At 39.7% G+C, this 57,671-nt stretch carries 57 protein-coding genes (1 of these 57 running past the window's edge); 18 read left to right on the plus strand and 39 right to left on the minus strand.

Features of this window, described 5'->3' with window-relative positions; genetic code table 11:
- Window positions 1-203 precede the first annotated feature (203 nt).
- On the plus strand, window positions 204-1,565 hold the full coding sequence (locus tag IEX12_RS07115; RefSeq protein WP_088049373.1) for an IS4 family transposase: 1,362 nt from the start codon (window positions 204-206) through the stop codon (window positions 1,563-1,565).
- 240 nt (window positions 1,566-1,805) lie between these two features.
- Here IEX12_RS07115 and opp4C read toward each other — a convergent pair whose 3' ends face one another.
- From opp4C to IEX12_RS07140, 5 genes are read right to left on the minus strand one after another with little or no spacing between them, the layout of a single operon-like run.
- A complete protein-coding gene (gene opp4C / locus IEX12_RS07120; RefSeq protein ID WP_250889831.1) occupies window positions 1,806-2,726 on the minus strand; it encodes an oligopeptide ABC transporter permease in 921 nt (306 codons plus the stop codon).
- 26 nt (window positions 2,727-2,752) lie between these two features.
- Complete coding sequence (gene opp4B / locus IEX12_RS07125) at window positions 2,753-3,718, minus strand: oligopeptide ABC transporter permease (protein ID WP_102416122.1); 966 nt, start codon at window positions 3,716-3,718, stop codon at window positions 2,753-2,755.
- A gap of 43 nt (window positions 3,719-3,761) precedes the next feature.
- Window positions 3,762-5,504 (minus strand): oligopeptide ABC transporter substrate-binding protein, encoded by a 1,743-nt coding sequence (gene opp4A / locus IEX12_RS07130; RefSeq protein ID WP_188724852.1) that lies wholly within the window; start codon window positions 5,502-5,504, stop codon window positions 3,762-3,764.
- 25 nt (window positions 5,505-5,529) lie between these two features.
- Window positions 5,530-6,549: an ABC transporter ATP-binding protein gene (locus IEX12_RS07135; RefSeq protein WP_188724853.1), complete on the minus strand. Its 1,020-nt coding sequence runs from the start codon at window positions 6,547-6,549 to the stop codon at window positions 5,530-5,532.
- On the minus strand, window positions 6,546-7,580 hold the full coding sequence (locus IEX12_RS07140; RefSeq protein WP_188724854.1) for an ABC transporter ATP-binding protein: 1,035 nt from the start codon (window positions 7,578-7,580) through the stop codon (window positions 6,546-6,548). Before IEX12_RS07140 ends, IEX12_RS07135 begins: the two co-directional genes overlap by 4 nt.
- A 461-nt stretch (window positions 7,581-8,041) precedes the next feature.
- Here IEX12_RS07140 and IEX12_RS07145 point away from each other — a divergent pair, with 461 nt between their 5' ends.
- The gene (locus IEX12_RS07145) at window positions 8,042-8,479 is read left to right on the plus strand and encodes a GNAT family N-acetyltransferase (protein ID WP_102416126.1); all 438 of its coding nucleotides are present in this window, start codon (window positions 8,042-8,044) and stop codon (window positions 8,477-8,479) included.
- 328 nt (window positions 8,480-8,807) lie between these two features.
- Here the strand turns inward: IEX12_RS07145 and IEX12_RS07150 are convergent, their stop codons facing one another.
- From IEX12_RS07150 to IEX12_RS07160, 3 genes are all read right to left on the minus strand, one after another.
- Window positions 8,808-9,269: a zinc metalloprotease gene (locus IEX12_RS07150; RefSeq protein ID WP_188724855.1), complete on the minus strand. Its 462-nt coding sequence runs from the start codon at window positions 9,267-9,269 to the stop codon at window positions 8,808-8,810.
- Window positions 9,270-9,585: 316 nt separating this feature from the next.
- Window positions 9,586-10,101: a GNAT family N-acetyltransferase gene (locus IEX12_RS07155; protein WP_102416128.1), complete on the minus strand. Its 516-nt coding sequence runs from the start codon at window positions 10,099-10,101 to the stop codon at window positions 9,586-9,588.
- 341 nt (window positions 10,102-10,442) lie between these two features.
- Window positions 10,443-11,372: a DUF1002 domain-containing protein gene (locus IEX12_RS07160; protein ID WP_188724856.1), complete on the minus strand. Its 930-nt coding sequence runs from the start codon at window positions 11,370-11,372 to the stop codon at window positions 10,443-10,445.
- A gap of 230 nt (window positions 11,373-11,602) precedes the next feature.
- Between IEX12_RS07160 and IEX12_RS07165 the strand changes: the two genes are divergently transcribed.
- A complete protein-coding gene (locus IEX12_RS07165) occupies window positions 11,603-12,877 on the plus strand; it encodes an MFS transporter (protein WP_188724857.1) in 1,275 nt (424 codons plus the stop codon).
- Window positions 12,878-13,006: 129 nt separating this feature from the next.
- Here IEX12_RS07165 and IEX12_RS07170 read toward each other — a convergent pair whose 3' ends face one another.
- From IEX12_RS07170 to IEX12_RS07190, 5 genes are all read right to left on the minus strand, one after another.
- Complete coding sequence (locus tag IEX12_RS07170) at window positions 13,007-13,951, minus strand: ABC transporter ATP-binding protein (protein ID WP_102416130.1); 945 nt, start codon at window positions 13,949-13,951, stop codon at window positions 13,007-13,009.
- A 1-nt stretch (window position 13,952) separates the two neighbouring features.
- Window positions 13,953-15,011 carry an ABC transporter ATP-binding protein gene (locus IEX12_RS07175; RefSeq protein ID WP_188724858.1) on the minus strand — a complete coding sequence of 353 codons (1,059 nt, stop codon included), beginning with the start codon at window positions 15,009-15,011 and terminating at the stop codon, window positions 13,953-13,955.
- Window positions 15,012-15,028: 17 nt separating this feature from the next.
- Entirely contained in the window at window positions 15,029-16,048 is a 1,020-nt protein-coding gene (gene opp3C, locus IEX12_RS07180) for an oligopeptide ABC transporter permease (RefSeq protein ID WP_102416132.1), read from the minus strand.
- Window positions 16,045-16,977 (minus strand): oligopeptide ABC transporter permease, encoded by a 933-nt coding sequence (opp3b, locus tag IEX12_RS07185; RefSeq protein ID WP_102416133.1) that lies wholly within the window; start codon window positions 16,975-16,977, stop codon window positions 16,045-16,047. The genes opp3C and opp3b overlap by 4 nt, the downstream gene beginning before the upstream one ends.
- Window positions 16,978-17,101: 124 nt before the next feature.
- Window positions 17,102-18,808 carry a peptide ABC transporter substrate-binding protein gene (locus tag IEX12_RS07190; protein ID WP_188724859.1) on the minus strand — a complete coding sequence of 569 codons (1,707 nt, stop codon included), beginning with the start codon at window positions 18,806-18,808 and terminating at the stop codon, window positions 17,102-17,104.
- Between the two features lie 568 nt (window positions 18,809-19,376).
- On the opposite strand from IEX12_RS07190, the gene IEX12_RS07195 reads away from it, so the two are divergent.
- The gene (locus IEX12_RS07195) at window positions 19,377-19,724 is read left to right on the plus strand and encodes a DUF3899 domain-containing protein (protein ID WP_102416135.1); all 348 of its coding nucleotides are present in this window, start codon (window positions 19,377-19,379) and stop codon (window positions 19,722-19,724) included.
- 203 nt (window positions 19,725-19,927) lie between these two features.
- On the opposite strand, the gene IEX12_RS07200 is transcribed toward IEX12_RS07195, so the two are convergent.
- Window positions 19,928-20,764 carry a GNAT family N-acetyltransferase gene (locus IEX12_RS07200; RefSeq protein ID WP_188724860.1) on the minus strand — a complete coding sequence of 279 codons (837 nt, stop codon included), beginning with the start codon at window positions 20,762-20,764 and terminating at the stop codon, window positions 19,928-19,930.
- A gap of 172 nt (window positions 20,765-20,936) precedes the next feature.
- Here IEX12_RS07200 and IEX12_RS07205 point away from each other — a divergent pair, with 172 nt between their 5' ends.
- Window positions 20,937-21,182 carry a YuzB family protein gene (locus IEX12_RS07205; RefSeq protein ID WP_088051455.1) on the plus strand — a complete coding sequence of 82 codons (246 nt, stop codon included), beginning with the start codon at window positions 20,937-20,939 and terminating at the stop codon, window positions 21,180-21,182.
- Between the two features lie 33 nt (window positions 21,183-21,215).
- Here IEX12_RS07205 and IEX12_RS07210 read toward each other — a convergent pair whose 3' ends face one another.
- The 4 genes from IEX12_RS07210 to IEX12_RS07225 form a co-directional block, all read right to left on the minus strand.
- Window positions 21,216-22,382, minus strand: coding sequence for an iron-containing alcohol dehydrogenase (locus IEX12_RS07210; RefSeq protein ID WP_088051456.1), 1,167 nt, complete (start codon window positions 22,380-22,382; stop codon window positions 21,216-21,218).
- Between the two features lie 17 nt (window positions 22,383-22,399).
- The gene (locus IEX12_RS07215; RefSeq protein ID WP_088051457.1) at window positions 22,400-22,777 is read right to left on the minus strand and encodes a RidA family protein; all 378 of its coding nucleotides are present in this window, start codon (window positions 22,775-22,777) and stop codon (window positions 22,400-22,402) included.
- 51 nt (window positions 22,778-22,828) lie between these two features.
- On the minus strand, window positions 22,829-23,452 hold the full coding sequence (locus IEX12_RS07220; protein WP_088051458.1) for a lysozyme family protein: 624 nt from the start codon (window positions 23,450-23,452) through the stop codon (window positions 22,829-22,831).
- Between the two features lie 140 nt (window positions 23,453-23,592).
- Window positions 23,593-24,945 (minus strand): MATE family efflux transporter, encoded by a 1,353-nt coding sequence (locus IEX12_RS07225; RefSeq protein ID WP_088051459.1) that lies wholly within the window; start codon window positions 24,943-24,945, stop codon window positions 23,593-23,595.
- Between the two features lie 158 nt (window positions 24,946-25,103).
- Here IEX12_RS07225 and IEX12_RS07230 point away from each other — a divergent pair, with 158 nt between their 5' ends.
- The gene (locus IEX12_RS07230; protein ID WP_088051460.1) at window positions 25,104-26,723 is read left to right on the plus strand and encodes a long-chain fatty acid--CoA ligase; all 1,620 of its coding nucleotides are present in this window, start codon (window positions 25,104-25,106) and stop codon (window positions 26,721-26,723) included.
- Here the strand turns inward: IEX12_RS07230 and IEX12_RS07235 are convergent.
- On the minus strand, window positions 26,671-27,135 hold the full coding sequence (locus IEX12_RS07235; protein WP_188724861.1) for a hypothetical protein: 465 nt from the start codon (window positions 27,133-27,135) through the stop codon (window positions 26,671-26,673). The two genes, IEX12_RS07230 and IEX12_RS07235, sit on opposite strands and share 53 nt — an antisense overlap.
- Entirely contained in the window at window positions 27,132-28,175 is a 1,044-nt protein-coding gene (locus IEX12_RS07240) for an NAD(P)H-dependent flavin oxidoreductase (RefSeq protein WP_088051462.1), read from the minus strand. Before IEX12_RS07240 ends, IEX12_RS07235 begins: the two co-directional genes overlap by 4 nt.
- A 297-nt stretch (window positions 28,176-28,472) precedes the next feature.
- On the opposite strand from IEX12_RS07240, the gene IEX12_RS07245 reads away from it, so the two are divergent.
- The gene (locus IEX12_RS07245) at window positions 28,473-29,261 is read left to right on the plus strand and encodes a serine hydrolase (RefSeq protein WP_088051463.1); all 789 of its coding nucleotides are present in this window, start codon (window positions 28,473-28,475) and stop codon (window positions 29,259-29,261) included.
- A gap of 120 nt (window positions 29,262-29,381) precedes the next feature.
- Complete coding sequence (locus tag IEX12_RS23330) at window positions 29,382-30,671, plus strand: hypothetical protein (RefSeq protein WP_088051464.1); 1,290 nt, start codon at window positions 29,382-29,384, stop codon at window positions 30,669-30,671.
- A 201-nt stretch (window positions 30,672-30,872) separates the two neighbouring features.
- Here IEX12_RS23330 and IEX12_RS07255 read toward each other — a convergent pair whose 3' ends face one another.
- The 3 genes from IEX12_RS07255 to IEX12_RS07265 form a co-directional block, all read right to left on the minus strand.
- On the minus strand, window positions 30,873-31,022 hold the full coding sequence (locus IEX12_RS07255; protein WP_155554977.1) for a hypothetical protein: 150 nt from the start codon (window positions 31,020-31,022) through the stop codon (window positions 30,873-30,875).
- Between the two features lie 101 nt (window positions 31,023-31,123).
- Window positions 31,124-31,369 carry a hypothetical protein gene (locus tag IEX12_RS07260; protein WP_188724862.1) on the minus strand — a complete coding sequence of 82 codons (246 nt, stop codon included), beginning with the start codon at window positions 31,367-31,369 and terminating at the stop codon, window positions 31,124-31,126.
- Between the two features lie 258 nt (window positions 31,370-31,627).
- Window positions 31,628-34,789 carry a DEAD/DEAH box helicase gene (locus tag IEX12_RS07265; RefSeq protein WP_088051465.1) on the minus strand — a complete coding sequence of 1,054 codons (3,162 nt, stop codon included), beginning with the start codon at window positions 34,787-34,789 and terminating at the stop codon, window positions 31,628-31,630.
- 634 nt (window positions 34,790-35,423) lie between these two features.
- Here IEX12_RS07265 and IEX12_RS07270 point away from each other — a divergent pair.
- From IEX12_RS07270 to IEX12_RS07280, 3 genes are read left to right on the plus strand one after another with little or no spacing between them, the layout of a single operon-like run.
- Window positions 35,424-36,176: an ABC transporter ATP-binding protein gene (locus tag IEX12_RS07270; protein WP_088051466.1), complete on the plus strand. Its 753-nt coding sequence runs from the start codon at window positions 35,424-35,426 to the stop codon at window positions 36,174-36,176.
- Window positions 36,177-36,187: 11 nt separating this feature from the next.
- Window positions 36,188-38,053 carry an FtsX-like permease family protein gene (locus IEX12_RS07275; RefSeq protein ID WP_088051467.1) on the plus strand — a complete coding sequence of 622 codons (1,866 nt, stop codon included), beginning with the start codon at window positions 36,188-36,190 and terminating at the stop codon, window positions 38,051-38,053.
- 15 nt (window positions 38,054-38,068) lie between these two features.
- A complete protein-coding gene (locus IEX12_RS07280; RefSeq protein WP_088051468.1) occupies window positions 38,069-38,260 on the plus strand; it encodes a hypothetical protein in 192 nt (63 codons plus the stop codon).
- A 136-nt stretch (window positions 38,261-38,396) separates the two neighbouring features.
- Here IEX12_RS07280 and IEX12_RS07285 read toward each other — a convergent pair whose 3' ends face one another.
- The 14 genes from IEX12_RS07285 to IEX12_RS07350 all read right to left on the minus strand — a co-directional run bounded on the left by IEX12_RS07285 (window position 38,397) and on the right by IEX12_RS07350 (window position 48,706).
- Complete coding sequence (locus IEX12_RS07285; RefSeq protein WP_200809525.1) at window positions 38,397-38,639, minus strand: ATP-binding protein; 243 nt, start codon at window positions 38,637-38,639, stop codon at window positions 38,397-38,399.
- A gap of 396 nt (window positions 38,640-39,035) precedes the next feature.
- Entirely contained in the window at window positions 39,036-39,542 is a 507-nt protein-coding gene (locus tag IEX12_RS07290; protein ID WP_371871281.1) for a GNAT family N-acetyltransferase, read from the minus strand.
- Window positions 39,543-39,917: 375 nt separating this feature from the next.
- A complete protein-coding gene (locus IEX12_RS07295) occupies window positions 39,918-40,376 on the minus strand; it encodes an ASCH domain-containing protein (RefSeq protein WP_088051471.1) in 459 nt (152 codons plus the stop codon).
- A 146-nt stretch (window positions 40,377-40,522) separates the two neighbouring features.
- On the minus strand, window positions 40,523-40,729 hold the full coding sequence (locus tag IEX12_RS07300; RefSeq protein ID WP_088053461.1) for a hypothetical protein: 207 nt from the start codon (window positions 40,727-40,729) through the stop codon (window positions 40,523-40,525).
- Window positions 40,730-40,923: 194 nt separating this feature from the next.
- A complete protein-coding gene (locus IEX12_RS07305) occupies window positions 40,924-41,217 on the minus strand; it encodes a type II toxin-antitoxin system RelE family toxin (RefSeq protein ID WP_088051472.1) in 294 nt (97 codons plus the stop codon).
- Window positions 41,201-41,479, minus strand: coding sequence for a hypothetical protein (locus tag IEX12_RS07310; protein ID WP_088053462.1), 279 nt, complete (start codon window positions 41,477-41,479; stop codon window positions 41,201-41,203). The genes IEX12_RS07305 and IEX12_RS07310 overlap by 17 nt, the downstream gene beginning before the upstream one ends.
- A gap of 221 nt (window positions 41,480-41,700) precedes the next feature.
- The gene (locus IEX12_RS07315; protein ID WP_088051473.1) at window positions 41,701-42,126 is read right to left on the minus strand and encodes a putative toxin-antitoxin system toxin component, PIN family; all 426 of its coding nucleotides are present in this window, start codon (window positions 42,124-42,126) and stop codon (window positions 41,701-41,703) included.
- Complete coding sequence (locus tag IEX12_RS07320) at window positions 42,110-42,373, minus strand: AbrB/MazE/SpoVT family DNA-binding domain-containing protein (protein ID WP_088051474.1); 264 nt, start codon at window positions 42,371-42,373, stop codon at window positions 42,110-42,112. Before IEX12_RS07320 ends, IEX12_RS07315 begins: the two co-directional genes overlap by 17 nt.
- A gap of 176 nt (window positions 42,374-42,549) precedes the next feature.
- On the minus strand, window positions 42,550-42,762 hold the full coding sequence (locus IEX12_RS07325) for a hypothetical protein (RefSeq protein ID WP_088051475.1): 213 nt from the start codon (window positions 42,760-42,762) through the stop codon (window positions 42,550-42,552).
- A gap of 40 nt (window positions 42,763-42,802) precedes the next feature.
- Window positions 42,803-43,564, minus strand: coding sequence for an HAAS domain-containing protein (locus tag IEX12_RS07330; RefSeq protein ID WP_088051476.1), 762 nt, complete (start codon window positions 43,562-43,564; stop codon window positions 42,803-42,805).
- Between the two features lie 4 nt (window positions 43,565-43,568).
- Window positions 43,569-43,913 (minus strand): PadR family transcriptional regulator, encoded by a 345-nt coding sequence (locus tag IEX12_RS07335; protein WP_188724864.1) that lies wholly within the window; start codon window positions 43,911-43,913, stop codon window positions 43,569-43,571.
- A gap of 315 nt (window positions 43,914-44,228) precedes the next feature.
- Window positions 44,229-45,422 carry an MFS transporter gene (locus IEX12_RS07340; protein WP_155554983.1) on the minus strand — a complete coding sequence of 398 codons (1,194 nt, stop codon included), beginning with the start codon at window positions 45,420-45,422 and terminating at the stop codon, window positions 44,229-44,231.
- Window positions 45,423-45,626: 204 nt separating this feature from the next.
- Window positions 45,627-47,306 (minus strand): dihydroxy-acid dehydratase, encoded by a 1,680-nt coding sequence (ilvD, locus tag IEX12_RS07345; RefSeq protein WP_268811325.1) that lies wholly within the window; start codon window positions 47,304-47,306, stop codon window positions 45,627-45,629.
- 545 nt (window positions 47,307-47,851) lie between these two features.
- The gene (locus IEX12_RS07350) at window positions 47,852-48,706 is read right to left on the minus strand and encodes a MurR/RpiR family transcriptional regulator (RefSeq protein ID WP_088051479.1); all 855 of its coding nucleotides are present in this window, start codon (window positions 48,704-48,706) and stop codon (window positions 47,852-47,854) included.
- 133 nt (window positions 48,707-48,839) lie between these two features.
- Here IEX12_RS07350 and gnd point away from each other — a divergent pair, with 133 nt between their 5' ends.
- From gnd to IEX12_RS07365, 3 genes are all read left to right on the plus strand, one after another.
- The gene (gene gnd, locus IEX12_RS07355) at window positions 48,840-49,736 is read left to right on the plus strand and encodes a phosphogluconate dehydrogenase (NAD(+)-dependent, decarboxylating) (protein WP_088051480.1); all 897 of its coding nucleotides are present in this window, start codon (window positions 48,840-48,842) and stop codon (window positions 49,734-49,736) included.
- An 86-nt stretch (window positions 49,737-49,822) separates the two neighbouring features.
- A complete protein-coding gene (locus IEX12_RS07360; protein WP_088051481.1) occupies window positions 49,823-51,166 on the plus strand; it encodes a GntP family permease in 1,344 nt (447 codons plus the stop codon).
- Window positions 51,167-51,253: 87 nt separating this feature from the next.
- On the plus strand, window positions 51,254-51,640 hold the full coding sequence (locus tag IEX12_RS07365; protein WP_088051482.1) for an FGGY family carbohydrate kinase: 387 nt from the start codon (window positions 51,254-51,256) through the stop codon (window positions 51,638-51,640).
- Between the two features lie 9 nt (window positions 51,641-51,649).
- On the opposite strand, the gene IEX12_RS07370 is transcribed toward IEX12_RS07365, so the two are convergent.
- Window positions 51,650-52,162, minus strand: a complete 513-nt coding sequence (locus IEX12_RS07370; protein ID WP_088051483.1) for a DoxX family protein — start codon at window positions 52,160-52,162, stop codon at window positions 51,650-51,652.
- 202 nt (window positions 52,163-52,364) lie between these two features.
- Window positions 52,365-53,795, minus strand: coding sequence for an amidase (locus tag IEX12_RS07375; protein ID WP_088051484.1), 1,431 nt, complete (start codon window positions 53,793-53,795; stop codon window positions 52,365-52,367).
- Between the two features lie 461 nt (window positions 53,796-54,256).
- On the opposite strand from IEX12_RS07375, the gene gdhA reads away from it, so the two are divergent.
- From gdhA to IEX12_RS07395, 4 genes are all read left to right on the plus strand, one after another.
- On the plus strand, window positions 54,257-55,639 hold the full coding sequence (gene gdhA / locus IEX12_RS07380; protein ID WP_088051485.1) for an NADP-specific glutamate dehydrogenase: 1,383 nt from the start codon (window positions 54,257-54,259) through the stop codon (window positions 55,637-55,639).
- Between the two features lie 390 nt (window positions 55,640-56,029).
- Window positions 56,030-56,752, plus strand: a complete 723-nt coding sequence (locus IEX12_RS07385) for a hypothetical protein (RefSeq protein ID WP_088051487.1) — start codon at window positions 56,030-56,032, stop codon at window positions 56,750-56,752.
- A gap of 14 nt (window positions 56,753-56,766) precedes the next feature.
- Entirely contained in the window at window positions 56,767-57,495 is a 729-nt protein-coding gene (locus IEX12_RS07390; protein ID WP_088051488.1) for a hypothetical protein, read from the plus strand.
- 16 nt (window positions 57,496-57,511) lie between these two features.
- Window positions 57,512-57,671, plus strand: the start of a protein-coding gene (locus tag IEX12_RS07395) for a GntR family transcriptional regulator (protein WP_088051489.1). Its footprint extends 236 nt past the window's final position; only the first 160 of its 396 coding nucleotides appear in the window; it begins with the start codon at window positions 57,512-57,514; its stop codon lies beyond the right edge, outside the window.

The raw sequence follows: 57,671 nt of genomic DNA on the forward strand, positions 1-57,671 counted from the left end.
AAATTTGCTTCCTTCAATAAAAACGAAAAAAAACCTTCTAAAGGACTCTTAAGGTGAAATAATTCCGTTTTATGCGGCGAAAAAAGGTAAACTTAAAGTGTTATGTTGCTTGACACTCAATCATCATAAAAGAAAAACACCTCCAGTTTTGGTATAGTTTAATTGTCCAGAAAAAACTACCAAATAGAAGAGGTGCTCCTACTATGATAGCGAAAAATAACCTAAATAAGCAACTGCCAAACGAGTTAAAATCTACATTTAAAGAATTAAAAGTTCTAAAACATCTAAGACATGCAGGAATCACGAAGAATTTTGGCTATTCCTGCGCTCATCTTTTTCAATTAGTCTTTTGTTTGATCTTCGAAAATAAAAACTGGTTTCGCGCACTTGAAAGTAAAAAGTCTCCTGAATTTCCGGCTAAGGATACTGTTTACCGCTTTTTGAATCAATCAACATTTGCTTGGCGTCGATTTTTACTATTCTTAGTCGCGTTTACCGCTGGAAAGGTAACGAAACTTACAAATCATGCCCGTCCGAAAGTATTTATTTTGGATGATTCTGCATATGATCGAAACCGTAGTAAAAACGTAGAATTACTTGCTCGTTGCTTTGATCATGCTTCCCAAAAAATGCGCTTTTACAAAGGATTTCGCATGTTAACTTTAGGTTGGTCTGATGGTGCGACGTTCCTACCGGTTGATTTTTCTTTATTGAGTTCGAAAAAGAGCCAGATTAACGGTATTTCTTCAAAAATTGACAAGCGCAGTTCTGGCTATAAGCGACGTCTTGAAGCGTTACAAACTGCACCGGAACAAATCCCGAATATGATCAGTCGCGCAATGAACACGGGGATCCAAGCCGATTATGTGTTGATGGATACATGGTTCACGCACCAGCCACTCATTAAAGACATTAAAGAACAAGGTCTAGATGTGATTGGTATGGTCAAAAAATTAAAACAGCGTTACCTAGTAGGTGACGAGCGTGTATCCTTGGAACAGCTCTATCGTTTGGCGACTCCAACCGATGGAAAGAAAGGGATTTTGCGCTCCATCCATACTGTCCAAGCAAACGGTGTCCCAGTAAAAGTGGTCTTCGTTCGCAATCGCAATAAGAAAAATGACTGGTTGGCTATTTTAAGTACAGATTGCACATTGAGTGATCAAGAAATTATTCGCATTTACGGCATGCGATGGGATATTGAAGTCTTTTTCAAAACAACAAAATCCTTACTGAAGCTACAAAAGGAATTTCAAGGCCGTTCCTATGACTCACTTATTAGCCATACAACTATCGTGTTTACAAGATATATCGTGTTGTCATGGCAAAATCGTTGCAGTACAGATCAACGTACTTTAGGTGGCATGTTTTATGAGCTTTGTGATGAAATCAGTGACCTTGATTGGGCTGTAGCATTACAGCAATTAATCGAGCTTCTTGAAGATACCATCAAAAAGAGTAACAAGAAAATGCAAGGATTAATCAAAATTCAACTACAGCAGTGGATTGCAGGCTTGCCTAATTACATCAAGGTTTACCTGCCTATTTCAGCATGCGAAAGTTGAGTTATTAGAATAATTTTATAATTGAAGTCAACATTATCCTTATCAACCAAGATAAAGCCATAAAACACGTTTTAAGCCAACATGGGATGATTGAAGTGGAGTACCAGAACCTGATCGGCTTCTGTTTTTAAAAATATGTTTATTGGGAGTTTAGATGATGAAAATATTACTGTACAATAGGAATTATCTGCAATACACAAAAAGCCTGCCCAATTGAATGGACAAGCTTTTTTTAGCAGTTTACTTACTTTTAGATCGTGGATTGAATGCATCTTTGAAACCTTCACCGATAAAATTGATTGCTAGAATCGTGAAAGTAATTGCTAAACCAGGCGGTATCCAAATCCACCACTTACCACTTAGCGTTCCGGGGTCACGTGCGGTTTGCAGCATATTTCCCCAGCTTGGTGTACCAACTGGCACGCCAAATCCTAAATAACTCAGCCCCGTTTCAGCAACGATCATTGCCGCAAGCAGGAGAGTAGCCTGCACGATTACAGTTGACATAACATTAGGCAACAAATGTTTCATGATAACCTTTACGGGTCTGGTACCAATTGAAATAGCACTCAGTATATATTCATTTTCCTTTTCTGACATTACCTTACTTCGAATTACCCTTGCGGCTCCTGTCCAACTCAGAAAACTAATAACCAAAATCAAGGCCAGTACGCCACTGTCGACAAAGATTGTTTTTAAGACAATAACAAAAATTAAAAATGGAAAATTCATCATAAAATCAGTAAAACGCATTAAGATAGAATCTACTTTACCACCATAAAAACCAGATATTGTCCCAATAAGTGCCGCAATAATAATGATGATAGCGGTGCAGGAAAAACCAATCAGTAAAGATGTCCGTCCGCCATATAGTAGCATTGTAATAATATCCCTACCAGCACCGTCAGCACCTAGCCAATGCTCTGCTGAAGGTACAGCATCTATTAGTCTTGGTTCAATTCTACTCGGGTCAATGTCCGTCAAAAACGATGCAGACATCGATAAAACTGTTACAACAACGAGAAAAATAAGACTAATCATTGCTAAGATATTATGGGTAAACTTTTTACGTGCAATTGCCCACTGTGACAGACTCTTTTTCACCGGTTTTCCAGCTTCTAACTTTGGAGGGGTTGGTTTATCAGGCAGTTGATTTGTCATTGGATCCATGTGCTATCCCTCCTCCATTAGTCTAACCTGATCCTTGGATCTACTAAGGCATACAATATGTCTGCTATCAGGTTTCCAATAAGTGTCATAACGGTGAGTAGCATTGTAATTGCCATTACTACCGTATAATCGCGGTTATTAATGGAATCAACAAATAATTGCCCAACCCCAGGATACGTAAAAATTGTTTCAATAATAACCGAACCACCGATAATACCTGCCAGGTCAAATCCTAAGAGTGTAACGATAGGAATAACGGAATTCCGTAAAATATGCTTATTATAGATTTTACGTTCCGGTGTACCTTTTGCACGTGCAGTTCGAACGTAGTCTTTTTGTGCACTTTCTATCATGTCATTCCGCAAAAACTGCGTATAACTGGCAATAGGCAGTAACCCTAAACACAATGATGGCAAAACGGCGTGTTCCATCTTACTAACAATATATCCCCATGATCCTGGATCTACTCCTGATGCAATACTTCCGGTTGCGGGAAGCCAGCCTAATTGAAAGGAAACGAAATAGATTAAGAGTAAAGCCGCAACAAAGCTAGGCATAGCCAGAGCCAAATAGTTGATAATCTGCACACCATAATCACCGGTTGTATTTGGACGCCGACCTGCATATTTTCCCATTAAGAAAGCAACTATGTACGTAATAAACATCGCTATAACAGCTAATAAAATTGTATTAGGAAGCCGTGATAAAATTAATTCTGAGACGGGCATTTTATGCACGAATGATTGTCCAAAATCTCCTTGCAGAAAACCACTAATCCATCTTAAATACTGTTCATAAATCGGATCATTCAATCCCAATTTATCACGCATTTCCGCAATATATTCCGGATTGGCATTCAATGGATCAATTTTCCCTGTTAGGGCATCTCCTGGCATTTGATGTGCCAGGAAGAATACCACTATAGAGACAAGGAAAATAATGGGGATCATGATAGCGATTCTTCGTAATGTATAAACGAGCATATTATTTTCCCCTTATGTTACAGATTGTTATCCTTGCTTACTATTATTTGCCAGCGTCAGTTACCCACCATAAGTGTGTATCTACTTGGGATGTAAATGAGTTTGTATGAACATTTTGTAAACGCTTGTTAGCTGCATACACATCTACTGGTGAGTACAAGAAGATCATTGGCAGCTCTTCGTTTACAAGCTTTTGCCATTCACCATATACTTCAACACGGTAATCTCTATCAAACCCTTTATCACTAATACCTTCCTTGATTAATTTATCCGACTCTTCATTTACCCAGCGCGGATAATTCCACAAATCCGTTTCTGTCCATAGACCAGTCGGGTCCGGATCGCTGGCAAGCCCCCAGGCACCCATAAATGTATCAACCGATGGATCGTCAGCTTCTACCGTATCATAGAATAGGTTGAACTCTTTCAATCCGCCATTTAACTTGGCATTAATACCGACATCCTGCCAATTTTGCAAGACATATTGCGCACGCGGTTCAGAAATATCGGAACCAGACATTGAATCAAAGTTCACAGTGAATTCATTACCGTCTGGATCTTCGCGCCAGCCATCACCGTTTACATCTTTATAGCCTGCTTCATCAAGCAATTGTTTTGCTTTTTCCGGATCGTAGTCATACGTAGTCAATTCAGAATCATCAACTTTTGCCCAGCTTACTGGCGGCATTGGCGCTTCGATTAATTCACCTAAACCGTTGGAGAATGAGTCTAGCATACCTTGACGGTCAATTGCATAGGACATTGCCTGGCGTAATTTTTTATTCTGGAATTTTGGATTATCCATTACATTCTTTTTCTCTTTTTTATCCCAGTGCCCAAATTTAAAACCGATATAATTATAACTTAATGCCGCTTCTTCATGTAATTCTATATTGTCGATCCCTTTAATCTCCTTATATTGACTTGATGGTATTTTCATGATATCAACTTCACCTTTTTCTAATGCGCCTGCAGCTAGTGAAGCATCAATAACTTTATAAACAACCCCATCCAGGTATGGTTCACCTTGCCAATAATCTTTAAATTTTTCCAGCTCAACCATTTCACCTGGTACAATATTTTTCACCTTAAATGGCCCTGTACCGATTGGATTTTTCCGAACTTGATCAGATTCTGGCAAGTCTTTGACAGCTATACCTTCATAATAGTGTTTAGGCATTGGATAGCTCCATAGGTTATCAATGGTATTTGGTGCCACGTCTGTTAGTTGAAGGACAAGCGTTTTTTCATCTTTCACCTCAATACCAGAAATACTGTCTGCTTTGCCTTGATGGTATTCCTCTGCCCCTTCAATCATTGCAACGTTCGAATAACGAGAACCTTCATAATCAGGGTGAGCAATTACTTCATATGCGTAAGCCATATCTTCGGCAACTAACGGTTCTCCGTCATGCCATTTGATTCCATCTTTAATGGTAAAAGTTACGGTATTCGCATCTTCATCAACTTCATAATCAGCCATGCCAGGCTCTGGTAACAATTCATCATTTGTATCCACTAGAGCCTCAGTCATAAAGTTAAGTATGAGGTCATCATCCTCGCCTTCATACAGTCCTCTATCCAGTAACCCTTGGAAAGGTTGTGTAAATGCGTATGTTACTGTACCACCCTTTTGCGGCTCATCTGCTTTTGCTTCAGACTTGTCATCGCTGTCTGAACCTGAATCTTTCTCTCCACCACTATCTGATGTACTATCAGCACAAGCAGCTAGTACCATCGACATTGCAAATACTAACGTTAATAAAAGCCAATACTTCTTTTTCAACAATTATTCCCCCTTAAAATGTTAATCACTCATCCTCGTACAAAAGACATGCGACCTGTTGATTAGGCCTCACCTCCTTTAATTGCGGTACAATTTCCTTGCATTTCGGCATTGCAACCGGACACCTTGTATGAAACACACAGCCGGTAGGTGGATTCTGCGGGCTAGGTACATCCCCTTCCAAAATGATTCTTTCCTTTTTATGTAATGGATCGGGTTCTGGGATTGCCGATGTTAAGGCTTGGGTATACGGATGTAATGGCTCCTTATAGATAGCATCTTTATCCCCTACCTCTACCAAATGCCCCAAATACATGATGCCGATTCGATCACTCATGTGTTTAACAACGCTTAAGTCATGGGCAATGAACAAATAGGTTAAATCAAACTCATTTTGCAGCTCTTTTAAGAGATTTAACACTTGTGACTGGATCGACACATCAAGTGCGCTGACCGGCTCATCAGCTACAATTAACTTCGGATTTAATGCGAGTGCCCTGGCAATACCAATTCGTTGCCGCTGCCCGCCAGAAAACTCATGCGGATATTTATAATAATCTTCTTCACGAAGTCCTACTCGACGGAGCAGTTCCTTTACGTCCGCCTTTAGGGCTTTATGTGATTTATTTGTATAGTTGCGAATTGGTTCATCAACTAAATGGCCGACCATCATTTTCGGATTTAATGATGCGTACGGATCCTGGAATACCATCTGGAAATCTTGGCGTGCCTTTCGTAAAGCCGAGCCGCCTAAATCGGTTATATCCTCACCATCAAACATGATCTGACCTTCCGTTGCTTCAGTTAACCGCAGTATTGTTCTACCTGCTGTCGACTTACCACAGCCTGACTCACCTACAAGACCGAACGTCTCCCCTTTTTTAAGGGTAAGAGAAATATCATCGACAGCCTTTACATCGCCAACCTTCCGTCTGAAAAACCCAGCATGCACTGGGTAGTATTTTTTCAAATTTTTAACCTCTAATAGTATTTCTTTTTGATCCAGATTCTTTTTCTTCTTCTCCGATACTACCTGCACACTCATAACTTCACTTCCTCCTTTTCACCTGATGTTGTTTCTGGATGGCATGCATCATAAAGGAGGCACCGTGCGTATTGTCCGTCTGCTACTTCGGCAAGCTGTGGGGTAACCTTCGTACAATCACCAAACGCCTTTGGACACCGATCGGCAAACCGGCAGCCAACCTGTGGCATATTTTCTAGTGATGGAACCACCCCTTCAATCGAATTCAGTTTCTCCTCGTCCTGATCCATTCTGGGAATACTGCCTAGCAATGCCTCGGTATATGGATGTTTTGGCTTGGTAAACAATTCAACAACATTGGACGTTTCCACTACTTGCCCGGCATACATGACGATGACCCGATCGGCCATTTCCGCTACAACACCTAAATCGTGGGTAATCAGCATAATCGCCATATCTTCTTTATCTTGAATATCTTTCAGTAATTCCAATATTTGGGCTTGGACCGTAACGTCCAGTGCTGTCGTTGGCTCATCCGCAATAAGTAATTTGGGGTGCAAGGCAATTGCCATTGCAATCATGACACGCTGCCGCATTCCGCCCGACAGCTGATGAGGGTATTCATCAATAATTTTCTCCGGTCGGGAAATCCCAACCTGCTTTAATAAAACAATCGCTTTTTCACGTGCTTCTTTTTTAGAAATCTCCAGATGATTAAACAATACTTCCATTAACTGCGAGCCAATCGTAAATACTGGATTTAACGCAGTCATTGGTTCCTGGAAGATCATTGCAATATCCTTGCCGCGTACCTTGTTCATTTCTTTATCCGATTTTTTTGTCAAGTCTTCCCCGTTGAATAAAATTTCACCGGCTGAAATTTTCGAGTTTTGTTTAGGCAAAAGCTGCATGACCGATAGTGACATAACACTTTTTCCACAGCCTGACTCCCCAACAACACAAACAACTTCTTTCGGTTTAACATCTAAATTCACATCTACTATTGCATTATGTAATTCGCCATCAATAATAAATCCCGTATGTAAATTCTTTATTTTGAGCAGGTCGTTGTCATACTGATTGAGTACCAACCACTCTTCCCCCTTTATGTAAAAGTATCAAGATTGCAAACATTCGCAGTAAAAAAAGCGATGCCACTACTACTATATTTTAATTAAATCGTAACATTCCTGTAATATAACAACTATTTGTTCAAGTATAAATTATTTTCAGATTGTTAACAAGCCTTTTTTCACATTTTTATATCATTTTTTTGAAATTTGTGTTTAATTCCCTAGAAAAAACAAAAAAACCGGGGATTATTTAATGATTTAAAAAGGTATAATGACCCACTAGATTGCATCCAGTGGGTCAATTTACTTAACTATTCCTTGCTTTGTGTTCGTCATTAATAATACCTGATTTTCAATGTCATAATGTATGATTTTTGACAGTAGCTACAACAAGAAATCATGATAATTAAAAACTTTGAGATACTGGTATTTCATGCTAAACTGATTAAAAGGATATTGAAAGGACTAGGCTTAATTTAATGGATATTAGAAAACCTAATGATTCGGAATTTAATAAGATTTTATCAATTTCGCCACAAGCTATATATGATGGTACATTGGGTGAAGTCAAGCCCACTAATGAAAAAATTGAACAACTTATAGAGCCACTACTGAAAAAGGGAAGCTATTACTTAATTGCAATAGAAGACGATAAATTAATGGGATGGATCCTTTTAGGAGCAAGTAAAGACCAGTTTACTGATAAGATGAATGGATTTATTTATGAACTGCATGTTATAGAAGAATTTAGAGGAAAAGGAATCTCTAAACAATTAATGAAAACTGCCATTAATCATCTAAAACAAGCTGGATACTCAGAAGTCCGTTTAAATGCTTATGCAAAGAACCAAGCTATTAAACTATATGAAAAAATGGGATTTAACATAAGAACAGTTACTATGAGTTTGCGGTTATAAACAGTACTAACTATTTACATGAGCAGCATATAAACAAACCACCGTATAAACTTGAAGTGTCATTTTTGCTTGGCTTTTTGAATATCCTTATCCTTAAACTTCAAACTCTTTAAAGTCCTACTCCTGATAAGTTAAACTGGCAGCCACTGTTCAACTAACGCCACCAGTTGTAGCTTTTAAATAAAATCTGGATTTTACGGCAAATTTAAAGGAATCCATTTTGAAAAAAGATTGATAAAATGGATTCCTTTTATACGAAATTAACTGGAATTTTTGTAAAAAAGTTTGTTCATTTTCTGCCATGTATCTTCAACAAACGGCACGTATATTATTTTTTTAAATATTTCAATACCCGGTATCCATCAGAGGGATACCCACCATAAGGACCCCACCATTTTGGATAAATTATAGGAATAATTGTTCCAATAAATTGTAAAAGGTTCGTCCAAAACAAGCCGCTTATTAGGAAATAATTATTTATGGGACTATTGAGAAAGAAAAATAAGATAGTTGCAAAAATAGCTGATATTAATGGTCCACTTAATGAGACAATCACGCTTTGAAATGTTGTCATATCGTTTGGTTTTTCATATTTACATATTCCACCTGCTCCCCAAACAATATGAAAATGAATTCTCCCGATTTGAAAGTTCTCTTTATTTGAATCACTGAAATCACCTAGGTAAATCCTTGCTACTCCATCTTTTGCTAAACAAACTAACCCAGCTGCATGACCTATTTCATGAATAAGTGTTGTAAGAGGAACTCCTATGATATATAGAAACCCCAAAACCAGTATATAAATGACATTCCCACCCCTATTTATAATTTATTCAGTTGCTCCCTATACCTTTTCAATTTATTTAACGCGCTGGCCCTTATACGCAAGACTGCGCTTTTATTCCATTATTGCGCCAGTTTATTTTATCTCATATAAAATTTAAGTTCGATCTTCAACAATCTGGCCCTATTCAGAAACAGTGCCTTCTTATTCGATTAAAGCGCCATTTTCTAGAAGATCGTTATTTAGAACTATGTAACAAAGTAATTAGGTAAAAGCATCAGCTATGTTGAACAAGAAAGAGGAAAGAGAAGTGCTTCATAAACTAATGATTAGACAATTCATAGTACGATAATCTGCGCCCATTATAATCCCTGTCATAAATAAACTTAAATCCAAGTTTGTCTATTACTTTCTTAGAATTACTGTTATTGGTTCTCACCCGGGCAATTAGTTTATGAATCTTAAGTGAATTAAAGGCGAATTGTATAGCTGCATTTCCTGCTTCTGTCGCATATCCTTTACCCCAAAATTTTGGATCAAGAAGATAAATAATCTCTATATCCTCTGTATCGTCGATATATCTTAAACCACAATGTCCCATAATTTCATCAGTTGATTGATTTATTAGCGCCCAAACACCAAAATTGTGCTGTTTCCAATGCTTTATGATTTGATTGACATACTGCTCGGTTTCTTTAAAAGACATTCCGTTTCCTATGCCAAGCCAATTTCCCACATCATTTTTCTTAACTATTTCATAAAATTCTTTAATATCCTCAGTAGATAGCTTTCTCATAAGAATTCGCTTGGTATTTATATTTAATTGCCCACTTTTCATGAAACTCCTGAACTCCTCGCATACATTCTCAGTCCTTTTGTTCTTTAATGACATTCTAATTAAACAATTCCAATTTCTTTATTTCATTCAATATTCCTTCTTCCACTATACCGCTGATAATAATTATTTCAAATCCACATTATTTGCACAATACATTTATTCCATTATCGCGGCCTTCAACGGAATAATCTTATAGTACTTTTACATAAAAACCCCTTAAACAATACATAGTCAAAGGGAAAAAGGTGCAACTTTATTTCAAAGCCGCACCAGTTCCTCAATGAAAAAGCATTCCAGCCTCAGATGTTTTCTTAACACAGTATTTTAAATTGGATAATGATTTAACTAAATAGCCCTTTGATGAAATTACCGATCATCTGGAAGATTTCCCTAAAGAAATTTCCTACCTTTTCCCAAAAGCCGGGATCCAACCCTAACTCATCTATTTTATTTTTAACCGTTGATGCAATATCTTCAAGCTGGTTTTTTACTTTGTCAAAGTCAATATTGAGATCACGCATTTTTTCGAAAAGATTAGTTAACATTTGCCTGTCCTGGTCACTTAGCGAGATTTGCAACTTATCTAGTTGTTCCTTGACAATTTGTTCGACTTCTTCCTTTGTAGCTGGATCTTGTTCGGCAATTGCTTTTTTAATTTCTGTCATTAATTCACTTACTTTTTCTTGGTTCATTCCTTCTTTTTTCGCAAGGTCTGTCGAAACATCCAATTCTTCATCCGCCAATTGCATTCGTTCTTTATCAAGCTCTGCCCCTTGAACATCATATGCTTTGTAGATTCCGGTTAATGCCGAATGACCACTTACTTTTACTGGTGAAGCGACATCAACAGTTGCATCTTCAACACCGGCTGTTAACAATGCATTTGCATACATCTCACTTGTCACTTCTGTTATATTTTCCAGTGTTACAATATTAATGGTTAGCCCTTTACCTTTTTCCTCTCGGGTGATTTTCGCGGAAGAATACATACGCGAATTGGGATCCCCGTCAATATAATTGGCAATATCTTGTCCCGTCACATTATATTCCTCCGTATTATCCGGATCTTTTACCTCAAGGAGCTTACGAACCTCTTGCTTCTGGCTATTTGATAATGTATCACCGTAAACGACAATCGGAACACCCAGTTTTTCATTGATGCTCTCAGATTTATCATTTGCTCCTTCTGCTGCCATGACCGGTAATGCAATCCCGGTAATCAAGCCAATTAGTAATGCAGCCGTTGTAAGCTTCTTCCAAAAACGTCTCATATTGAATTCCCCTTTACATACATTTCTATACTATTCGTAATGTCAAACTTATTTCTATTCGTTTGCAGTACATCCTATTCCTGATTATTATAACGCATCCGTCGAGATTAAACATGGACTTTATACCGTTTTAGCAAGGAAAATTTGTGGAAATTTAGTGATAACGTGACCGTGAGCATAAAACTTTCATTTTGTGTCTGCACTCGATATTATTTAGAGTGACGAAATAAATGGCACGAAAGAAGGTATTGGCAATCGTTGACCAGCAAAATTCAATTGTAAAGCGAAATTTAGCGATCATGTGGTTTGCTAACTTTTTTGTTTCCGGAAGTATGACAATGGTGCTTCCATTTCTCTCTTTGTACATTGAAACCTATGGAGATTTCTCGGCTTCCTATGTACAAAATTGGTCCGGCTGGATTTTTGGTATTACGTTTGTGACCGCACTACTCTTTTCACCAGTTTGGGGACGAATCGGCGACAAATATGGCCGGAAGCGAATCCTGATGATTTCTGCATCAGGTCTGGGTATCTCTATCCTCCTGATGGGATTCGCCACCAACGTATGGCAGCTTTTTATCTTGCGGTTTTTCATGGGGATATTTACTGGCTTTATTCCAATATCACAAGCGTTCATCTCGACGCAAACGCCAAAAAACATTGCCGGCCGCGTGCTGGGTACATTGCAAACCGGCAGCATCACCGGTTCATTAATGGGACCTTTATTGGGTGGCGCCTTTGCTGATGCGTTCGGTTATGCAGCAACATTTAAATGGACGTCTATCTCTATCTTTATATCAGGGATAATTGTATACTTCGGGGTAAAAGAAATTGTGATGAGATTCGCTGATGACAAAGATGACACAAAAGCCTATTCAAGCAAGGAAGTGATCGCCCACATTATTTCCCGGCCCGTACTGCTCGTTGTCATGTTAATCTCCATGCTTGTTCAAGTCGCCCACTTTAGCGTACAACCAATTTTATCGTTGTATGTCAGTGAATTGCACGGAACAGCAAATATCGCATTATTTTCCGGGATGGCCTTTTCGGCAGCAGGTCTTGGTAATCTGTTAATGGCGAGGAGATGGGGGCGCTTAGGTGACCGGATCGGGTATATTAAAATCGTGATAGTTCTGCTGTTCATGGCAGGCATTGTCTACTTCCCGGCGGCATTTGTCACGAATATTTGGCAATTGATAGTCCTGCGCTTCTTACTCGGTATTTCGATCGGCGGTATTATTCCTGTCCGCATTGCCTATATCCGGCAAGAGGCACCACTCTCCATTCAAGGTGAGGTACTCGGCTACAATACTTCCTTACGATTTGCCGGCAATATCGTTGGACCAGCACTTGGAGGAATGCTCGCAGGATTCTTCGGTTTTTCTGGTGTATTTTTCGTAACAAGCGGCCTGCTTGTATTAAGTGGCGTGATCATGTTGGCAGCCTGGTATCGACATGAGTCTGAGGGAAAGCATTCGCGCCGGCTTTCTTCTAATCATGGTTAATCTGCTGCATTAGTTGCAAAATTAGGCTTTAATAGTTCTCTATTTTAGGTACGCAAAAATGGACAGTTATGTTAAACTGTCCATTTTTGTTTTACCTGATTTATTCCAATGGCGTATTGGACTGACTTCTTACTTTGGTTTATATTCTGTTTTATATTGTTTAAACTCCGCTTCCGAACAATTGACAAAATGCCCAGGGGCAATCTCCCGCATTTTTACATCATCATCTTCTTTATAGTGATGCATGCTTGGTTCATACGTCTTACGGGTGCGTGAGCGTTCATAGTCAGGATCAGGAATAGGAATTGCTGAAAGCAGGGACTGTGTATAGGGATGCATTGGATTACGATACAAATCCTCAGCAGGAGCAAGTTCCACCAACTTACCAAAAAACATGACACCGATACGATCACTTATATATTTAACCATCGATAAATCATGGGCTATAAACAAGTATGTTAACTGTTTTTCCTTTTGCAACTTTTTCAGTAAATTAACCACTTGAGCTTGAATCGACACATCTAAAGCCGATATCGGTTCATCCGCTATGATAAATTCAGGCTCTACTGCTAATGCTCTTGCTATTCCTATTCTTTGCCTCTGTCCTCCAGAAAATTCATGTGGAAAACGATTCGCATGCTCTCGATTCAGACCAACTGTTTCCAAAAGCGAATAGACCCTTTCTATACGCTCCTTTTGTGATTTGGCAAGCCCATGGATATCAATACCTTCCGCAATAACGTCTGATACCTTCATCCTAGGATTTAGGGATGCATAAGGATCCTGGAAAATCATTTGCATCTTTCGGTTAAATGATTTTAATTGCGAACCGGATTTTTTCCCATGAACATTTTCTCCTCTATACAGAACCTCACCATCTGTTGCATTATATAAGCGGATCATCGACCTTCCTGTTGTTGACTTTCCGCAACCTGATTCACCAACAAGTCCTAATGTTTCTCCTTTATAAATATCAAAGGAAATACCATCTACAGCCCGGACTTCTTTCGGTTTTCCAACATTAAAATACTGCTTCAGGTTTTTTACTTCGATCAGCTTTTCTAATTCCGCCATGTTATTTCCCCCCATTTAAAGAACCAGCTTGTTTTTCTTGGAATTTATCCATTCTTTCTTTGACTGCCAAAGGTGGTTCTACTTTCGGTGCATCAGGGTGTAACAGCCATGTAGCTGCATAATGCGTGTCCGACACTTTAAACATTGGCGGTTCTTCTTCCAAATCTATTTTCATTGCATAAGGGTTTCTCGGAGCAAACGCATCGCCCTTAGGCGGGTTCAGCAAATCCGGTGGTGTACCCGGGATGACATACAGTTCTTCCTCCGTTGTATCCAGGCTGGGCATGGAGCTAATTAATCCCCATGTATACGGATGCTGTGGGTTATAGTATATTTCATCCACTGTTCCAATTTCCACAATTTTTCCACCGTACATAACTGCTACACGATCCGCAACATTTGCCACAACACCCAGATCATGTGTAATAAAAATGATCGATGTCTCTATACGTTTTTGAAGTTCCTTCATTAAGTCCAATATTTGTCCTTGAATCGTAACATCCAAGGCCGTAGTCGGTTCATCCGCAATTAACACTTTTGGAGTGCAAGCAAGTGCAATCGCAATAACGACACGTTGCCTCATCCCCCCTGAAAACTGGTGCGGGTATTGTTTAATACGAATTTCCGGTTTAGGAATTCCTACTAAATCCAAAAGCTTTAACGCACGTTCTTTTGCTTCTGCTTTACTTAGCTTTCGATGCTTTAAAAGCGGCTCCATAATCTGTTTTCCAATTGTCATTGTCGGATTAAGTGAAGTCATTGGATCCTGAAAGATCATCGAAATGTCTTTTCCGCGGATTTTTTGCATTTCTTTTTCTGACGCTTTAACAATATCTTTGTCATTAAAAAGAATTTCTCCTGCTTTTATTTCTGAATTACCAGGTGGCAACAATTGCATGATCGACTTGGTTGTTACCGATTTGCCTGATCCGGATTCTCCGACAATCGCAAGTGTCTCTCCTTCATACAAATCGAAGTTGACACCCCTGATCGCCTGCACTTCACCAGCAAATGTATGGAACGATATATTAAGATCTTTAACTTCCAATAATTTTTTCATTTCGCTTCACCTCAACTTTAATCACGCATTTTCGGATCAAATGCATCACGTAGTCCATCACCAATTAAATTACATGTTATTAAGATAATACTGATAACAATACACGGAATAATCATTAAATGAGGTAAAAATTGAAACGTTTTATATCCATCCTCAATCAATGTACCCAGAGACGCTTCCGGCGCTTGCAATCCGATTCCAATAAAGCTTAGAAAGGCTTCAAAGAAAATGGCACTTGGAATCGTAAACATCGTGTTTATAATAATAACTCCTGATAAATTTGGTAATAAATGTTTGAACAGTAATCTACCGTTCTTAGCCCCTAATGTTCTCGAGGCGAGTATATACTCCTGGTTTTTCAATTTTAATACTTGTCCTCGCACAACCCTGGCCATTCCGATCCAACCCGTTATAACCATGGCAATTGTGATCGACAGTATACCCGGGTTCAAGATTAACAGCATTAAAATAACAACGATCAGGTTTGGAATCCCAGACATAATTTCCAATATTCGTTGCATCACATTATCAACTCTACCACCTTTAAATCCTGACACTAACCCGTAAATCACACCAATTAACATATCGATAAGTGCTGCTAAAAGGGCTATATATAGTGACACCCTTGTCCCCAACCAAGTCCGGGTAAACAAATCCCGTCCAAGACTGTCTGTTCCAAACCAGTAATATTCATCTATATTCATATCTTTATATTTATTTGTCTCTACACCACCGATTTCCTGGCTGCCGTCAAATATGCCCCAATCCTCTAAAACAGGAATTCTTGGTGGAAGATTAGATCTACTGACATCTTGCTCATAACCGTCATGCGATGTAAGGTGAGGCCCGATAATAGCCATTATGACTATAATGAGCAAAATAACCAAACTGATTATCGCGCCTTTATTTTTTCGAACACGAAGCCAGGCGTCTTTAGCAAATGAAAGTTGTGGTTTGGCTATTTTCTCGTTATCAAAACTATCCTTTGGAGCGGGCTCAAATCGGTGTTTTTGTATCTCTTCTGTGCTTTTTGTCATGATTTATCCCCTCCAGCCAAGCGAATCCTTGGATCAATGATTCCATATAGTATATCTATTATTAAAATAATTAGCGTAAGCAAGAAAGCGAAGAATAACGTTGTCCCCATGATAATTGGAAAATCATTTGTTTGAATGGATTTTACAAACTGTTCACCGATTCCTGGAATAGCAAATATTTGTTCTACAACCATCGAACCCGTCATCAATCCAACTGCCATAGGCCCCAGTACCGTTATCAGAGGAATTAGCGCATTGCGGATAGCATGCTTGAACGATACTTCCATTCTTGAGTTTCCTTTTGCTTTTGCCAATGTTATATAGTCTGAACCTAAAACCTCGATCAGTTCAGTTCTCATAAACCGGGCTGCAGTTGCAATTGGAAAGATTGCCAATGAAATGGTAGGCATTATTGATGAGGTAAATCCATTCCAGGACGCAACGGGAAGTAACTCAAGCTTAACTCCTATAAAATATTGTAAAACAGCAGCAAATACGAAGGATGGAATTGATTTTCCTAATACAGCCAAAAATGTACTTCCATAATCGATCCATGTATTCTGAAACATAGCAGCTAGTACCCCAAGCAGAATACCAATTATTGTTCCGATAAACATCGCCTGAAAACCAAGTTGTAATGATGGTCCAATTCGGCTTTTTAAAAGGTCTGTTACAGGCTGATTATCAAATTGAAATGATACACCAAGATCACCTTTCACAATATTAGCCATATAATTCGCATATTGTACAGGGATTGGCCGATCCAAACCGTACTTCTCATTTAAAATCTCGCGCTGTTCAATGGATAATTTTTCTTCATTTTCAAATGGTGTCCCAGGCAAAAACTTCATCAAAAAAAATGTTGCTGAAGCTATAATAAATAACGTAATAACCAAATAAATTATACGTTTTGTAATATACTTCGCCATCTTATTGCCTCCTATATGCGAATAAATAGAAAATTCTAATTAAACTTGCACAAAAATGGGGAAAAGAGAGTACCTTTAACGAAATACCCTCTTTTCCAATTTGTTTGTTTAATTTGTTAAAATTTTACTTTTCGATTGTAACATTCTTCAGTGAATAATCCGGGCCAAATAAGTGTTCTTCTAACCCTTTTACATATGGTTTGATCAACGTAATTCTACCACGCTGATAGATAGGAGCAACTACCGTGTCTTCTTGTACCAATAGTTTTTCGGCTTCCAGCATTGCTTCCCAGCGTTTTACAGGGTCATCTGCATATTTAACTTTCGCATCGTTAATCAGTTGATCATATTTTTCACTTGAGTAACCTGTATTATTGTTTCCTCCGTCTGTAACGTACAGGTCAAGGAATGTCATTGGATCCAGGTAATCCGGTCCCCAACCATGCATAACAATATCATAATCCTGTTTGGTCACTGTGTCTAAGCGAACTTTAAATGGAACATTTGTCAATTCCACTGTCAAACCCTCAAGATTAGTTTCCAGCTGATTTTTGAAATACTCGGCTGTTGTTTTGGCATTTTCTGTATCATCACTTAAGTAATCAAGTTTGAGTTTATCCACGCCTAACTCTTTCAAACCTTTTTGCCAATACTCTTTTGCTTTCTCTACATCATATCCTATTAGATCGCCGCTTTCTTCACGGAAATCTTGATCTGTTTCAGGGTTGTTTGCCAAACCTCTTGGTACATAACCATCACTAGGAATCGATCCATTGGCCAGTACAGTTTCTGTAAATGACTTTTTGTCAAACGCCATGGCTAATGCTTTTCGGATATTCTTATTTGCTAACGGAGTAGCTTTTCCATTACGTTCCTGGTTAAATTTAAGGTACCATGAGCTTCCTTCTTCAAAAGTAGAAGCATTTTCATCGTTTTTGTACTGTCTGGCATACTCAGCACTTAATGCCGCTGTACGGTCTACCTTGTCTGTTTCAAATAAATTAACCGCCGTACTTGGTTTTTTGGAAACCTGAACATTTACTTCATCCAAGCTTACATTATCTTTATCGTAATAGTTATCATTTTTAACATATTTCCAAGTCAAGCCGGAACCATCCCATTCTGTTAGTACAAATGGGCCATTTGCCAACATATTGTCACTGTTTGTTCCGAATTTATCGCCCTTTTCTTCCACAAATTTTTCGTTTAATGGTAAGTACGTACCAAATGCTAGCAATGAGCTGAGGTATTCCACTGGTTGTTCCAGCGTTACTTTTAATGTATGATCATCGACAGCTTCAGCACTTAATTCTTTTGGATCTTTTTCTCCATTCATGATTTCAGTAGCATTTTTAATAATTCCGGAGAACATGTATGCATATTGTGATGCAGTATCAGGATCTACTGCTCTTTGCCAAGAATACACAAAGTCGTGAGCCGTAACAGGATCGCCATTAGACCATTTTGCATCTTCACGCAATTTAAATGTATAAACTGTTCCATCCTCGCTTATTTCCGGTTCTCCATCTGCGATTGCAGGAACTGGTTTATCATCTTTATCTAAAACATAGAGCCCTTCCATGGTTTGTCCGAATACAATAAAGCTGGCAGCGTCCGTCGCTTGTGCTGGGTCACCAGTTGGAATTTCTGCCGTTTCGACCATATTAAAGACCTGCTTGCCGGAAGAGTTGCTATTTTCTGAACCTTTTTTGTCACCATTGCTTCCGCTTTTATCACTGCTGCTTGAGTCTGAACCTCCACCACAAGCGGATAGTACCATTGCCACAGTTAGGACAAAAGCAACAATGAGAAAATATTTTGACTTTTTCATTCTCGACCACCCTTTTAAGTATTTTTTTTACACTACATTTTTCATTATACAATAATATTTTTAATTGTAAATTGTTTTTTTAATTTCATTTAAAGTAATCCAATAGTTATTTTGTGTAATATTTTTGTCATTTTCCCATGCAATCGCCCTGTGTTAAAGGAACTAGAACGGTTTTGGAATTGCACCTTTACTCGAAAAAAATTATGACTTTAGTCCTAATTATTTTATTGATACACTTTAAGATGTATTGTTCTTTTACTAGTTCCTTTTTTACAAATTACCAAATTTCATCCTATTTGTATCTGATTTTGCCACGGGTGTATTTTTAAGAAACCTAACCGGCACCATCTTTCTCTAATTTATGGATAATGTATGTCATGTATTAGCCAATCGATGGCAAAATAATAGATATATAGAAAAACACAAGCCTAATAATTATAAACCATGATTTTTTATGCTGTACTAGTGATATAATGGTCATAGCAGATGACTTAGCTACGGCATACGAGCATCATGTAAAGGTTTCTATCCTTTCTCTTAAATATTTTATTAAAGGACGTCGATAATTATGTTAAAAAAATTTTTGATTTGGATTGGTATATCCCAATTATTAATACTTTTCTTCTCCATCATCTTTTACAAACGGATTGATCTTTTATCCTACATAAATGTTTCTTTTATCATTGGTTCTATTCTTATCCTGATATCAATGGCGGGTTATGTAATGAAAGGTCGCTTTTTTGATGTTGTCTTTTACAGCTTTCAACATATTTTCAGCCGAATGACCGAAAGAGAAAGGCGTCCACTATCCCAGCTTGTGCCACAAAATTATTTACTTCCATTTACAGCTGGTGTGGTTACAATTTTGTTGATGCTCTGTTCACTACTTCTTTATAACTTAAGTTCAGCATCTTAAAGACCAATGAAAGAATCCTTTCAAAAAAACCATAAAAAATAAAACGAGTACTGACTTTTCAGTATAGTCCAAGAATTCCTAGGGCATTGCATTTTAAGAAGGATGGAATGTGATAACACATCTTATAAAAACGGATAGCTTTTCCTTAGCTGTCCGTTTTTGATGGATGAATTTGTACTTGAATCAACGTTTTCTTGATAGCATTACCTTGCCAACGTATAATAATCCTGCGATTGATAGGACCTGAAACCACATGTCTCATAAAGTTTAAGCGCATGATCGTTTTTTGTCTCTACCTCCAGAAAAAGGGGATAGCCTTTTTCTCTTTCCTGTTTAATGACCTTTAGCAAGATCTGTTTTCCATACCCCTTACCCTGGTGCTCCGGAGCAATACAATACCCAAAAATCCAGGCCTCATCGTTATGATGAGCAACTCTGATCTTGCCAATTACAATTCCGTCTAAATCAATTATATAAAATTCCTGATCTTTATCTTTTTTGATCCGTTCATTATACAGCTTTGCCTCCTCTTCTTCAAAACCGAAACAGCTGATATCCAAACGAACCTCTTCGGCAAAATCTTCTGGCCCTGCGTTTCGAAGTACTAAGCCTTTATCTGTCATTTTAAAATCGCCGCTTTGTTTCTCATCGTATTGCATTTGGTGCTCGGTCATTGCATATATACAGAATTGGTTCATCACAAATTCCCTTCCTGATACAGAATTTGCAGGTGAATTAAGCAGTATCGTTTTATAATCACCTTCGCTAATGACATCTAAAGCATCGTGAAATAGTTTTGTAAAAATTCCTTGTCTTCGGTATTCTGGTTTCACCATGCCACATACCTCGATTTTCGTACCAAATCCGTACAGCCCAAGAAAGCCAACAAGTTCATTATTTATATAGTGGAAAAAATCGAGATTTTCATTGCTGGAACGATTCTGGAGCATTTCCCAGTTTAATTTTAATTGAAATTGTTCATCCGCTTCACATTCGTGTTGCAATTTTTTAATATCGTTTAACTGCTTTTCAGTAAGCATCGCATGCCCTCCCCTTTGAACGTATTATACTACAATTATGTATCCGGGAATTTATTATTTTTATGGGGAAATTCTTTGATGCCATAACGGTCATTGACGCAAAAATATTGAATTGCTTTTCTGGATATGCTACAACTGACACAGTCTAACTTATAGAAAGAAAGTGATAACAGTGGGTATTGTCGTTATCGATGTTTGTGACGGAAATGCGATTACCACGTTAGATATAGAAGGGATTATTGAAGCTGAATTTCCCGAGGCTTCTGTTGTCATTAGTGAATGCCTATTGCATTGCGGATTATGCCGGGTTAGACCATATGCACTCGTAAATGGGAAAAAGGTTTATGCAAAGACCCCGGAAGAATGCTTGGATAAAATAAGGGAAACCATAAAAAAAGAACTAGCTGTTTACTACTAACAGCTAGTTCTTTTTTGAGTACCCTGCTTTTTCCTATAATGCAGCTTTAAAAATCGCAACGGAATCTTCTCTTGTTAACCTTGCAAATTTCCCGTACTCAGGACGAGCTATGACGGTTTTGTCCGCCATTACTTCGATCGAACTTTGATCAATTGCATATTCGGCAAGATGTGCTGGTGCACCAATGGAAGACCAGAATTCCCGCAGCTTTTCAATTCCTTCAACCGCTGCTTGACGATCTGATTTGCCAGAAGTGTTTACATCAAACACACGTACAGCTAGTTGCTTAAACCGTGCAACATTCTCATCCAGCACATGCATCATCCAATGCGGGAACAAAATAGCCAAGCCGCCACCATGCGGAATGTCATGCACAGCAGATACAGCATGTTCCAAATTATGTGTAGCCCAATCGCCTTGGTAACCCATGTTCAGCATACCATTTAATGCTAAAGTTCCGCTTAACATAACCGTTTCACGATACGCATAATTCTCCAGGTCCTGCAAGAGCTTTGGAGCTGTTTCCATTACGGTACGCAAAATTGCTTCACAAAAGCGATCCTGTATTGGTGTATTAGCTGTATGATGGAAATAGTGTTCTAAAACATGTGACATCATATCAACTATTCCGTAAACCGTTTGTTCACGCGGCAATGAAAACGTATGTGTTGGATCCAAGATGGAGAATTTAGGAAATGTAAAGGGTGTGCCCCAGCCATGCTTTTCGTTTAATTCCCAGTTCGTGATGACCGATCCGGCATTCATTTCTGACCCAGTTGCCGCAATGGTCAATACCGTTCCAAAGGGCAGTGCTTCTATTGCTTGCTCCTTCTTCGTCACGATATCCCACATATCGACATCTGTCTTTGCCCCAACGGCAATTGCCTTCGTGCAGTCAATCGTACTGCCGCCGCCAACCGCTAGAACAAATTCAATTTCCATGTCCTTACAAATCTTGACGCCTTTACGAACCGTTGATATACGTGGATTCGGCTCAACACCAGCCAGTTCATAAACGTCTGCGTTGATCTCTTGTAATTTATTGATAACATTGTCATAGATACCGTTGCGCTTAATGCTGCCACCGCCATAAACAAGCAAAACTTTCTTTCCATATTTGGCAACTTCTACTGGCAGTGCATCTAATTGACCTTTACCAAATATCAATTTTGTTGGGTTATAATACGTGAAATTATTCAATAACTTACATCCTTCCGTTACTTTAAATACGCAACTACGTCCATTTCTACAAGCACATCTTTAGGAAGACGACTCACTTCGACGGTCGCTCGTGCAGGATACGGTTCTTGCAAATAGCTTCCATAAATTTCATTTACGGTTGCAAAGTTATCCATGGATGCAAGGTAAATCGTGAATTTGACTACCTGCGAGAAATCTGCTCCTGCCTCTGTTAGAATGGCCTGAAGATTTTTCAGCACCTGTTTGGTCTGTTTTTCTATCCCCTGTTCCACATCACCTGTAGCAGGGTTAATCGGAATTTGCCCCGAAACATAGACGAAATCCCCCGCCTTAATCGCCTGTGAATATGGCCCAATGGCCGCTGGTGCGTTTTCTGTCTGAATAGCTTTTACCATTATTTATGCCTCCTTATATATTTCATTTCCTTTATTTTATCACTTCTCACCCTATTTTTGTTGATCATCCAGCGCTTCCTTATATTTCATCACATCACGAACATAGTAAATATCCCCATAGCAGGCATTATACTGTTTCGCCTCCTGACGCAAACAAGTATAAATCGATTTGTCTTCAGCATTTTTATACATTTTTTTGGAAAAGTCAATTGCCGCTTCTTGTGTATATGATCCGGCATTATTTTTCACATAGTCAATAAAGCCTCTGCCAAAATTATAGGACTGGATGGCTAATTCGACATCACCGCCTGCTGCATCAATTGTTTGTGAAAAGTAATAGACACCTTGTTTAATCGAAAGCTCGGGGTCGTCAATACAGCCTACTTTTCCGCAATAACTTTCCGAGGCCTGCATTGGGTCATTTCCCCGTCCACCGGATTCCTGCATCATCATTGCCAGTAATACATCTTGATAATCTGTCACTTCATATTTCTTAGCATATTTTTCAATAAGCGGCTCATACGCAATAACCTGTTCACTAATCAGCGAGCGGTCTATTTGAAAATCCGTATCATTATGTTTAATCGATACGACGGATATGAAAATAAAAATCCCGCATAGTACGGTTAAAATAAGGAGTGCTTGCTTGATAGCTTTCTTCACGTTTCGTTTCATTTTGCTTCGCCTTTCATTAGATCGACATACTAGTTTCATAGGTTATCCACAGACTAATTCTATATTTTGTGTCGAATTTTATCAATCCCTACAAAATATAGCGGTTATGCACAGCGTTATCCACAGCTTGTGCATAAACACTAGGTATTTTCACGTTTTGTGAATAACTTTTTTTCCCGCCATTTTCCATAACGATAATATAGATACGCGAATAGACTGCTAGTCAAAAAGCTTGCCCCCATGCCCATTGCAATTCCTGTGTCTCCAAAAATAGTTGCACCAATTGCTGCCAAAGGATAGCGCAGGATCCATAAGGAAATGACGTTTAATGCAAGCACCTGATACATGGCACCTGCAGCGCGAACAATTCCATTTAAGATAAAATTTATGCCAAGAAACGGATAGCATAATGCCACAATTTGCAAGTATTTCGTGCCAAAATCAACAGCTTCCGGATCATCTATAAATAGCCTTACACCATATTTTGCTAGAAACAGAACCAATATTCCTACCAACAGCATAACAGAAAAGTTGTATAGAACTCCATATTTGGCAATGCTGCTTACACGAGACCAGTTTCGGATGCCGATATTTTGCCCGGCCATACTGCTTACTGATGTTCCCAGGGCGTGTGCCGGCAGCATCAGCAAGCTATCCAGCCGCTGTGCTGCACTGAAACCGGCAACAACATCCTCGCCAAATCCCGTGACAACACTCATAATCGCTGCCACACCAGCCGAAATAACCGCCATCTGCAAACCGGATGGAATGCCGAGGTTTAGGATTAAGGCGACTTCCTGCTTGCTTGGAAGTGCAGGGATACTAAATGGGGCAAGTTTTCGATACAATACATAACCAATCCCGTACAAAAATGCTAACCCTTGCGATGTCACCGTAGCATATGCAGCACCTTCTACACCTAAGCCAAATCCACTAATGAACAATGGATCAAGCACGATGTTCAGAATAACGGCAATCAGAACGAAACGCAATGGGGTCTTACTATCTCCTAACGCCCGAAGCACGGTACTAATAAAGTTATAGCCAAACAAAAATAATATCCCAAGAAAATTAATTTGCAAATAGGCTTTTGCTGATGCCATCATGCTTGCAGGAGTTCCTAACAGATGCAGCAGCGGCTCAGCCAACACGAAGCCGGCTGTTCCCAGCAAAACGGCTAACAGTGTTAAGATGATAACAAAAGCATTAAGATAACGCCTCAGTCCTTCTGCATTATCACGGCCTTTTTGCTGCGACAGAATTGTTAATGCGGCATTATTCAAGCCGATAATAAAGGACAAAATCGTAAAAATAATGGTACTGGAAACAGCAACAGACCCAAGTGCGTTTGCCCCAAGTAAATTTCCGACCCATAAACTATCAGCAAATTGGTAAGATGTCTGCAATAGGTTTGTCAGCATAATTGGCCCGGAAAAAGTGATCAGCTGTTTCAGGATATTTCCCTGTGTGAAGTCATGCTGCTGTCTGTCCATTTGAAAACCTGCCTCTCATTGTAACTATTTTAGCATGACTAATTCGGCAATGCCTTTCATATAGTTTCATTAAAAAGAACAATTTTGTGAAAACGTTTGCAATCTTGTGATATTATAGGTATAAGGTCTAATTAAATAATAAAGGGAGATGGTTGGTTATGATGCAAACCCCATTAACAGTAGGATCTTTGCTCGAGCGTGCTGAGAAATTTTTTGCCAAGAAGCAGGTGATTTCGCAAACGCATGACAAGCTCCACACTCTAACGTACACCGAGATCGGCAAAAGAACACGTAAGTTAATGAGTGTATTAGCGGAATTAGGTGTCCAAAAAGGCGACCGGGTTGGTACACTTGCTTGGAACCATCACAGGCACTTGGAAATTTATTTTGCCGCACCTGGTATTGGTTCTGTTTTGCACACGATTAATATTCGGCTCTCACCTGAACATATCATCTACATTATTAATCACGCCGAAGACAAGGTTCTGTTGATCGATGAAGATATTTTGCCTCTCATCGAAAAAATTCAGGGTCAGCTCAAAACAGTTGAAGCATTTGTTGTGATGACCGATAAAGCAGAACTCCCGGAATCATCCCTACATCCATTGTATTCCTATGAAGAATTACTTCATACCGGAGATCCAGCCTTCCCATTTGCTGCTGACATCAACGAAAATGATCCGGCCGGAATGTGCTATACATCCGCGACAACCGGTAAGCCTAAGGGTGTCCTATATACCCACCGCGGCATTGTGTTGCACAGCTTTGCCCTGGGACTTGCTGATACTGCTGCTATTTCCGAATCAGACGTATCGATGGCTGTTGTGCCGCAATTCCACGTAAATGCCTGGGGGACTCCGTTTGCTTGTACCTGGTTCGGTTCAACTCAAGTCATGCCAGGACCGCGATTCACACCAAAACGACTTGCTGAATTCATCGAAAAGTTCAAGGTGACCATCACGGCTGGGGTACCGACAATCTGGCTGGGGCTACTAAAGGAGTTGGAACAAGGGAATTATGATACATCGAGTTTGCGAGCGGTACTTTGTGGTGGAGCAGCCGCACCAAAAGGTTTAATCCAAGCATTTGAGAAAAAATACAAGATTCCATTTTATCATGCCTATGGTGCGACGGAAACAACACCACTGGTAACCTTTTCCCGCCTAAAAAGCTACCAGCAGGACCTAAGTGATGATGAAAAACTGGAGGAACGATCCAGGCAAGGTATCCTTGTTCCAGGATTGGAAATGAAAATTATCGGCAATGATGGTGAGGTAGCATGGGATAATCAGGAAATGGGCGAACTATGCCTGCGCGGCCCGTGGATTGCCAGTGAATATTACAAAGACGAACGAAGCGAGAATGCCTTTACTGACGGCTGGTTCCATACCGGAGATGTCGTGACCGTCGATGAGGAAGGGACAATCAAAATAGTCGACCGGACTAAGGATTTGATCAAAAGCGGCGGGGAGTGGATTTCATCGGTAGAGCTTGAGAATGCCCTGATGGCACACGATGCCGTTTTTGAAGCCAGTGTAATTGCCATTCCAGATAAAAAATGGCAGGAACGCCCGATTGCCTGCGTCGTTCTGCATGAAGGGTATAGAGACTCCGTTGGAAAAGCGGAACTGCTGGAATTTTTACGTCCACAATTTGCGAAATTCTGGGTTCCCGACGATATACTATTTTTTGATGAAATACCGAAAACATCAGTAGGAAAATTTCTCAAACGGCAATTACGGGAACAGGTAAAGGAGCACTATAGCCTGCAGCAATAGATTTGGAGGGGGGAGTGACAGAGTGCCGTATAAGTGGCACACTTCCCGAATTTTGTCGAAAGCCGATCGGGTTTTTTATGCGCTCGATCGGGGTTTCTGCGGGCTCCACCGGGTTTTTTGTGCGTTCGATCGGTTTTTTCGCGCGCTCGATTGGGTCTTTCGCGCGCTCCATCGGGTCTTTCGCGCGCTCCATCGGGTCTTTCGCGCGCTCCATCGGGTTTTTTGTGCGTTCGATCAGGGTTTCCGCGGACTCCATCGGGTTTTTCGCGCGCTCGATCGGGTTTCTTATGCGCTCGATTAGAGTTTCCGCGGGCTCCATCGGGTTTTTCGCGCGCTCCATCGGGTTTTCCGCGGACTCCATCGGGTTTCTCGCGCGCTCGATCGTAGGACAGGCCTTGTCCACAATCATCATTGATCTTGATCCAAAGCATGAATAATTGCTGCAGCTGTTTCTTCTTTTTCAATCGCGCCAACACCTTGACCTGCCCAAAGTGACTGATAGGCAGAAACAGCAAATTCCTTCGCAGCACTGCGCACATCCTTCGTCAGCTCGTTTTGAATCGGAAACGGTAATGTCTCGACCTGACTCTTTTCCACTTCTTCAATGAAGCGGTTATGAATTGCCCGCGCTGGCCGTCCGGAAAACGCCTTTGTAATAACAGTATCCTCACCCTGCGCCTTCAGGAGTGCTTGCCGATATGCACGATTTGTTCCAGCTTCTTTCGCTACTAAAAACCGTGTACCTAATTGAACACCTGCTGCTCCCATTTCCAACAGCGCATCAACCTGATTCTTTGCATGTATCCCACCAGCAGCAATGACGGGAACAGTAAGGGTGGATACTAATTCCTGCACTAAAACAACCAGTCCAATGTTACAGCCACCTTTATATTTTTCGACATTAAACGTTCCCCGATGGCCGCCAGCTTCATGGCCCTGCGCAACAATGATATCATATCCAGCATCAACTAGTTGATTCGCTTCCTCCACGTTCGTTGCCATTCCGAGTAATGTTACCTGATTCCGCTTTAGCTCTTCTATCAAAACCGATGGCAATACCCCAAATGCCGTGCTGACAACTGGAACATTTTCTTCCAGGATTAGCTCTACCTTCTCCTGTAAATAATCATGAACCTTTACAGCTCTTTCTCCGTGTTTTATTTCGAGTTTATCTCTGAATTGATTTAGTACACCTTGCATTTCACTTGTATCCGTAGCGAATGCTTCCAAATTCGTTGCAAACAAATTAACAGCAAAAGGCTTCTTCGTTAAGTTCTTGACTTGTCTTATCTCCTTTTTCAATGCGGTTGAACTCATATAACCTGCACCGATTGTTCCAAGCGCTCCAACATTCGCAACCGCCGCTACAAGCTCTGGCGTTGTAATTCCTCCGGCCATCCCAGCTTGAACAATGGGGATGGTTATTTGCAGTTTTTCCGTCAACGTCTTCATCAAAAATTCCCCCTCTTTCATCATTAATCTAATCCTATCACGAGAGTTAGTTCCTCGTCATGTTAATGGGATAATGTTTTAACGTGCGGGAACCCATCACATAAAAATCAGCTATTTTCCTTAACTTTCCTTGAATTACTTCTTGACAATATTAAGAAAATTCCGTACCATAATAATAATTAACGCAGACGTGTTAAGCATAACATTTTTTCTTGAATAATTTACTAAAAATTCACATAAATTGAAGTAAGTACATTACTCAGCTATTTTAGTTAACTTGAAAAAGGTGAATGAACCATGAGCCTTAGTGAATTAGAAGCAGCTATCCTTAACAAAATTGATGAAACAATTGATCACTTTTCTATTTTGATAAAAACGAAATCCGGTGATATTGCGATTAATGCATGCGAATCAATAAGGGCTGCGAGCATGATTAAGATTCCTATTCTTATCGAAGCCTATCGACAAATCGAACGCAACCTGCTAGACCCCGAGACATCTGTGGATATAGAAAGTGAAAAGAAGGCGGGAGGAGCTGGTGTCATTAACTATCTTACAAACGTTAATGGATACAGCTACCAAAATTTGCTGGAATTGATGATTATTGTTTCTGACAATACCGCGGCAAACCTGCTGCTGGAGAAAATAGGTGTCCAACACGTAAATAAATTTGCTGCAGAAATTGGCTTGTACCATACAAAAATAGGCAGAAAATTCATGGATCAAAAGGCGATTGAGAAAGGGAGGGATAATTATACATGTGCATATGATATGGTACAACTATTAAGTCTGATTGCTGAACCCAACAAAATAGTAAACGATGACAGTAGAAAGCAAATGCTGCGGATACTGTATTACCAGCAATTCAAACAGAAATTACCGGCCTACTTGCATGAAGGAGATGGAATTGACTTTTTCCACAAGACCGGTGAGCTACCCGGTATAGAGCATGATGCAGCTATTATCAGCAATAAAGGAGACACCATTTATGCTGCTATCCTGACACAAAACTGGGTTAATAACGGAATCGGCAGAGACTATATTGCCGACATCGGAAGGTTGCTAATCAATTATCTGAAAAACTGATCAAAACATAGCACCACGGACTCCATTCTTCAGCAACCATACAGAGCCGAACTATTTTACATGATTTCTAAACACTTCTTTAATTAGGGTCAAAACATACTATACAAGGGGATTTCGTCTATGAAAATTAAGATTGCTGTTTTTGGCAGGAAGGAAACAATTGACAAACTAAACTACTATGTGGAGGATCAGGAGGACATTGAAATTACTCCGTTTATTTTTACGAATGCAAAGGAAACAATTGAATTAATCGAAAAAGCGGTCATGTGTGATATCTATTTATTCGCTGGTACACTTCCATATCTGTATGCGAAGGAAAAAATTGATAAAAAACGTCTTCCTGCCGTTCAGGTTGCGTGCGATGCGTATACGATCCTGACATCTTTTTACCGGCTGCAAAACGCTCATAATAAATCATTGGGCCGGTTTTCCATCGATGTACTGAATCATAATCATGTGAAGGAAGTAATGACAGAATTAGCGATGCATGATCATCCTATCTATACATATAGTTATGGCGAAGATAGAGAATTGGACATCGATCGGATCATAAAGCATCACGAAGACCTTTGGAATGACGGTAAAATTGATTATATTTTAACCTCGATTGAGGAAGTTGCGGAGCGATTGGAAAAAAATAATATACCGGCATTCTGTATGCAAATCCCCAAAATTAACATGGAAAATGCGATTGAGCGTGCGAGGGAAACTGCTAAATTGAATCAGTCCAAAAGCGTACAAATCGTTTCCGGTTTTGTTCGCATTAAAGATTATGAATTGCTTACTGCCGACAAAGGTGAACTGTTTGCACAGAACCTGTTACTTGAATTACAGCAAATTTTACTGAAATTTGGTCAGCAAACGCGTTCCTCTGTCTTGGCAAATGGCAATCAGTTTGCCCTGTTCGGAACACGCGGGATATTAAATTATATTACAAACCATTACCGGGACTTCCCGCTTTTATTGGAAATAGAACGAACGTTGAACATTACAGTGGAAATTGGGTTTGGGCTTGGGCTGACAGCGAAGCAAGCGGAGGATCATGCCAAATTAGCATTAGAAACGTGCAAGCATTCGGAAAACAGTAATTGTTATATTGTGAATGAACGTAAGGAAACGATCGGACCACTTGGAGTTGAGAAACATTTTAACGCTTCCCAGCTATACCGTGCCTTAATTCATAAGGCGAAATTAAATAATGAATTATCGTATAACTTTATTGACTTCATTAAATTGCGTAACAATGAACCGTTTTCCGCAAACGATATTGCCAATTACTATCGTGTAACCAAACGCAGTGCTGAACGGACGATATACAAATTATTATCAGGAGAGGTTATTAAGGCAGTGGGCGAGGAAAAGCCTTATCAAAAAGGACGTCCGAGAAAATTATTTAAAATAACCATTTAAGTGTGTGTTCAAAAATTCGCCGAATGAGAAGGGCGACTAAGAGCGGCACGTCCTGTACGTCGTAAGTCCACTCTAGCGTTCACCGCCTATCATTTGGTGATATTTTGAACAACCTCTTAAAAATGCTTGAGTCAGATTGGATCGGCAATCTGGCTCTTTTTTATTAACGAATGAGGGAAAACAAGGAAAGTCCCCCATTTGTCAGCTTTCATCATTGAACAAATAATCCATAATTTGGTCAAAAAGTGAAACATCGTCGGTAACTAAAAATACTGGCAGTAAAATAATCGTAATGACTACCGCAGCATTAGCTACAAAAAACTTGCAAACCCCATTGAATACTTTTTTCAATTTTGACCATCCCCTTTTGTTATTTGAATATACTATATATTTGGTACAATTGCAATACCCGTTTTCCAATCATTTGGGCGCCAGGACGCGGCTCATCATGACTAGCAAGTTATCCACAGCGTATCTAATTTTCTTGTGAAGAGGACAAAGCCGATTAAACGCGGGAAGTCGCTGATCAAAAGCGGATAATCGCCGATCAAAACCGAGAAGCCGCTGATCGAAACCGAAAAGTCGCCGATCAAAACCGGGAAGCCGCTGATCGAAACCGAAAAGTCGCCGATCAAAACTGGGAAGCCGCTGATCGAAACCGAAAAGTCGCCGATCAAAACCGGGAAGCCGCTGATCAAAACCGAAAAGTCGCTGATCCAATCTAGAAAAAGCTGCTGGGAGAGCTCGTGTAGCGGTGTATGGACTGCGCACTGCCAAGCTTGGGCGGACGGCGTGGCGTTGTCGCCTGGGGTTTTAACAAACTTTCCCTTTCACCGATGTTGCCCCTATCGTGCGGCGGGTGTTGGCCGCTGGCGCCGGGACGCGGCCTGCCACGACCAGTCAGTTATCTACAGCGTATCTAATTTCCAGCTGGACGATTAAAAAACTGCCAAGCACTATAAGCTCAGCAGTTCTCTTACATCTTCCTCCGTCAAGCTGGTTAGCATTTTCTCACCAGGCTTAATGACTTGATCAATCAGTTCCCGTTTCTTTTGCTGCAGGTCATAAATTTTTTCCTCAATCGTTCCTTCTGTGATGAGACGAATTACCTGCACGACATTTTTCTGCCCAAAACGATGTGCCCTGCCTGCAGCCTGATCTTCAACAGCCGGATTCCACCACAGATCATATAGAATCACTGTATCCGCCCCTGTTAAATTTAACCCGGTACCGCCAGCCTTCAGCGATATCAGAAAGACACGCTTTTCACCATTATTAAATCGCTCACTCATTTGCACCCGATCCTTTGAGGGTGTCGATCCGTTTAAATAAAAATAATCAATCCCCGCTTCTTCCAATTTATTGATAATAATCTCATGCATACTGGTAAATTGGGAAAAGATTAGCATCCGCTTGTCGTTTTCAACTGCATTTTGCACGGTTTCCATTAACTGCTCAAGCTTCCCTGATTGCCCTTCATAATTCTCGATAAATAAAGATGGGTGACAGCAAATCTGCCGCAATCGTGTCAGTCCGGCCAAAATTTTCATCCGGTTTTTTTGAAAGTCATCATTCTTCATCGTTTGTGCCGCTTCCTGCTGCAGCTTTCGCAAATAACCGAGATATAATTCTTTTTGCGGCTTCGTTAATTCGGAAACATGAACTGTTTCAATTTTTTCCGGGAGCTCCCTTAACACATCCTGCTTCAAGCGACGCAAAATAAACGGTTTGGTCAGCATCGCGATTTTTTCATGCTGCAGTTGTCGGAAGGTACGCTGATTTGGCATTAGTCCTGGCAGAATAACCTGAAAGATGGCCCACAATTCATCAATCGAATTTTCGATAGGTGTCCCGCTCAAGGCAAATCGTTTACGTGCCTTTATTTCCCGGATAGCACGAGATGTTTTCGTTGCGTAGTTTTTAATATATTGTGCTTCATCCAAAATGACCGTTTGGAAAGTCAGTCCCTGATACAACTCGATATCCTGCCGTAAAGTCGAATATGACGTAATCCAAACATCCTGATGGCTCATTTCCTGAATCAGCTTTTGCCGTTCTGCTGGGGTGCCGGTTATAATCGCCGTCTGCAAACCGGGTGCAAACTTTTGACATTCACTTTTCCAATTGTATAAAACCGATGACGGGGCAACAATTAAATGCGGTTTATCACTTGGTTCCGATACAATGTACGTGATACTTTGCAATGTTTTTCCCAGCCCCATATCATCCGCCAAAATACCACCTAATTGATAGGTACTTAACGCCTTAAACCACTGATAGCCGGTTTTCTGGTAATCCCGTAATGTTGCATGTAATTGCTCAGGTAAAGGGTAAATTTGCTCCTCCGGTGATTTCAGTTGGTGAAGCAGGCGGCGAAAGGATGGATCATAGTCCTTTTTTGTTCCGATTAATTCATCAATTTGTGCGCCGCGATATACTGGCATTTGTACGTTTCCATCCTGTATATCCGATTTGCTAATATCCAGATCCGTCAAAAGCTCTTGAATTGAGGAAAATTCCTCCCCCTCCAAGGAAAGCAATGCACCGCTTTGCAAACGATAATACCGTTTCTTCTCCATCACCGCATTCAGAACATCATTAATTTCACTATCATTTATCCCGTCCATTGTAAAACCGATTTCCAGCAAATTGGACGATGACTCCAGTCTTACACTAGTAGTAGGTGATGCTTCATTTTCCACAATAAATTGGCGAACTTCTGAAGTTAAAAACAGTTCCACATATTGCTCAAACAACGGTAAAATGTGATATAAAAAATCATATAACGTTTCCTCATCGGCACTGATATATAATTCTTTTCCATTGTAATGAAAGTTCGCATGCTCAATCAGCCGCATAATCTGCTGTTCCGCACCAACATCACGAATAATAATCACATCATCCTGTTCACGGCCATTGAACGGATCAATGTTGTGGTCGCCATAATGATATTCCAGCTTGCCAACAATGAGATCCTCTTGCACGTCAAGGTAAAGTTTAGCCCGCAATGGTACTTGAATAATCTCCGATGCAACTGCTTCTGAAATTTGTACCTCTCCGACTTTTTTCAACGTAGGAAGAACCTCCGACACAAAAACATCTGCTTGCTTTTTCGTAACCGGTAATTGCTGATTCTTCATGCCAACCGTGTTTAATTGTTCCACGATCGGCAGCTGTTCTTTTGTCGGAAAATAGAACGTTCCATTCGAAAACAATAATTGATACGCGTTGAAATAGACCATGGAATCCATTTCATCTATTGCTAACATCATTTCCCCTTGTTTATTTTTCGAAATAGCAAAACGAAATGGCAGGCTGTCTTTTACAACGTCCACATGATCAAAGCTCTTCTCCCTAGTTTCTACAATAAAATGACGATCAATAAGTCTATCCAGCAATGGTTCGATAAGCAGCGGCGGAATGACGATCGATCGTTCTGATGTATCCCGGTAATGGTAAAATGCCCGATCGGTATATATTTGCTCATTACGTAAAACTGAATACAGCATCTCAAACAATTCCATATCCTGTGTAAAAAAATAGTGATTATCCGGATTGTACGTAAATGTTTTTGTGAAATAGTGCTCATTACCATGCAGAACATGTTTTAAAAATTCATGGGCATTCTTGACAACAAATGAGCGCTTTTCACCCGTTTTTAATTCGAGCAATAACTGCTGGTCATATGTCCATTTCATATAATACTCGACTTTAAGCGGCACCTTTTGTGTCATCATTTGCGATGTCTCCTGGTGCTGAATGGACGTAATCGAGTCAATAAAACGGCTAGTCGTCTGATAATCATCTAAGGTTTGCGCAAATACATTTGATGATGGTTTTTTGGAAATGGCAATTAGAACAGCTACTATATGCTTGCACGTGTTATAGGTATCAAAAGCCGGACAGTCGCAATAGGTATCAATTGAACCACTGTTAAAATCGGCCATGTTTATTTCAACAAAATACATTTCCGACCCGCGAACGGTAGCTGTCCAAACCTGATTATTAATATCAAATAGCAAGTCACTGACCCTGTTCTGTTTATAGTATTCCAATCCACGTCGGTAAACCGCGGCTGGAAACAGTTTTTGCAAATTTATATTCTGAATACTAGCCAAAGTCTATTAACCTACCTTCTGCATGCCTCTCTTTTCTTTATTGTAAACGAGTTTAGCATGTTTTTAAACTGTGAAAACTTTTTTAAATAGATAAGAAGGTATAAAATTTAGGCTCTATTCTGCTCATGCCAGACTAGGCCACGTCCGGCTCCAGCGCCCAGCGGCTAGTATGCTTCCTTCACCTTCGTACGATAAGTCAACATCGTTTCGGGTAGGAAGGAAGGCCGACTAAGAACGGCCTTTGCGGCCAACGTCGGCATACCCCTTTTGCAGGGGCATGTTTCCTTTATCTCCTACGGCAGGAATGTTCGGTTAAAACCGCCGCTTTGCGCAGCAACACCGAACCACCCTGCTTGGCAGGGCGCAGCATATACGCCGCTAACCGGGCACTTGCGCCTTTGTTCACTAGGGTAGGCTCATTTTAAACATTCTATACGTTTTCTACAACTATAATCGTCATGATCCAGTCAAAATGGGGCATCTATTTTCAAAGAAAATTTTCATTGGGATTATAACTATGACCCCTAATATCCTATCCTTACAAAACTGTAAGACTACTGAAAGAAAAACAGATATTACTTTCGTATGTAGATGGTTAAACTAGCAATAGATCATTTATTTGGAGGTTATTGTAATGAATCAAGCCGTTGTTAACGTACAAAACGTTCATAAAGTTTTTGGCAAGAAAAACGAAAATCAATTCCATGCACTGAAAGGTGTTTCGTTTGATATTCAGAAAGGTGAATTCGTCGGGATTATGGGGCCTTCAGGAGCTGGGAAAACAACACTATTAAATGTTGTTTCCACTTTGGACAAACCGACCGATGGCACAATTGAAATTGCTGGGACCAACATTACGTCGATGAAACAAGGCCAATTGGCAGACTTCCGGTCAGAGCAGCTCGGCTTTATTTTTCAGGATTTTAACCTGCTAGAGAACCTAAGCATCTATGAAAATATTGCATTGCCATTATCATTGCAAGGTGTTCCATCACGAAAGATTAAACCAAGTGTCGTGGAAGTAGCAAAAAAACTTGGCATTGAGGCTATCCTGGAAAAATATCCTGTTACGGTTTCAGGTGGACAGAAGCAGCGGGCAGCAGCAGCCCGGGCATTAGTACATGAGCCGGCCATTATTTTAGCCGATGAACCTACAGGGGCACTGGATTCCAAAAGTGCAAAGAGCATGATGGAAGCAATGCTCCATTTGAATGAAAATCACGGAGTATCGATCATGCTTGTAACGCACGATCCACTTAGTGCCAGCTATTGCGAACGAATTTTATTTATCCAAGATGGTGCATTATATAAAGAAATTCACCGTGATGGCAACCGAAATGAATTTCATCATCAAATTCTCGATGTACTAGCTGAATTTGCAGATTAGGAGGACCTGAAATGTTATTAAAATTATCATTTTCCAGCATGCGTAAAATGTTTAAAGACTATCTTGTGTTATTGTTCGGACTAACTATTTCGATAGCCATCTTTTATATGTTTGAAACGCTAGCACAAAACAAGGCTTTTCTGGAATCAAACGCCATGATTAGTTCCATTGTTTTTATCTTTCACGTCGGTACATTTATATTGGCGTTCATTACGTTATTTTATATCTTTTATGCGACATCATTTATGCTTTCCATGAGACAAAAGGAATTAGGGATGTACATGACCCTCGGTGCTAAAAAGCATAAAGTCGCCCAGTTGATGTTCTTTGAAACGTTCTTTATCGGCATTATCTCGTTGGTTGTCGGAGTAATCGTTGGAGTTGGATTCGCTCAAGGAATTGCAGGATTACTGATGGATCAGCTTGATTTTTCCGGTGAAGGGTTTCACGCGCTTTATAAATCATCTGTCATCACAACGGTTATTTTTTATGTAGCTTTATTTTTACTGACTTCCATTGTCAATGCCATTAAGATATCTAGTAAATCTGTATTGGACTTGCTTCATGCAGAAGAGAAGCATGATCAGGTAAAGGCAAAAGGCGGAAGAACTATTTTAGGAGTTATTTTTGCCGTGATTCTTATTGGCGCAGGGTATTACGCGATGTTTAACATGGCGCAACTGGCACAATTCGGTGTTATTCTAGCAGCGATCACGATCACGCTTGGTACGTACCTGATGTTTATTTCGCTGTTACCGTATTTGATGAAAAAGGTAAAAGGGATTCGTACCCTTAATGAAAAAGGGATTAATTCATTCACATTCGCCCAATTGCGTTTCCGGATGGGGAACTTAACAAAAGTGCTTGGAACAGTCGCAATGCTTGTAGCACTTGGACTAGGAGCAATGACGGCAGGTCTTTCATTTTACAACAACGTGGAGCTGCAGGCGTCGATGTTTCATGGAAACGACGTTACGATTCACCAGCCAACAGAGAAAGATATACAGGCCTTAAACAACATGAACACCACGGAGGAAAACACGTATCATTATAAAGTAGATGATAATGGGGTTTATTTTCTCAAAAAGGATCTACTCGATCATCCGCCGCTGATAAAGCAATTTAACCCGGAAACGTTAGAAATGCCAGAACCAAAACGGGTTGCAACGGACCTTCCAGACGCGCAATATTCGAATAGCGGAGCGGAGGGAATGAAGAATATTCCGGATCCATGGAGTACCGCCCTGTCAACCGAACTACGCGCTGACTTCCAAATGTTTGGCGATCGTGATATTTTCATTGTGGACCAGGCTCATTATCAGAAGGTAACCACCGCCGAGCAAAAAGTTGTGGTGGCGCGTGTTGCTGATTTCATGGCGTATCTGCCGCAATTGGAGAAAATCGAAAAGCGTCAGCAACAATTGGCTGCATCCTACACAGGTGAACCTGGACTCGAAATGGCCGGCGGAAGTAAATTCGCTGATTACATGGCGTATAAAGGGATCGCCAGCGGAACCATTTTCATGGGATTTTTCCTTGGAGTTGCTTTTCTGATGATGATGGCAAGTGTACTAATGTTTAAACTATTGTCCAGCGCTTCTGCTGATACGCATCGCTATAGTATGTTGCGAAAAATTGGCGTTCGAAAATCATTGTTAGTGAAATCGATTTATAAGGAATTATTTCTATTGTTCCTCTTCCCGGGCTTAGTTGGACTCGTACACGTGTTAGTCGGCATGCAAATGTTCAGTTTCATTCTAGTGGAACCATATACAAAAATCTGGTTGCCAATTAGTATTTTCATTGTTATTTACGGCGTCTATTATTGGCTGACGGTACAGATGTATAAGCGGATTGTATTGCCGAGGGAAGCTTAAAGGGGAAATAATGGAATGGAACAGTTCACGTTTATATTAGCTATTGTATCTCTAGGATTAGCGATAAGTATCTTTATAGGAAACATTCTATCAAATGGATTAGGCAAAGCATTTAATACAAAAAGTAAATCATCAAAAGTAATGTTCATTTGTTTCCTGGTCTATGTGATAAGTTTTGTTTTTTATATTTTTATCGGCAATAATTAGCACTAGAGAAACAAGTGCAATGGTATTTAGTTAAACCATTGCACTTGTTTTGTCTCGGCTTAGTTTCGCTCTAAGTTCCCCCTTTGTTCTGTGAGCGCTTCTTTCGTTCCAAGCTCCCTTCCTTCGTTCCGCAATATTATTTTTCAACGTCAAATTTGGGGTTTCTTGAATAACGTGTTTCCTTAATGTTTTTAACATTAATGACACTTGGCAGCTTACCAGGACTATGAACTTCCAGACGATCATTGAACATTTTTATCTTAATATCATCTCCATGGATATTATAGGCACGATGTGTTAAAGCATTAATTTCGCCTTCTTGCCAAGCAAATGGCGGGTACTCAGGGACCTCGACAAACCTGCCTGACTCTCCATCCAACGCTGTAAATTCTCGCTCGTCGGTAGTCTTCGGTGGGAAAGTTCCCGGGGAGGGAGGTGTAGCCAATGGACATTGTTAGTGCACTAACGCTTAAGATTTCCTTCGGGATGTTAATAGCATTTATCGTTTCTGATAAAAACCATAAAAAATAATCCCTCATGCACTCTAGCAGGTATGTGAGGGATTATTTTTATCTCGCTGCCTACCCCTCTTGACGGGGTTTTCAGTCTATTGCGACCGCTCCATGTAGCAGCATGGGCGGTCTTTATTAGTGTATGCACTTATTATCTTTCTATGTTAATTAGACCACTACATCAATGTTTGTACACATTTTATTTATTTTTACCTTTTTGTTATCAAAAAATCTTTCTTTTAGCGCGTTCGTTTGCGAAATAATCATATTTGTCGAGAATATCTCAATGAAATGAAATTCTCTCCTTCTTCATTTCCATACCCTTCTTTTTCATATTGAAATTCAAAGCCTTTAGCTTCATAGAAAGGAATTCCTTTTTGATTTCCTTTCTGAACAGATACCCACTGTTCAGTAGCTCCAAATCCTTTTTGCTGATTTGTAATTGCATCCAATATTTTTGTGCCTATACCTTCATTTCTTCTTTCAGGGTCCAAATATAATACAAATATTTCACCTTTATCTTCTTCAATCATACCGCCACCACCAGCACCAAGTACCTTTTTATTCTCCACAGCCACAAAGTAACCACCCCAATATTTGTTTGAGACAGTCACTTCCTTTGAAATTCGATAGTTGTTATAAAACTCTTTAATGATCCTATTTATATATTCTTGCGGATGTGAAACACCATATGTTGCCCAATATCCATCCGTACACACTTTTACTATTCCGTCTATGTGTCGTTCGTCTGCTTTTATAACCCGTATCACTGACTGCATAATTTTACCTCCAACCCGCGGAGTGTTTATTTTTTTAAACTTGTGGTATTCAGCAATTTAGTCCGTTAATGGAATGCTTATTGTAAATGAAACTAATTTATTGTGACGAAACAACTTATGTTATAACCCAACAGTTGCACCTATTTCAGGTTAAATTTGCCCTGGATGTTTATAAGCTACTTGTCCCGTAAACCTTATTCACCTATCCACAACCTCTTCACATGATCTAAAAGCTTTTCTATGTCTAAGATAATCCACCATGAAGAGTCCAGCCCCCATGACAAAGGATTTCTTAAGTGGATCATTTTTGGCATTGCCCACGGAGCACTATTCCGGAAAGATACCCAACACCTGAGAAAGAGCTTTTCACATATTCTTCACATCCACTAGTTCAAAACGTTCACAAACCAAGAGCATATCTTCCGTAAATTCACGTCCAATTGCATTTAATTCACTTCTAAAAAATGTTTCATGTGCTTTCCACCAGTATTGGTAAGTTCTATCTCCTTCACCTTCTGCAATAGCGAACTCTTCCGTAACTTCATTCATAGGAGTTAGCGTAACCTCTACCGTCTTAATAATTGCTACAGGTTTGTTGTAGCTGTTTAAAATAATACCGTAATCCTCTGTTGTTGGCAGCGATTCATTCTCCAGTTTGTAAAAAATATATCCTGAACATGTTGCAGTTTTAATGCCATCTATCACCAACTGTGCAAGATAATCAGGATCCTCTCCGAATTGCCATGCACTAACAGACTGGGGATGATCATGATGATCATGATCCTTCCAAAATTCATTCCAGTACACCTGAGCCGCTTGATTCATAGTCTTTCATACACATCCTTTATTTTAGTAACATATATCAGATTTAGTTTAAGCAATCTAAAATCTTATTAAAGTGAATGTACTAATAATACATTTATAGGCTCCGTCCCTTATTCCCTTTTTGTGCTCATTTGGGAAGATACATGCTAATAATTTCTATTTTCAATGTCCATTTGAACTTTTTGAACCCAAGCGTGCAGCATTAGACCTATTGCACTCCAAATATTAAAAACTGCGGCAATGATTAACAAAACCCAATGTAATAGCTCTGGTAACGGTGTAGTCAGGCTTATTATTAAGGCACTATTCCCAATTAATAACATTGATAACAGTAAAGGAAAGTTCTTTACCATTATTTTACTCCCTTGTCGTTTTCCGCAATATATTTCCATAATCTGGACCAAAAAACCAAGAAAGTACACAATCTTATTCCATTCTTGCACTCGTTTACAGATTTTAACAACATAAAAAGGGCGCATTAAGAATCTGTCCTCGGATTTTTATCCCGCTTACCCATTCTAATGGAGGTTCAATTTCTACTATCTTATTATTTTCTTTTCCAATAAACATTTTCTCTCTTATGTTTAATGCCATCAATCCTAACAACAGATTCTTCTTCATTAACCTCAAATACTAGAATTACTTGATATAAACCAAGTCTTACCCAATAACCCTTTAAAGTCCCATTAGGTATTTGTTTTGCAGTCAAAGTGGGCACATATGATAATCGTTTATAAGCATCCGAATATATCCGTTCCTTAACTTCTGGAGGATAAGCAAGTATATTACTCAATTCATCGAGGGCGGTTTGTGACCAATAGACATTATAAGTTTTGTTCACTTTCAAACTCCTTGATTTTGTTTTTGAGATACTTCAGTCCCTTTTCTTGATCATAGATGCGTCCATTAGCACGATCTTCCCGACTTTTCTGTACTTGACGAATAAGTTCTTTGTCCTTAGAAAAAAGTTCTAAATCCATTTGATCAATGGCTTCTCTTTCCCGTTTCATATTCAGATAACCGATAAAATCATATACCTCAGCCGTATCTTCTTCGTGAATAAAGTCAATTAGCCGTTTTAGTTCTTCACGATTAACACTCATTTTAAACACCGCCTTGTTATTTGCTAAAACCATTATACCACCTGAATTAATTATTTCTAGAACCCGTCCTTACGTCAAACCCGTTTATGGAAAATCTTTGTTATAACTAAGCATTTGAAATTAATAAATACTGCTGTTTTCTATGTATTGCTCTTCTTATTTTCAGGCATAGGGATCCTTATTAAAATAATTTGCCTTTCTGGAGAAAATAAATTCTTTGTTTATGTAAAATCACGAAGAAAGTCAGATGGTGAATAGAGGGTGAAATATTCCTTAATTTCATCAGTATGGAAGTCTTTATCTCCAGTTATCAAAATATCAGGTTCAGCAATTACAAGTGAAACAAGAATAGGAATATCCTTTTCATCACGAATATCAGGAATTGAATATGGCCTATGATCAGAAGGAGTATAAGTTAATTCAAATTCAAGTGTTGTTAAAAATTGATCCCATATATTCACCTTATTTGGAAACTTTTTATTAATCACCCTCGATACTTCAGTAATGGAATAACTACAAATAACTAATTGATGATACTCAATTATATATTCAAGTAACTGGCTTGATATAGATTTTTCGGAAAGGACAGCGGAAATGAGAATATTTGAATAAACAAATACTCTCATGGTTTCATTTTTTACGCTCATTCCACATGTCCTCCCTGACCTTTTCCAATTCAGCTTGTAAATCTTCTTCTGTAATGCCTTGATTCTCAGCTTCTTGACCAATTTCTTTTTGTAATTCACGCAAAGCCAAAATACTGGCCTTTGTAATAACGATCCTACCATTATCCTCAATAAAAGCTACACGATCTCCTACATCCAGCTTTAATTTTTGTCTAATCGTTTTTGGTACTGTTACCTGCCCTTTAGAACTAATTCTTGATACTTCCACAATTATCACCTCTTTATATTCCTTACATTCTTTACTTCTTTACATTCATTATATCACAAATAGACGTTTCAAAACATATTTGTCACATTCTTAAGGCTTTCCTAAGGATATTCCCTATCATAGGAGAATCCATATAATGTCCACCGATTTTGTAATTTAGTTTTTTCCTCTCAGAATTATGATACTAATACAGTTACTACAAAAACCAATACCCATCCAAAAATATATTGCCGTTTGATTTGTTCCATACTTGGCGCAGCAAAATGTATATAAAACAATTGAAAGATAAAACCGATTAATATAAAAATGAATGCAATCTGGCTTGATTTCCCAATTTTTGCTTGCCCTCTTTCATCTTTTCCTTCCATCACTACAAAACTAAAGATCATTGGTTGGTCTTTCTAAACAAAAAAACCAAGCCTTCTTTCATTATCCTGATGTTTTATTCATCTTGCCTACAATGAACAGATAAATACCGATACCGCCAAAGCTGACAACTGTACTTAAAACTAGAGCCAGCTCCTTGTCCATCGAGGTCTGACTAAACAGATAATCCGGCAGTAGTAATAATAAAAGAAAAATCGGCAGCACCCATGTTTTTGCCCACCAAGACACGGCGATCAAAAAAATAGCGGTAACAACAGCTGTCAAAATCGTACCTGTTGTGTCGAAGTGAATTATCGGAGTTTCAACGGACCGATCTAAATGAATCAATCCGACAAACAAGGCTATTGGAACGAACCCTAACACAGACAGCACAGCAATCTCTTTCCACCTTGAAAGCTGATTTCCAGCGATATACTTAAACGCAGTATAGAGACCAACTATAAGAAGGCCAGCTATAATAACATGACCTATCAATTCAAGTAATGAATAGGAAAGTGTACCCTCCAACAAATCTTTAGCTAGTGTAAAGGAAAATGCTCCAAAAATGATAATTACCGCATACATTATCCACGATTTGTAATCAACGGGCATTTCATCTGATAGCTGTTCCATATATTCCTTTGGCGAATGTCCGACTATTTTTTCAGTCGATTTTCCGTTTTTCTCCGCTTCCATCAAGTGGACTTCCAATTCCTCCACAATTTCTGCAATTTCATCTGAATCCTTTCCACTGGAAAATAAATATACCCGTAAGTCTTCCAAGAATTTTCTGCTCTTAGAGGACAGTTGTGGTTTTTTATTCACCCCATCACTCCCTTTCCTGATTGGTTACTGTTTCATGTTTCAGTACTCGATTAACGTTCGTCTGTAAATAATTCCACCGTTCAAGGAACTTTTCCAGCTCCTGTTCTCCTTTTTTTGTAAGTGAATAATATTTTCGCTTTGGACCGGCTGTTGATTTTTTCCGAGTGGATGTCACAAATTCTTCTTTCTGCATCCGCAACAAGAGAGGATAGATTGTTCCTTCACTAAGTGAGTCAAAACCGTACAGTTCAAGCTGTTCTGCCAGCTCATAGCCATATACCTCTCTATCCTTAATAATTGCCAACAGACAACCATCCAAAATTCCTTTCATCATTTGCGTTGTTGACAAAGATTTTCTCACCTCACATATACCTTGCATTACAAGTTATATATGTATTATATATCTGCATAACTTGTAATGCAAGGTATTTTTTATAATAATTTACAGACCCGTGTTAAGCCCCTTTTATCACCCACTTTTGCAGGGATTTTGAATAAATTGGAGGTCACCGGTGCATTAGGGCTGTCCGTTCTGGAATTATTTTCGTCTTTATCATCGACCTCCATTTTCTGCATGCCGTTATCCTGCAGTCAATTATACTTAATTTAGTATAATAAAAAACCCGGTAACCGTAATTAAACCTGTCCCCGGGCTATTGCAAGATCATTTGATCGCTCGTTTCCGCGATTTAATTAATAAGAACATATACAGTAACATCGACAGCATAACCGATCCTGCTGCGGTTGCGTAAATTGTTCCATATCCAAACATAAATGCTAACTGTCCAAATACCATTGCACCAAGCCCGACTCCCAGGTCAAAAAAGGAGAAGAACGTTGCATTGGCCATCCCTTTACGGTTATCAGGTGCTTTGTCCACAGACCATGCTTGAAGTGCCGGCTGAACACTGCCAAAGCCAAGTCCATATATTGCACCAGCAATGAGCATAACCGTTAGATTTGGTAGCCAGCATAACAAAATCATGGCAATAAAAATGAGAACAGTACCTGGCAGAAATACAAATTGATGACCTTTTGTATCATAAATCTTGCCAGCAAATGTTCGAGAAATCATCAGGAAAAGTGCATACATCAGGAAGTACAATTCAATTCCCTCGATACCCTTTTGTGCTGCATATAACGGAAGAAATGAGGCAATCCCGCCAAATGTTACCGTAATGAAGAATAACAGTACCGATGGCTGTAAGGCTGTTTTTTCAAAAATGTCAAACTTGACCGTTGTCGATTTATGCGGTGATTGTTCCGCTTTTTTGTAGCGGATCCTTGTTGATAATAAAAACGCTACTAACCCTAACGAGGAACAGATTAGGAACAATTCTTTAAACGACATGACACCGACAAGCGTCAAACCAAGCGAGGGACCAAAAGCAAGGGCCAGATTTCCGGATAACCCGAAATAGCCCATTCCCTCCCCGCGGCGCTTCGGTGGAATAATGTCAGTGGCAATTGTACCTGTAGCTGTTGTTGAAAATCCCCAGCCAATTCCCTGTACCATTCGCATGATAAATAAAAATACAATACTGCCAATAAAAGCAAAGGAACCAACAGATAGTACAAAAATAGCCAGACCCAGCATATATACAAATTGTCTGCCTTTTGATTCCAATGTATGCCCGGCGTACGGTCGAAGCAGCAGTGCCGAAAATGTAAAAATACCGGTAATAATACCAATTAATTGGTCACTGCCCCCTAATTCCTTTACAAATAACGGGATCGTCGGCAGTGTCATTTGAAATCCTAAAAATATAAAAAAATTAGCCAGACAAACAAGGACAAAGTCGCGCGTCCAAATTTTATCTGGAATAGTAGCTGTTTGCGTATTTGCTTGTGTACTCATGTAAGCCGTCCTTTCTTCGATACTCGAAGTATATTATACATGAGCAGATGGACAAATGGAATGGTTAATGCTTAAAATAATGCTTTTTCAAGAGGAGTTCGAATTAAGGCTAGCGGCATCAAGTAAATGCCGCTACACTACACTAATGAAAAACAGAATAAGCACACTAGCCGCTAAACGGGCGCTTGCGCCTTTGTTCTTTCATTATATTTTCATAACCCCACCTGTATTTGCGGAAGTTACAAGTTTGGAATAACGGCCAAGCCATCCTTTTTTCACTTTTGGCTCGAATCCTTTCCAATTTACTTTACGTTTTTCAAACTCTTCATCAGAAATTTCTAGATTAATAGTACGATTATTTAAATCAAGTTCGATAATATCGCCATCTTCTACAAATGCAATTGGTCCACCTTCTGCCGCTTCTGGTGAGATATGACCAATGGAAATACCTCTTGATGCACCAGAGAAACGTCCATCGGTAATTAAACCAACTTTCGCACCTAAACCACGACCAACGATCTGTGAAGTTGGAGCAAGCATCTCTGGCATTCCAGGCCCACCTTTAGGACCTTCATAGCGGATGACAACAACATGTCCTTCTTTTACTTTACCAGATTCAATTCCCTCTAGCGCTTCCTCTTGGGAATCAAAGCAGATTGCTGGACCACGGTGATATCCACCAACTTCCGGATCTACTGCACCTACTTTAATGATAGCACCATCTGGAGCAAGATTTCCAAACAATACGGAAAGTCCTCCACGTTCAGAGTGTGGATTATCTAAGGCATGGATAACATCTGTATCCAAAATTTCTGCCCCCGCAACCGTTTCACGAATTGTTTTGCCAGAAACACTTAGACAATCCCCATTAAATGCATATGGTTTTTTAAGTAGTTCATTCACAATGGCACTGATTCCACCTGCCCGATGAACATCTTCTATATGGTAATCGGATGCTGGAGCAACCTTAGCTAGATGTGGAACACGATTAGCTACCTCATTGATTCGTTCAATTGGATAGTCCACTTCTGCTTCCTGAGCTAAAGCTAGTGTATGTAATACCGTATTCGTTGAACCACCCATTGCCATATCTAACGCGAAAGCATTATCGATTGCCTCTTTTGTAATGATATCACGTGGTTTAATATCCTTTTTAATTAATTCCACCAGTTGTTTTGCAGATTTTTTAACAAATTCTTTACGTTCTTCAGCAACAGCCAGGATCGTACCATTTCCAGGAAGTGCAAGCCCAATTCCTTCTGCCAAACAGTTCATAGAATTCGCAGTAAACATTCCAGAACAAGACCCACATGTTGGGCAAGCATTTTGCTCTAATTCTAGCAATCTAGCTTCATCAATTTTACCAGCTTGATAGGCTCCAACACCTTCAAATACAGATGATAGAGAAAGTGGGTTACCTGCACTGTCAGTACCCGCCTTCATTGGCCCGCCACTAACAAAAATGGACGGTATATTTACTCGTAAAGCTCCCATTAACATTCCTGGTGTAATTTTGTCACAGTTAGGTATACAAACCATACCATCAAACCAATGTGCATTTGCCACGGTTTCGACCGAATCGGCAATAATTTCACGGCTCGGTAAAGAGTATCTCATTCCGATATGTCCCATTGCGATCCCATCATCAACACCAATCGTGTTCATTTCAAATGGAATACCACCGGCTTCGCGAATTGCTTCCTTCACAATTTTACCGAATTCTTGTAAATGTACATGTCCAGGTACAATATCTATATACGAATTTACCACTAAAATAAACGGCTTATCCAAATCTCTCGTTTTTACCCCTGCGGCATGTAGCAGGCTGCGATGTGGTGCACGCTCGACTCCTTTTTTGATCATATCACTACGTAATTGTACCAATTTGAATCCTTCTTTCTAAAACCTTTATTTCTATTCATAAAGGTTTTTAAACTTTTTCTTATTTTAACACTTTTATTAGCACCAGTGTAGACCAAGTGCAAAATTTTCGGTAGATTTGCGAATTTTGTCGAAAAGCAGTTAATAGGGCGGGGCAATGAGGACAGGTACCTTGGCTCATTTAAAAAGACAAGATTAGGCCAGTGCGTCTGTCTCTTTGTCCCCTTAATTATATAAGGCTAAAATTCAGGTAATTTCTCACTAACCTCTACCAGTGTTTTAATTATGAATTCCAATTAGGTTACTTTACATTTTTTTAACACGGAGGGACGGGTAGCGGGGATTCTGAGCTATTAAAATGAGGCTTTTTCAATCGCTTTTTCGAAACAACGTCCAACTTTTTAAATGACTTTTGAAATTGTTTCGATGTATCAATCAGGTACATTATTCATCCTCATTTAGCCACTTCAATGGGATTCTTGGGGGTTCCCTGGTGATTGCTATTGCAAAACCCTTTTTAGGTTTTGTTTGCAGCATTTAACTTCCACCTACAACCGCTTCAACGAAATCGCCTTCCGCATATTTTGCAATGCTTCCTTCCCCTTTTCCTTTGTTGCAATCATTACATTCGTATAAAGCGCATCAATAATACTGAGCTGGGCAATTCGTGACGATAACGCTTCCGAACGGAAATCTGTTTCCTCAGCGACCGTGTATAGTGAAATATCCGCTTCTTTCGTTAACGGTGATTTCGCGAAGTTGGTAATACTGACTGTTTTAACTCCCTTTTCTTTTAAAACCTGCAAAACATCAAGCATATCCTTTGTGGAGCCCGAGTGGGAAACTAGTACAGCAACATCTCTATCCGTTAATTGCGACGCCGACATAAGCTGCATGTGGGAATCAAGGTTTGCATTTACCTGAAGACCACTGCGGATAAATTTATGATAGGCATCAAGTGCTACTAGTGCCGACCCCCCATTTCCAAAAAACTCCACCTTCTCCGCTGCCAAGATCAGGCCAACAGCCTGTTCGATAGCATGACCATCCAATATGTACAATGTATCTTCCAGTGTTTTGATATTGGAACGAAAAACCTTTTCAGAAACCGTTGCAATACTATCTCCGTTGTTAATTTTTTCATGAATATCCTTCATTGGTGTTACAATTTCCGCTGCCAGAGCAATCTTTAGTGCCTGATATCCCTTAAAACCGATTCGCTGACAAAAGCGAAATACCGTTGATTCCGCTACATCTAATTCATCTGAAACCTGATTGATCGTATGATGAATAATATTTTGGGGATTATCTAAGATGTAGTCAGCGATTTTCTTTTCCTTATCTGTAAATTTGGCATAGTTGCTTCTAATACTTGCTAAACCGTGCTGATGTGCGTTATCCATTAACCGTTCCCCTTACTTTTATAATCTAGGTCTATTATAAGGGAAATAAACATTTTTTAAAGTATTGCTTACGGAAAAATATTTGATATAATTGATCTAATACGAAAAAATATTCTTCCAAGAGGAGGACATCATGAAATTAGGAATGGTTGGCCTTGGCAAGATGGGCCTTAACTTAGCATTAAATTTAGCCGACCATGGCCATGAAATTGTTGGCTATGATACCAATTCAACTGCAGCAGATAATATCGAACAAAAGAACTTTCAATTTCAAGGATCACTAGAAAAGCTTGTGAAAGTGCTTCCGTCACCTAAAAAGATTTGGCTGATGGTTCCTGCTGGTGATATCACAGAGTCAGTAATTAATCAACTTACGCCACTGCTAAATGCTGGTGACATATTGATTGATGGTGGAAACTCAAACTATAAAGACACGCTCCGTCGCGGAAAACTGCTTCAGGAAAAAGGAATTTTTTTCTTTGATTGTGGTACGAGTGGTGGTACAGATGGTGCAAGGCAAGGGGCATGTACGATGATTGGTGGTGATGCTGAAAAGTTTCCTGAAATCGAGCAGCTCTTTAAGGACGTATCTATTGAGAATGGTTACCTTTATACGGGGAAATCTGGAAGCGGCCACTTTTTGAAAATGGTTCATAACGGTATCGAGTATGGGATGATGCAATCGATTGCCGAGGGATTTGAAGTTTTGAACAAAAGCGATTTCGATTATGATTATCAAAAGATCGCAAATGTCTGGAATCATGGATCCGTTATTCGTTCGTGGCTGATGGAATTAATGGAACATGCTTTTTCCAAAGATGCAAAACTTGCTGATTTACGTGGTGTGATGAATTCATCCGGGGAAGGAAAATGGACGGTCGAATCCGCACTTGATTTCCAAGTTGCAGCTCCAGTTATTGCATTATCCTTAATGATGCGTTATCGGTCTCAAGAGGATGATACATTTTCCGGTAAAGTCGTTGCAGCGCTCCGGAATGAATTCGGCGGTCATGAGGTAGTGAAGAAGTAGCAACTAGCCGGATAACTATTTATACATACATCCGGCTTCCTATAAAAAGCTAAATGAAAGCGTTTAAGACAGAGGGGGAAAATGAAATGTCAGGTCCAACATTAATTATTGTGGCACTTGCAAGTATATTCTTGTTATTATTCTTGGTTATCCGTACAAAGTTGCACGCATTTGTTGCTTTACTGCTTGTAAGCTTATTAGTCGGCATTGCTGCTGGAATGCCACTAAGCGGCGTTATTGAGTCAATTGAAAGCGGGATGGGCGGAACACTTGGATTCGTGGCCGTTGTTGTCGGTCTTGGTGCAATGTTTGGTAAAATGCTTGAAATTTCCGGGGGAGCCGAACGATTAGCGCAAACGTTAATCAACAAATTTGGGGAAGATAAATCACAATGGGCTTTAGGTATTACTGGATTTATTGTTGCCATTCCTGTGTTTTTCGATGTCGGTTTTATTATTTTAGTACCAATTATTTATGGTTTGGCTAAAAAAACGGGGAAATCCTTACTTTATTATGGGATTCCTTTATTGGCAGGGCTAGCCGTAACCCATAGCTTTATTCCGCCAACGCCGGGGCCGATAGCTGTAGCCAAATTAATTCATGCAGATTTGGGTTGGGTTATTTTATTCGGAGCTATTGCAGGGATTCCCTCAATGATCATTGCCGGGCCAATTTTCGGTAAATATATTGCAAAAAAGATTCATGCTGATATCCCTGACTATCAAAAAATTGAAGAACAGGAATTTGATCAGGAATTACCGAGCTTCGCAATGATTGCATCTTTAATTTTTATTCCACTAGTTTTAATCTTGGCAAATACATTATCAGGCGTTATCCTTGACGAAGGAAATACAATCAGAAGCATTTTTACCTTTTTGGGACATCCGTTTGTCGCTCTAACCATTGCAACACTATTAACATTCTACTTCCTGGGAGTAAAACGCGGTTATTCAAGAGAATCCGTTCAGGATATCGCAACAAAAGCATTGGAGCCAGCTGGTATTATCATTTTAGTAACCGGTGCTGGTGGTGTATTTAAACAAGTATTAATTGATTCAGGTGTTGGTGATGTGATTGGCGATATGATGGTAGGTTCTGCATTACCGCCAATCCTGCTAGCATTCCTGATTACCGCATTTGTACGGATTGCTCAAGGTTCCGCAACCGTGGCGATGGTAACCGGAGCCGGCTTAATGTCGCCATTATTCGATACACTTGGCTTATCAGGGCCTGTCCTTGGCTTAATGGTAATTGCAATTGCAGCAGGGGCAACGATTGCTTCCCATGTGAATGATTCCGGATTCTGGCTTGTTAACCGGTACTTTGGACTAGATGTAAAAGACACATTAAAGTCATGGACGATAATGGAAACGTTAATTGCTTTAGTAGGCTTTGCGGTAGTATTTATATTAAGTTTATTTATTGGCTAATATAAGGAGAAGAAGGAGCCGCTTTATTGTTCCTTTTTTTTCTGTTACAAATTAGGAGGCACATCAATGAAACAATAATCTCTCTATTTGGGAGTAGACATTGGTACGACGAGTACGAAAACTGTTTTATACACGAAACAAGGGGAGGTTGTATCAACTAACACGATAAATTACCCATTACACACACCAAACCCATTAGTTGCCGAGCAAAATTCGGATGAGATAGTTAATGCCGTTGCGGGAACGATAAGGGAAACAATTAAAAGTATTTCAAAAGATGAATTGGCATTTGTTTCCTTTAGCGCTGTCATGCATTGTCTAATCGCGGTTGACCGGACCGGAGAACTATTTACAAACAGAAAGTTAAGAGGAACCACGTTAGCATTTTACTTGTTTATTTATTCGGTGAGCTTAATTGTTCAAGTGATATTTGCAAAAAAAAGCCGGGTCAGGACTATATCCCGAACCAGCTAATTTAAAGCTTCAAACAGGTAAAACATGTTTTTTGCCTTTATCCTTTTTTACTCTGTTGTGGTTTTTCAGGAAAGGAATGACCCATCGATCCAGCCCGTATCTTCCTGCATTATGCCCGGCAACGAGGATGAAGATGGTCAGGAGAATCATTAATCCATTGGTGCTCACTGTACCACTGAAGAGAAACGCGAAATTCATTGTAATGCCCATCAATGCTGCAAAGTTCGTAAATATTCCAAGGATTAACGCAATCCCTACTAAGAGTTCTCCCCACATAACCAAAAAACTAAAGAATCCGGCATTTGGCAGTGCAACACCTTCCAGAAATGCTGCCCACCATCCTTGCACAGCTGGGTGTTCCCCACCAGCACTGGCAATTGCGCCTTGGAGAAAGCCGCTTGCATCAAACCCGCCAGTAATTTTTTCCAACCCTCCGATTATCCAATGATACCCCAGATATACCCGAAGAAATACCAACACTCCTGCAACAACTTTATTATGACGAATGAAGTCCATAAACATGATACCATCTCCTTTATACTTGTTCAATGATTCAAATGAATAATTAAACTATATCTTTACTACGTCTATATCATAACATAAAATTTAAATATGATAATTATTTTGTTCAATACTTCACAAATTGGCAATAAAGTTGTGACAAATAATCGAATAATGAAAAGACACCCTTGTAAAGGCGTCTTTTCATTCCCCTTAACATGTTTTAAGCCTTTACCTCACTCAGATCCGGTACACGAAATCCGCCGACAATCTCTTCATATCCGCGACTTGCCCTTAGTACCAGCCCGTCCGCAAACCGGTTTGCAGCAATCTGCATACCGACTGGCAAGCCATCTTTCGTAAATCCTGCCGGTATCGATGCTGCTGGCAATCCCGTCATATTATAAATATGCGTCATCATCCAATCTGAATCTGCTTCGATTTGTTTCCCTTGAATCGTTTCAGGCCCAAGCAACTGATAATCAAAAGCAGGTGTTGCAAGTGTCGGTGACATAATCAGGTCATAATCGTTAAAATAGCTTTGCAATACGTTCCAAACGGTTGACCGTTTCGTCTGATAATGAATGTAATCACTCGTTGTTACAGAAAATCCGCGTTCAATCATTGTCTGATAGGACGGGGTGATTAATTCCGGTGTTTTCTCAAGGATTTCCTTTCCACCAGCTGCTGCGGCGGCATACCACATATTTTTGAAAAAGCCGAGAAATTCATGTAGCGTCATACCAAAGTCCAGTGAAACCTCTTCTACCTCACAACCTAATGCACGCCATTTCGCCAGCTGCTCGTCCATTATCTCCAAAACTTCCGGTTCAACTGTATACATCCCAAAATCTTTTGTATACGCTATTTTCATCCCATCTAAAGGGCCTTTCATCTGCTCAAGGAGATTTTCATCGAATACAGGCAACGAGAATGGATCAGTGGTTGATGGCCCCTGTGTTACGTCAACAAACAATGCTGCATCCTTAACCGACCTAGTCAATGGTCCATGATTAACGAATGGATTAGTTGAACCAAACACATTAGTTAAGTTGTTGTCCATGGGAATCCGTCCATACGTTGGTTTAAATCCATATATACCGCAAAAGCTAGCCGGAATCCGGATCGAACCGCCACCATCACTGCCTTCCGCGAGCGGTACCATGGCAGCTGCAACCGCTGCTGCGGAACCGCCACTTGACCCGCCAGCAGTTTTCGTTATGTTCCAGGGGTTTTTCGTTGCCCCAAATAAGGTGTTATCCGTCGTACCTTTGTGGCCAAAGTCAGGCGTATTTGTTTTACCAACAATGATTGCACCTGCAGCTTTTAGACGACTGACAATAGTTGCATCCCGTTCTGGAATATTTTTTGCATAAAGCTTTGTACCAAAAGATGTTCGAATACCTTTTGTCGGTGTTAAATCCTTAATTGCCACTGGAACGCCGTGGAGCGGCCCTAATTCTCTCTGATTAAAAACCGCTTTTTCCTTCCTGACCGCCTCCTCCCGTGCCTCTTGGTTCAGAGTGACAATTGCATTTATGTCGAGGTTGTATGTATCTATTCGTTGCAGATAATAATCCATCACTTCGACTGGGGAAAGGCTTTTATCCCTGATTTGTTTAGCTAACGAATAAGCTGTTGTGTTTTTTAACACGTCGATCCCTCCATTGTTCGTACATATTTCTATTGTTAGCTTAGCACTTTTATCAATTTTTCTCTAACTATTCAAAGCTATAACAACCATATTTCCTAAATTGTGTAACTATTTGATCTATTATTCTTGCAATTATTATAAAAATGCTGTAAAATGTATACTTATAATAAAAATATTCCATTGATTTCTCAATTATAGCTCCGTAAAAGCCATTGCTGAGCTATGATCCCGCTACTATACCAAGTCATACCAGCGAAAAGTTTTATAAGAAAATGTCAGAAAGTCTTCAAATGAGCACGGCAGACTTTTTGCACACCATTTTCAGCATTACTCATTGACACACCATCTTTTACGATTAGTTTAGACTTATCTTCACATGTATGTTCAGCTTTGAACGTGTTCCATCATTTGTACGGATGGATACACTATTTTTTTACGTTATGAATGAAAGGGGAAACGATATGATAACCACTCAAAAAGTCAAGGATGATGCCGTACAACATGCATCTGATTATGTTAATACCGTATTTCAAAAGATTGAAGAAAGGAATCCTGGTGAAATTGAATTCCATCAGGCTGCCAAGCACATATTTTCAGCATTGATTCCGGTATTCGCAAAAAATCCCAAATACATAAAAAACGGGGTATTAGAGCGTATTTCTGAACCGGAAAGATTCATTACCTTTCGTGTGCCGTGGGTTGATGATAACGGGAACGTTCAAGTAAATAGAGGATTTCGGGTTCAATTCAATTCGAGTATCGGTCCTTATAAGGGCGGCACTCGGTTTCATCCGACGGTAAATGCAAGTATTATAAAATTTCTCGGCTTTGAACAGATTTTCAAAAACGCCTTAACCGGTCAGCCGATCGGCGGAGGAAAAGGTGGAGCGGACTTTAATCCAAAAGGAAAATCAAACAATGAAATTATGCGTTTTTGTCAAAGCTATATGACCGAGCTTGCCAATTATATTGGTCCGAATGTTGATATTCCTGCAGGCGATATCGGTGTAGGTGCAAGAGAAATCGGTTTTATGTTTGGCCAGTACAAACGAATGCGTGGAACATACGAACCTGGTGTGCTTACCGGAAAAGATGTTCGTTTCGGTGGAAGTTTAGTCAGACCCGAGGCAACAGGTTATGGTTTAATCTATTTTGTCGATGACATGATGCAGGATCATGGGCTTCACTTAAAAGGAAGCAAGGTGGTGGTCTCCGGTGCCGGCAATGTAGCGATTTATGCGATGGAAAAGGCAATGGAATTAGGTGCCAAGGTAATAGCATGCAGTGATTCCACAGGCTATATTTATGACGAGAAGGGCATACACATTGAGACGATAAAACGGCTTAAATTGGATGAGGATGGCGTTATCTCTACATATATTGATATCCATCCGCATGCATCATTCCATCAAAATGGCGAGGAAATATGGACGGTTCCATGCGACATCGCCTTACCTTGTGCAACCCAAAATGAAATTGATGCCGATGCTGCACGTGTTTTAATCAAAAATGGGATAAAGGTAGTTGCAGAAGGGGCAAATATGCCGTCCAATCAGGAAGCTATCGATTTGTTTAATGAAAGCCATATACTTTTCGGGCCAGCAAAGGCTGCCAACGCTGGCGGAGTAGCTGTATCGGCACTGGAAATGGCACAGAACAGTATGAAGTTGTCCTGGCCATTTGAAAAAGTTGATGCCAAATTGCACGAAATTATGCTAAATATCTACCGTAATAGTGTTAGTGCTGCCGAAGAATATGGACATCCCGGCAATTTGGATGTCGGTGCCAATATTGCCGGATTTCTTAAAGTAGGCGATGCGATGATTCGTGAAGGTGTTGTCTAAGCTGACGTTATAATTTCCTGTATGATATATAACTGATAAGCTATTTTGGGAGTGGACCACATGAAAAGTTGGCGTGAAAAGCGTAAGGGGAGGAGACGAAGACACAAAGAAAAGTCCAATTTCTGGTTTTCGCTTTTGGACCTGATAACTGATATCTTATTTTGGGTGCCTGAGCTGCTCCTTTTCCTGTTACGGATGATGATGTTGTTGTTTAGAGGAGTTTCAAGGGCGTTGAAACATTTATTTGATTGGTAGAGTTTAGAGGTGCAAAAACACTGTTTTTGCTTCCTCTATTTATTTTTTTTAAAATCACTTGACTTTATCACCGTCCATACATAAACTGTATATAAACACATACACAGTATAACAGTTAAAAAAGGGGGATTCCTCATGCAAGATTGGAAACAGGCATTTCGTTTGGCAATGTTTGAGTTAAAAGCATCTAAGGGAAGTTTTTTAGCCTTATTCTTATTTTTCCTTTTAATGTTGTTTTTTTTCAAAACTGTATTGGACTATGATTTGGATAAAAAGACGGGAATTTTTGATATCTTTGTCTTCTACATCTTCTCGTCTTTCATGATGTTGGTCGTGAAGAGAAAAGGTTTTCAAATTGCCAAAATCAATGAAGATGTAATAGCTTCTCCTTCATTCGTCATGCTGAGCCAGCTGGCGATTAAGAAGGATACGATTATCAAAAGCAGATTCATTATCCATTTTGTTTATTCATTTCCATTCCAGCTCGTTTTCTTAATTTGCCTGTATCCTTTAACACCAGGGATTCAGCATGCACTACCGGTTAGTTCCTACATTGGTTTGGCGGTGATTTGGCTGTCATTTAGTTTTTACTTTGGATACGGCTTTCCTGCAAGTGAAGCTGGTATCAAGGGAACAGTAAAGGCAACCATTTTGAGTTACGCGATGATCATGGCAGGATTACTTATCATTATTTTCATTCCGATTTTATCGGGATACAGCATTTTTTACTGGACCATTATCCTCTCCCGGAATTGGCCGTTGGCATCAAGTCTGGTATCGATCATTCTGGCAATTTTAGGGGTTATCTATTGGATGCACTATGCACGTAAATCAATAGAAAAATTTGATTATTTATAGAAAGGAGGATTCCTATGCAAGACTGGAAACAGGCTTTGCGATTGGCAATGTTTGAGTTACATGCGTCAAAATACGTGATTTTCTTTTTAGCAGTTATTTTATGCTTGGCACTTTCGTCTATTGTGACGGGTTTCAGCTCCTATTTGGAAAAGAATTATGCGGGAATCGAATTTACTTTTTTCATTATATTTTCAGCAATAATTTTGATCTGGGTAAAACCAAAAGATTTTCAACTTAATCAAGTTAACGAGGATGTCATGGCTTCCCCTTCATTAATCATGTTACATCAACTTGCCGTTAAAAAGGATGTCATGATAAAAAGCCGATTCATTGTTCATTTTTGCTATTCATTTCCTTTTCAACTGCTGTTTTTGATTTTTTTCTATGCTTTATCACAAGAGCTGCAACATGTACTGCCGGTCGGTTCCTATCTTGCTTTTTCCATCATTTGGCTTTCATTTAGTTTTTATGCAGGATATTTTTTTATGGCAACGGATGCAGGTACAAGAAATGTGAACAAGATTACAGCAGCTCTGTTTACATTTATATTTGCTATCGGAGTGATGTTTCTCTCCGCTACCATCCAGACCATTTCCGGTCACGGTATTGTCAATTGGACGATCATTTTCGCACAAGAATGGCCGCTTTTGTCGAGCATCATCTCCGTCATCCTAGCAGTACTTGGATTCAGCTACTGGCTCCATTACATGCGGAAAACAATGGATTTGGTCGATTACCTATGAAAAGGAGGAGTGTGCCGTGGAACTGCCGATTCGTCTGTCAAAGGATTCAAGAGAGCCGATTTACCATCAAATTGAGAACCAGTTAAAAGCATTAATCGCCGGTGGTCATTTAGTTGCGGGTACACCATTGCCTTCGATCCGGGCACTTTCCAACGATCTGGAAATAAGCATTATCA

It is taken from the genome of Lentibacillus populi, from assembly GCA_014642895.1.
In the GTDB taxonomy this organism is placed as follows: Bacteria; Bacillota; Bacilli; order Bacillales; family Amphibacillaceae; genus Lentibacillus_C; species Lentibacillus_C populi.

Bases quoted from the DNA above. Each gene is read 5' to 3' on its own strand.
- IEX12_RS07195 (WP_102416135.1), top strand. From the start codon at position 19,377: ATGTTAAAAAAATTTTTGATTTGGATTGGTATATCCCAATTATTAATA.
- opp4B (WP_102416122.1), bottom strand. From the start codon at position 3,718: ATGCTCGTTTATACATTACGAAGAATCGCTATCATGATCCCCATTATT.
- IEX12_RS07235 (WP_188724861.1), bottom strand. From the start codon at position 27,135: ATGATGATTGTGGACAAGGCCTGTCCTACGATCGAGCGCGCGAGAAAC.
- IEX12_RS07325 (WP_088051475.1), bottom strand. From the start codon at position 42,762: ATGATCTTTAGTTTTGTAGTGATGGAAGGAAAAGATGAAAGAGGGCAA.
- IEX12_RS07300 (WP_088053461.1), bottom strand. From the start codon at position 40,729: ATGGTAAAGAACTTTCCTTTACTGTTATCAATGTTATTAATTGGGAAT.
- IEX12_RS07165 (WP_188724857.1), top strand. From the start codon at position 11,603: ATGGCACGAAAGAAGGTATTGGCAATCGTTGACCAGCAAAATTCAATT.
- IEX12_RS07315 (WP_088051473.1), bottom strand. From the start codon at position 42,126: ATGAGCGTAAAAAATGAAACCATGAGAGTATTTGTTTATTCAAATATT.
- opp3b (WP_102416133.1), bottom strand. From the start codon at position 16,977: ATGGCGAAGTATATTACAAAACGTATAATTTATTTGGTTATTACGTTA.
- IEX12_RS07350 (WP_088051479.1), bottom strand. From the start codon at position 48,706: ATGGATAACGCACATCAGCACGGTTTAGCAAGTATTAGAAGCAACTAT.
- IEX12_RS07390 (WP_088051488.1), top strand. From the start codon at position 56,767: ATGCAAGACTGGAAACAGGCTTTGCGATTGGCAATGTTTGAGTTACAT.
- IEX12_RS07220 (WP_088051458.1), bottom strand. From the start codon at position 23,452: ATGAAACGAAACGTGAAGAAAGCTATCAAGCAAGCACTCCTTATTTTA.
- IEX12_RS07215 (WP_088051457.1), bottom strand. From the start codon at position 22,777: ATGGTAAAAGCTATTCAGACAGAAAACGCACCAGCGGCCATTGGGCCA.
- IEX12_RS07340 (WP_155554983.1), bottom strand. From the start codon at position 45,422: ATGAGTACACAAGCAAATACGCAAACAGCTACTATTCCAGATAAAATT.
- IEX12_RS07190 (WP_188724859.1), bottom strand. From the start codon at position 18,808: ATGAAAAAGTCAAAATATTTTCTCATTGTTGCTTTTGTCCTAACTGTG.
- IEX12_RS07160 (WP_188724856.1), bottom strand. From the start codon at position 11,372: ATGAGACGTTTTTGGAAGAAGCTTACAACGGCTGCATTACTAATTGGC.
- IEX12_RS07385 (WP_088051487.1), top strand. From the start codon at position 56,030: ATGCAAGATTGGAAACAGGCATTTCGTTTGGCAATGTTTGAGTTAAAA.
- gnd (WP_088051480.1), top strand. From the start codon at position 48,840: ATGAAATTAGGAATGGTTGGCCTTGGCAAGATGGGCCTTAACTTAGCA.
- IEX12_RS07225 (WP_088051459.1), bottom strand. From the start codon at position 24,945: ATGGACAGACAGCAGCATGACTTCACACAGGGAAATATCCTGAAACAG.
- IEX12_RS07370 (WP_088051483.1), bottom strand. From the start codon at position 52,162: ATGTTTATGGACTTCATTCGTCATAATAAAGTTGTTGCAGGAGTGTTG.
- IEX12_RS07145 (WP_102416126.1), top strand. From the start codon at position 8,042: ATGGATATTAGAAAACCTAATGATTCGGAATTTAATAAGATTTTATCA.
- IEX12_RS07295 (WP_088051471.1), bottom strand. From the start codon at position 40,376: ATGAATCAAGCGGCTCAGGTGTACTGGAATGAATTTTGGAAGGATCAT.
- IEX12_RS07230 (WP_088051460.1), top strand. From the start codon at position 25,104: ATGATGCAAACCCCATTAACAGTAGGATCTTTGCTCGAGCGTGCTGAG.
- IEX12_RS23330 (WP_088051464.1), top strand. From the start codon at position 29,382: ATGAAAATTAAGATTGCTGTTTTTGGCAGGAAGGAAACAATTGACAAA.
- IEX12_RS07310 (WP_088053462.1), bottom strand. From the start codon at position 41,479: ATGAGTGTTAATCGTGAAGAACTAAAACGGCTAATTGACTTTATTCAC.
- IEX12_RS07135 (WP_188724853.1), bottom strand. From the start codon at position 6,549: ATGAGTGTGCAGGTAGTATCGGAGAAGAAGAAAAAGAATCTGGATCAA.
- IEX12_RS07175 (WP_188724858.1), bottom strand. From the start codon at position 15,011: ATGAAAAAATTATTGGAAGTTAAAGATCTTAATATATCGTTCCATACA.
- IEX12_RS07200 (WP_188724860.1), bottom strand. From the start codon at position 20,764: ATGCTTACTGAAAAGCAGTTAAACGATATTAAAAAATTGCAACACGAA.
- IEX12_RS07270 (WP_088051466.1), top strand. From the start codon at position 35,424: ATGAATCAAGCCGTTGTTAACGTACAAAACGTTCATAAAGTTTTTGGC.
- IEX12_RS07280 (WP_088051468.1), top strand. From the start codon at position 38,069: ATGGAACAGTTCACGTTTATATTAGCTATTGTATCTCTAGGATTAGCG.
- IEX12_RS07170 (WP_102416130.1), bottom strand. From the start codon at position 13,951: ATGGCGGAATTAGAAAAGCTGATCGAAGTAAAAAACCTGAAGCAGTAT.
- opp3C (WP_102416132.1), bottom strand. From the start codon at position 16,048: ATGACAAAAAGCACAGAAGAGATACAAAAACACCGATTTGAGCCCGCT.
- IEX12_RS07240 (WP_088051462.1), bottom strand. From the start codon at position 28,175: ATGAAGACGTTGACGGAAAAACTGCAAATAACCATCCCCATTGTTCAA.
- IEX12_RS07155 (WP_102416128.1), bottom strand. From the start codon at position 10,101: ATGAAAAGTGGGCAATTAAATATAAATACCAAGCGAATTCTTATGAGA.
- gdhA (WP_088051485.1), top strand. From the start codon at position 54,257: ATGATAACCACTCAAAAAGTCAAGGATGATGCCGTACAACATGCATCT.
- IEX12_RS07115 (WP_088049373.1), top strand. From the start codon at position 204: ATGATAGCGAAAAATAACCTAAATAAGCAACTGCCAAACGAGTTAAAA.
- IEX12_RS07360 (WP_088051481.1), top strand. From the start codon at position 49,823: ATGTCAGGTCCAACATTAATTATTGTGGCACTTGCAAGTATATTCTTG.
- opp4C (WP_250889831.1), bottom strand. From the start codon at position 2,726: ATGACAAATCAACTGCCTGATAAACCAACCCCTCCAAAGTTAGAAGCT.
- IEX12_RS07245 (WP_088051463.1), top strand. From the start codon at position 28,473: ATGAGCCTTAGTGAATTAGAAGCAGCTATCCTTAACAAAATTGATGAA.
- IEX12_RS07275 (WP_088051467.1), top strand. From the start codon at position 36,188: ATGTTATTAAAATTATCATTTTCCAGCATGCGTAAAATGTTTAAAGAC.